We start from the raw sequence: 57,671 nt of genomic DNA, 5'->3' as shown, positions 1-57,671 counted from the left end.
CTTCGCGCGCCCCTGAGCCAGATAGTCGAGCGCTCCCTTGGCTTGCTCAAAGGGAAAGACCTGGTCAATCACTGGCTTGATATGCCCAGCGTTGATCAGCTCGCCAAGCGCATTCAATTGAGCCCCATCCGGGCGGACGAAGAGAAATGAATAGCTAATGTCGTTTTTCTTTGCCAGGCCCATGATCTTGCGACTCATCAGGCCGAATACGAAGGTAAGGAGGAAGTTCAGCCGGCGAGTTTGAGCGAAGGCTTTGTCCAACGGGCCGACGAGGGAAACAATTTTTCCTCCGGGTTTGAGAATGCCAACGGACTTCTCAAGCGCATCCCCCCTGGTTGTACCGAGTACCACATCGTATCTCTTGAGTACCTGTTCGAAATTCTGGTTCTTATAGTCGATCACTTCGTCTGCACCCAAGTTGCCAACCCACTCGGTATTGGCGGTGCTGGTGGTCGTGGCTACCTTGGCGCCCAGGTACTTTGCCAGTTGGATCGCGAACGTCCCGATACCCCCTGAGCCCGCCGGTATGAACACTTTCTGATCGGATTCAAGGTGTGCACGCCCTTTCAACGCTTGCCAGGCGGTAAGCCCCACCATCGGAATAGAAGCAGCCTGCACGAAGTCCAAGTTGTCTGGCTTGAGCGCGGCAACATGCTCCGGTACGGCGACATACTCGGCGAGTGAACCGATGCCAAGATCAAACACACTGGCAAAAATGGCGTCACCGACCTTGAAGCGAGTCACAGCGCTTCCAACCTCCCTGACTACGCCAGCGAGATCGCTGCCTATCGTGGCGGGTAGCTGGAACTTCAAAACGGGTTTGAACATGCCCGTGAGAATCATGTTGTCGATCGGGTTCAACCCGGCAGCGTGAACCTCGACCAACAATTCGTCAGGCTTGATGGCTGGGCGAGAAACCTGCTCAAACCCGACGTCCGACGACTTGCCATAGCGTTTGAAGGTGAGTGCTTTCATATTGATTCCGATAGGTTGGATGGTAGGGGCTATGGCGTATCGCAGCTCAGATTTGCTTTCAGATTTTGATGGAAGCGCAGATAATGATTGCGACCGAACTCTAAAAAGTCAACATTTTGATGTCAGTCGACATCAATGCATGCTGACGTCATAGATGAAAACCCCGTGGATAGGCCATGAAAGTCTCGAAAAAACAGGCGCAGGAAAATCGTGCGCACATCGTGGAAACAGCGTCGGCTCTCTTTCGAGAGCGCGGCTATGACGGCGTAGGTATAGCGGATTTAATGGCCGCTGCCGGTTTTACCCAGGGAGGGTTCTACAAACACTTCAACTCCAAAGCCGATCTGATGGCGGAGTCGTCGGCGTGCGGCATTGAACAGTCTGCCGCGCTATTGGTTGGCGCCTCGACTGAAGATTTCGTGAAGACCTATCTGGCGCGCGATCACCGCGATCATCGCGCCACAGGGTGCACACTGGCAGCCTTGTGCGGTGATGCCGCGCGCAAAGAAGAAGGGGTTCGCGCCACGTTTGCTGCCGGCATTGAAGCCCAGCTCACGGCGTTGTGCGAAAGCGGGAGCGAAGCGGGCAACCCAGACGCTGCGCATGTCCGGGCAAAGCATCTTGCCCTGATGGCGCATGCCCTTGGCGCTGTGGTCATGTCCCGCGCCTGCCCGGATGACTCGCCGCTGGCCGATGAAATTCTTGCTGTGTGCCGTGATGCAATTCTTGGAATGATCGCGCCCTCGGGAACGGCGGATGCGGCCGAACCGGAACGATGACTCCGGGATGGATAGGCAGCTCCCTTCTCTACAGCAGCCGGTAGTCACCTTGCAAAAATGTGGGAGCGAGGCTGCTCGCGATGACAGCGGCACATTCAGCCTTCCAGCGACTGACATACCGCTCGCTCCCACCGAGGGATAACGCTTTTAAACGCCCTTGGTCGAAGGCAGCAGAATCGTCAACACACCCAGCAACGGCAGGTAGGAACACAGCGTGTAGACGTATTCGATGCCGTGGATGTCCGCGAGATATCCCAGCAACGCCGCGCCGATGCCGCCGAAACCAAACATCAGGCCGAAGAATACGCCGGCAATCATGCCGACATTGCCCGGCACCAGTTCCTGGGCAAAGACGACGATGGCGGAGAACGCCGAGGCGAGGATGAAGCCGATGATCATGCTCAGCACGCCGGTCCAGAACAGATCCACATAAGGCAGCGCCAGGGTGAACGGTGCCGCGCCCAGGATCGAGAACCAGATGACCTTCTTGCGGCCGATCTTGTCGCCGATGGGGCCACCGAAGAACGTGCCGGCGGCCACCGCTCCCAGGAACAGGAACAGGTACACCTGAGAGCTGGTCACCGACAGGTGGAATTTCTCGATCAGGTAGAACGTGAAGTAGCTGGTGAAACTCGCCATGTAGAAATACTTGGAGAACACCAGCAATGCCAGGACCACCAGTGCGGCGGTCACCCGCGCCTTGGACAGACCATGGGTTGCCTTGCCGCCCTGTTTCAACTTGAACAGGTTGAGGTGGTTACGGTACCAACGGCTCAAGCCGTACTGCACGAAAATGGCGAAGACCGCAAACAGGCCGAACCAGGCAACATGGCCTTGACCAAACGGAATCACGATGGCCGCGGCCAGCAACGGACCGAAGGCACTGCCCGCATTACCGCCGACCTGGAAGGTCGATTGCGCCAGGCCATAGCGACCGCCTGAAGCGAGCCGGGCCACACGCGAGGTCTCTGGATGGAAGGTCGACGAGCCGATGCCCACCAGCGCGGAGGCCAGAAGGATCGCGCCAAAGCTGCCAACGAACGCCAGCATCATGATGCCGATGAGGGTGCAGACCATGCCGGCAGGCAACAGCCAGGGCTTGGGGTGACGGTCGGTGTGATAACCCACCCAGGGCTGCAACAGGGAGGCGGTCAGCTGAAAGGTGAGCGTGATCAGTCCCACCTGGGCAAAACTCAGCCCATAGTTGGCCTTCAGCATCGGGTAGATGGAAGGCAGTACAGCCTGAATGAGGTCATTGATCAAATGCGCGAGTGCGCAGGCACCAATGATCCGCATGACAAGCGGGCTCGTTTGGTTGACGACTGAGGCAGTGGTCGAGACTGTGGCGGTGGTGGACATGACAAAAGCTTCCAGGCGATAGGTCTGAAAAAAAACCTGGGCAGAAGATGACAGCACTTTCTGACAGGCTGGTCGTCATCCTAGAATCCACGCAAATGTCTGTCTCACTGGACAAGGGAATCAACCGTCGCAAAAAGGACATCATGATCAAACCCTTGAATGAAGCGTTGCTCGAAATCGACGAAGGTGCCTGGACCATGATCGGGCGGGCAACCGATTACCCTGCGGACTGGTTCATCCCCCCGCACGCCCATGAAAAGCACCAATTGATCTACGCCGTCGAAGGCGTGATGGTCGTACACACGGCGTCCAGCCAGTGGACCGTCCCGTCGAACCGGGGGCTGTGGATGCCATGCGGGCAGAGACATTCCGTGCGGTGCGTGGGCCACGTCAAAATGCGCAGCATATTTGTCCGGCCTGACGCAGTGGCGGACCTTCCGACCGAAACGAAAGCCGTCAGCATTTCCGCCCTATTGAGTGAACTGATCAAGGTCGCAGTGCACCTTCCGCTTCCCCACGCCCCGAACACCCGCGCAGCCAGGGTGATGGAGTTGATTCTCGATGAGCTCGCCCTGCTCCCCACCCTGCCGCTGCACCTTCCGCAACCCACGGACCCGCGGATCAAAAAGATCTGCGTCACGCTGCAAGGCGATCCTGCCGATGGCTCGACACTGTCGGATTGGAGCGCCCGCCTCGGCCTTGATGGGAAGACGATCCAGCGGCTGTTTCGCAAGGAAACCGGGATTACCTTCGGGCAGTGGAGACAGCAGGTGCGCCTGCTGCAAGCGGTGGAGCGAATGGCGGTGGGAGAAAAGATCATCGATGTTGCGCTAGCGCTGGGGTACGACAGCCCGAGCGCGTTCACGAACATGTTCAGGAAGCAGTTTGGCAAGACGCCGAGCAAGTTTTTTATATGAAAGGAGCATTTCCAGAAGCACCGGCGGCGGCTGACCGGCCGCTATCGCGAGCAGGCTCGCTCCACAGGGAATCGTGGCGAACATAAATCCCGAGGAGCCCCAAAAACAACTGTGGGAGCGGGCTTGCTCGCGAAAGCGATGGATCAGCCAATCTCTTCATCAACTGACCCGGCGCCTTCGCGAGCAAGCCCGCTCCCACAGGTTTTGTGACCTACTCACCAACTTTCAGGGATAGTGGCTGGTTCTTCACTGGATTCAGCAGCCAGTTTCAATCGGTCTGCTTTACTGACGTACTTGGGTTTGTTTTTCGGCGCCAACTTGGCACTCGCCTTTTTGGCGTGGGCCTTCAGTAGCTGCTTGATTTTTTTCTGACGATTCATACGCTTCTGCTCAAATCCTGGCGCCCAGGATAATGACAGACCTCAAGCCGTGAACGCCACAATCCCCTATGATCGGACCCACATGAACCCAATCGACACCCTGCCGTTCCAACGCATCATTGCCGCCCATGGCGCACTCGACGGTGCGGCGTATTTCGACGCTGAAGAAGATCTCGTCCAAGAGATATTTCCCGATCGCATCGTTTTCCAGACCAACTACCTGGACTACCGCAGCTACGAGGTCGATCTCGTCGACGGCGCGATACGTGTCCTCAAGACACGACTGGACAACTACCAGCGCGGCGATAAGGCAAAGGTGATCGCGGATGACATGGATGAGCAAGACTGGGAGGAACTGGGCAATCTGTGGCAGCGTCTGAGCCGGGACCTGGACACCCAAGGTCCGGGGCCACAGCTCGATCAGGTCGATACCTTGGCCGATCTGTTCGATTGCCTGTTCGACGAGGATCGCGCACAGGCGCTCATCCAGGGCATTGCGCCGCCAACGGCACAGTGGGACTGGGCGTGGACTCAGCTCGAAACAGCGCTTGCCCAGGCCAATCAACTGGCCGGGTTCGAATGGAAAGAGTGGTCGTCCCATGGGGTCTGCGCCGTCAATAGCCTTGGCCCGTTACGGCAGTTGAACATCGAGATCGCTATGCCCGACCGTAAAGCCATCGATACTGTCAACGGCGCCGACGATTGGGAACGGGCGCTGCTCCAGTATTTCAACGCACAACTGGATCCCCATGACCTGAAACTATTAGCCATCGGCACTCATTTCGATGAACACCAGAGCTTCGCCTGCTTGCCCATGAACGGCTTGGGCCTGGCCAATGCGTTGGAAATCATGGGTAGGCTGGGTATCGTCTACAAATTCTGAGCCTCGAATCGACGACATGAAAATCTGTGATCAATGCAGCAGCCTTCTTTCGGTTGACCGGTCATTGCGCCGGGGGCTGCTCGTAACGATGCTGGATACGCTTCAACTCGCCAGATTGGCGTAGCTGTTCCAAGGCATTGGCCCACGCGGCGACTCGTTCATCCTCGCTGTCTGGACTGAACGCGATGTACAGCGATGAGCGGTACAACTCGATGGGTATCTTGCGGAGCGTGCCGGGGGCGATGTTCAACTGGCGGCTGTAATACGCCACCCCTGCGTCGGTGTCCCCCACGATGATGTCGGTGCGCCCCGCCAGCAGCATGCGGTAGAGCAACTTGCTCTCCGTGGCACTTTTGTCGAGGTTCTTGAAGCCCAGCGACTGCAGCTTCTCAGGCACCAGCCCGGCGTGCCGCGTGGTGATCTGCGGGGCGCCCAGCAGTTGTTCCAGGGAATTCACCGGCGGTGTACGCGCCAGTTGATAAGGATAGATGGCTTCCTCCACGATCGGTCCGACCCACTTGTACAACGGCTCACGCTCCGGCGTGCGGAACAGCGAATACATGATCGTCTTGGGCCGGTTCTTCAAGACCTGGGTGGCACGCATACTGGGCTGCAACAGCACCTCGAACTCATCCCCGGTCAGCGCCATGATGGCCCGGACGATTTCCGTGGTCATGCCGGTGAGTTGACGGTTCTCCTGATAGTTGTAAGGGGCCCACTCCTCAGTGACCACCTGATATTCCTCGGCCCTGACCACACCCGTGCCGAGCAATAGACAGAGCAACGCCGTGGCGGGGGTCAAAGGCTTCACGTGTACTCCTGGAGGACTGTTGGCGTTCCATGGGCGGGCTGACCGGAGGGACAAGGTAAGCATAGACCCCAAACACTGTTGTGCTGGATGAGCAGGCGATTCACCTTCGACCTCATCGTGAGCAAGCTTCCATAACCAAAACCTCGCAAGTATCTGTAATTCCTATAGTCGCTATCGATACCAGCGCCGTTCTCGTCATTGCCCGACCTCTCTAATCTGCCCACCAACGCGATCGACAGCGGTCGCGACAATCACCCAGCCCTTATGGAGAGAGCCCAATGAACACGTTCAACCGCACCCTGGCCATCGCTACCTTGGCACTCGCGACCGTCGGCGCGCAAGCCGCGCCGGCACAACCCAGCGCCCCTGCCACCACCTCTGCCGTCGGCAGCGTCATCCAGTCCGCCAGCTACATCACCACCAAGGACGGCGTCCAGCTGTACTACAAGGATTGGGGCCCGCGCGACGGTCAGGTCGTCACCTTCAGCCACGGCTGGCCGCTGGACTCCGACAGCTGGGAGGCGCAGATGATGTTCCTCGCGTCGAAAGGTTATCGGGTTGTCGCCCATGACCGTCGCGGCCACGGGCGCTCCAGCCAGCCGTGGGAAGGCAACGACATGGATCACTATGCCGACGACCTGGCAGCGGTCATTGAAGCGCTGGACCTGAAGGATGTGACCCTGGTGGGCTTCTCGACAGGGGGCGGTGAAGTGGCTCGCTATATCGGTCGCCACGGGACTGCCCGCGTCAAGAAAGCAGTACTGGTGTCCTCTGTTCCGCCACTGATGCTCAAGACCGACACCAACCCCGGCGGCCTGCCGCTGGCGGTGTTCGACGGCCTGCGCAAGGCGTCCCTGGAAAACCGCTCGCAGCTTTACCTGGACATCGCCTCCGGCCCCTTCTACGGCTACAACCGCAAGGGCGCCAAGCCGTCCCAGGGCCTGATTCAGTCGTTCTGGGCCCAGGGCATGCAGGGTGGCGCCAAGAATACCTATGACTCGATCGCGGCGTTCTCGGCTACCGATTTTCGCGATGATCTGAAGAAATTCGACGTGCCGACGCTGGTGATCCATGGCGACGCCGACCAGATCGTGCCGATAGACGCGTCGGGCAAGGCTTCGGCGGCATTGATCAAGGGCGCCCGACTGATCGTCTACCCTGGCGCGCCGCACGGCTTGACCGAGACGCACAAGGATCGCCTGAACCAGGATCTGCTGACCTTCCTCAAGGAATAAGAGCGGCGCACTCGCCACGCAAGGCCCTTCTCAGGAAGGGCTTTTTTTGCGTTGCAAAGGTATGGAGCCGGTAATCAGCGATGCAGCAACTTGCGCAGCGGCACGCCATCCTTCAGCACCGGCGATTTGATAACGATGTAGCTGAAGTATTTGGCTATACCGATGTTCTTATCCAGCAGCCCCTCCATCACTTCCTGGTAATGCGGAATACTGCGGGTCATGAAACGTGCAAGGTAATCGTAACCGCCACTGATCAAATGGCATTCGAGCACCTCATCGACCAGGCGAATATTGGACTCGAACTTGGCGAAGTCCTCGCGCTTGTGGTCGTGTAGCGTGATCTCCGTGAACACGGTGACCGACTCAGTGATCTTGGCCAGATTGAGATGTGCGTTGTACCCCGAAATATACCCGGCTGCCTCGAGCCGCTTGACTCGCTGCAGACATGGGCTTGCCGACAGACCTACCGCGTCGGCGAGGCTGACATTGGTAATGCGGCCATCTTTTTGCAGCTCAACCAAGATGTTGATATCAATCCGGTCCAGCTTGACTAAACCTTCCATCGCATACCTCGTGATTGTTCTATGCAATCATTCTGTCAGTATTAGCGCCTTAGAGATTGTTGATGCTGTGTCACCAGGTCCGCCATGCTGTTGATGTAAAAATCCGCGGTGCCAGATAAATCAGGTTCGCTGCAACCACGCTGGATCAGGCACACACCGTTTGCCAAAGATACGTCGGCAGACGAACCGCACACCAGCAGAATATCCTTGGGTTCCAGGTCGTTTCTCAATAGCCAGTCGCGATCCTCCAATGGCTTGCTGGTCGGTGACAGAAAATCTTCCGACACGATTCCCAGACGCTCACAGAATGCCTCGCGATCTGCGCTGTCACGGTCCCCGTAAACCAGCAGCCGATAAAATTTGCGCAGGTACAGCATCGCGCCAGGGGCGTCCTCGTACAGGGACCATTCGCAAACCGAACGGGCGAACGTCATGCCCTCCTCCCAACTGGCCTTGAGTCCCAGACGCTCGGCCAATTGGCGATGTGCAAAACACAGCAGACCACTGAAGCCCAGTTCGGAGAAGCGAGGATAGAGCTCACGCATCACCTGGTCATATTCAGCCAAGACCTGTTCTCTACTCAGTGTATCTGGATAATTCTCGAGCAGCGGTTGCAATGCCGTCCAGATGCCAGAGTTCCGATCGAACAGGACCTCATCGCAATCGATCAGCAGTGCACGATAGTCCGTCAGTTCCATGGCCTGAATGCCTCCCATGTTGGCATTTCAAAAATAGATACTCGTCAGGGTGCTCGGTCGGCATTTATTTCAATGTGCCGACCGAGACCAAGGCGTCAGCTCAAAACCCGTGACAACGCCTTTTCGAGAATATCCAACGCTTCGTCGACCTGCGCCTCTTCAGTCACCAGAGGCGCGAGGAAACGCAATACGTTGCGGTACACGCCACACTTGATCACCAGCAGACCGCCGTTGCGAGCCTCATCGATCACTTGTTGATTCAACTCTGGATCCGGACTGCGAGCCGCATCGTCCTTGACCAGTTCGATCGCAAGCATGAAGCCGCTGCCGCGTACATCGCCGATCTGAGGAAAGCGCGTCTGCAGGCGAACCAGCCCCTGACGCAGACGCTCGCCCAGCTTCACGCCGCGTGCCAGCAATTGTTCCTGCTCGTAGGTATCGATCACCGCCAACGCCGCCGCGCAAGCCAGCGCGTTGCCGCCGTAGGTACCGCCCAGACCGCCGGGCGCTGGTGCATCCATGATTTCTGCACGACCCACCACGCCAGAAATCGGCATGCCAGCGGCCAGGCTCTTGGCCACGGTGACCAGGTCCGGCTGAATACCGGCGTGCTGGAACCCGAACCATTTGCCTGTACGGCCGAAGCCGGTCTGCACTTCATCGGCAATCAACACGATGCCATGTTGTTCGGTGAGCGTGCGCAGCGCTCGGAGAAATTCGACCGGTGCGCTAAGGAATCCGCCGTCGCCCTGGACCGGTTCAATGATGATCGCAGCTACACGGTCCGGAGAAACCTGAGTAGCGAACAGCTCGTTCAGCGCCTGCAGTGCCATCTCACTGGTGAAACCGCGATAAGCATTCGGATAAGGTGTATGGAAGACTTCCGGTGCCATACCGAAGTTCTGCTTATAGGGCTGGCTCATGCCCGTCAGGGTCGTACCAAGCAAGGTCCGACCATGGAAACCGCCACGGAAAGAAATAACTGCAGGGCGTTGGGTATGGGCGCGGGCGATCTTCACGGCGTTTTCAACCGCCTCGGCACCCGAGGTGAACAGCACTGCCTTATGCGCAATGCCACTGGAACCTGCGACCAACCCGCACAAACGCTGCACCAGGTCGAGGTAGGGCCGGTAGGCAACCACCTGGAAGCAGGCATGGGTTACCTTTTGCATCTGCGCCTGCACTGCCGCCAGCACTTTCGGATGGTTGTGGCCGATGTTCATCACACCGATACCGCCGACGAAGTCCAGGTAACGCTTGCCACCCACGTCCCACACTTCTGCCCCTTGGGCCCGATCGATAACCAGCGGGTGGGCAGTGACCAGACCGCGCGGCACGAACTGATCACGCTGCTGGAGCAGATAAGGGGTTTCTTCGCATTTGCTGTTCATGACATCTCCATAGTGAGCCGGGCAACCAGGAGGAGGCTGCGATGTGCCTTAGGTTAAGCTTTCGACGCAATGCTCTAAGCCGAACTTGGCCGCTGAGAAATACGGATCGACTGTTTTAACCCCACAAAACGGCAGAATCCGTCAGGCGCTGCAGGCCCATGGAATCTGCCAGACTGTACCGCCATACACCCCGCGCCCTAATGCCAATCAGTCATTTGCACCACCCTTATCGACAGAATCTGCTCCGGCATTCGGGCATGCTCCATTCTCTGTACATAAGAGCAGATGCCCATGGCCGAGGAAAAAAAAGCCCGCAGTGTGAGCGGGCAAAAAGGGTGAGCGTGATGTTCTGGAATGAGGCTCAGAGCGCTTCGGCAATCGCCCTGCCGACATCCTGGGTCGAACCCTGTCCGCCCAGGTCGGGGGTGATCGGCCCCTCGGCGATCACCTGCTCGATGGCCTTGAGGATGCCGTCGTGAGCGGCACGGTAGCGCTCATCGCCATTGCCGAGGAAATCCAACATCAGTGCGCCGGACCAGATCATGGCGATTGGGTTGGCGATGTTGCGTCCGTAGATGTCCGGGGCCGAGCCATGTACCGGTTCGAACAGCGAAGGGAAACGCCGCTCGGGATCGAGGTTGGCCGAGGGGGCGATACCGATGGTGCCGGCACAGGCAGGACCCAGGTCGGAAAGGATGTCGCCGAACAGGTTCGACGCCACCACCACATCAAAACGGTCAGGCTGCAAGACGAAACGCGCGCACAGGATATCGATGTGCTGCTTGTCCCACTTCACCTCGGGATACTGCTCGCCCATCAACGCCGTGCGCTCGTCCCAATACGGCATGCTGATGGAGATCCCGTTGGATTTGGTCGCCGACGTCAGGCGCTTGCGTGGCCGGGTCTGGGCCAGGTCGAAGGCGTATTTCAGAATCCGGTCGACGCCGCGTCGGGTAAACACCGACTCCTGGAGCACGAATTCGTTATCGGTGCCTTCAAACATCTTGCCGCCGACGGAGGAGTATTCGCCCTCGGTGTTTTCACGGACGACGACGAAATCGATGTCCCCCGCCTCGCGCCCGGCCAGCGGGCATGGCACGCCGGGAAACAGGCGCACCGGACGGATGTTCACGTACTGGTCGAAGTCGCGACGGAACTTGAGCAACGAGCCCCATAGGGAAATATGATCCGGCACCTTGTCCGGCCAGCCCACGGCGCCGAAGTAGATGGCGTCGAAGCCTTTCAACTGCTCGAACCAGTCGGCGGGCATCATTTGCCCATGTTCCAGGTAATAATCGCAGTGGGCCCAGTCGAGCACTTCGATGCTCAGGCCCAGATCCCACTTGCGCGCAGCCTGTTCCAATACCCGCAGCCCCTCGGGCAATACTTCCTTGCCGATACCATCGCCGGCGATCGCGGCGATCTTGAATGTCTTGCTCATGTCGTTACCTTTGCGGATTCGCGTCAATCAAGCCTGTGCAGACAACCGTTGCTCTACAGCCCACCGATATGGAAAGCCTTGATTTCCAGGTACTCGTCCAGGCCGTACTTGGAACCCTCGCGGCCCAGACCGGACTGCTTGACGCCGCCAAAGGGGGCCACTTCCATGGAAATCAGCCCGGTATTGAGGCCGATCATGCCGAACTCCAGCGCCTCGCCGAAACGCCATGAGCGACGCAGGTCCTGAGTGAAGAAATAGGCGCCCAGGCCATAAGGCGTGGCATTGGCCAGGGCCAGGGCCTCTTCCTCAGTGCTAAAGCGCATCAACGGTGCAACCGGACCGAAGGTTTCTTCCTTGGCCAGCAACATCCCGGCATGAGCCTCGGCCAGCACCGTCGGCTGAACGAACTGGCTGTCACCTGCCGGGATGCCGCCACAGAGCAGACGAGCGCCATTGCCCAGAGCATCGTCAATATGCCGGGCGACCTTACTGACCGCCGCCGTATTGATCAGCGGGCCGATGGTCACGCCGGCCTCCAGGCCATTGCCGACCTTGAGCTTGCCCACCTCCTCCACCAGGCGCTGAGCAAAACGCTCGTAGATCCCGTCCTGCACCAGAATCCGGTTGGCGCAGACGCACGTCTGCCCGGCGTTGCGGAACTTGCTCTGCATGATGCCGGCCACCGCCTGTTCCAGATCCGCATCGTCAAACACAACAAAGGGAGCATTGCCGCCCAGCTCAAGGCTCAAACGCTTGATCTGCTCGGCGCTCTGGCGCATCAACAAGCTCCCCACGGCGGTCGAACCGGTGAAGGAAATCTTGCGCACCGTCGGGTTACCGGTCAGTTCTTCGCCGATACCCACCGGCATGCCGGTCACGACGTTGAACACCCCGGCCGGTATCCCGACTCGCTCGGCCAGCACCGCCAGTGCCAAGGCGGAAAGCGGCGTCAGGTCCGAAGGCTTGACGATGACCGGACAACCGGCAGCCAGGGCCGGCGCGCACTTGCGGGTGATCATCGCGTTGGGGAAATTCCAGGGGGTGATCGCGGCACAAACCCCGACAGGTTGCTTCAGAGTAAGCAGGCGACGATCACCGCTGGGGGCCGGTATGGTCTCGCCGTAGATCCGCCGGGCTTCCTCGGCGAACCACTTGACGAAGCTGGCGCCGTAGCGGATCTCGCCCTTGGCTTCGTTGAGGGGCTTGCCTTGCTCGCAGGTCATGATCAAGGCGAGGTCGTCGAGATTATCGAGCATGGCTTGATACCAGCGCTCCAGCAGCGCCGCGCGCTCCGCCGCGGGCCGTGCGCGCCAGGCCGGCCAGGCACGGTCGGCGGCCTCGATAGCGCGACGGGTTTCCGCGCCTTGCAGGGCCGGAACCCGGGCCAGGCACTCACCCGTGGCGGGATTGATGACATCCAGGGTGGCAGCGTTATCGGCGCTCACCCAACGGCCATCAATGTAAGCGTGTTCTACCAGCAGGCTGGGGTCTTGCAAACGATTCTTGAGCATGATCGAGTCCTGTTCCGAGACAGCCTTCAGTCTATTCAGGCGCCACAGGCCAGGATGCTGAAAGCGCCTTTGCAGCAGCGTTGACTGCTGAATATCAGCGGATGACAGCAGGCTCTACCGGAGAAATTCGCTGATGATGTGAGCGACCGGCCCGCAGGGTCGTGGTGCACCAGGGTCTGCACCGATGCACCTGATCCCGAGTCAGACATTGAAGTGCTTGACCCGCCCACTCAGCTCGCTGGCCAGGCCGGCAAGTTCCTGACTGGACTCGCGGGTCTGCCTGGCGCCGGCCGAGGTCAGTGCGCAGACATCGCGGATATTCAACAAATTGCTGTCGACCTCACGGGCGACCTGGGATTGCTCTTCGGTGGCGCTGGCAATACTCAAACTGCGCTCATTGATCTGTCCGATCGCCTCGACGATAGCATTCAGTGCAGTACCCGCTCCGCGTGCGAGCCCCAGGGTATAGCGGGTTTTTTCATTGCTGCTGTGCATGGCACTGAGGGCGCTGCGGCTGCCTTGCTGTACCGAGCCGATGATGCCCTCGATCTGTCGGGTCGAGTCCTGGGTCCTTTGCGCCAGGGCCCGTACCTCATCCGCCACCACGGCGAAGCCGCGGCCGCTCTCGCCCGCCCGAGCCGCCTCTATCGCCGCATTCAGGGCCAACAGGTTGGTTTGCTCGGCGATGCCTCGAATCACATCCAGTACCGAGCCGATATCGCCAATCTGGCCCGCCAGGTTCTGCAGCGCATCAGCGGTATGCGCCATATCGCCGGTCAACGATTCGATGGCGTCGACGGTTCGGGTGACGCTGTCTTCGCCCTGTCGTGCGCAATGGTCGGCGGCCTGGGACACCTGCGAGGCCGAGGCCGCATTACGCGCCACCTCCTCGATGGCACAGGTCAACTCGGTAACGGCCGTCACCGCCTGGTCGAGTTCCTCGCTCTGCCTTTGCAATCCTTGGCTGGCGTCGTCGGTCACCGCGCTCAATGCCTCGGAAGTCGAGCCCAACTGTTCGGCGGAGCTCACCACCTGACTGACGGTGTCACGCAGGTCCGTTTGCATGCACTGTAATGCCTGCAGCAGGCGTGCCGCCTCATCCATACCGGTGGTCTCAAGCGTCTGGGTCAGGTCGCCCTTGGCGATCCGCTCGGCTGCCGCCATGGCAATAGCCAGCTGCTTGAGCAGGCGCAGTACGATCAAAGTGGCCAGGGTGCCGCCCACCAGCAGCAACGCCAGCAGACCGGCGGACATCAGCAGGGTGTCCTGCCGATAGCTGTCGCGCCTCGCCGCCAGCGCCTCGTTGAGCATTGCCATTGCGGAGTCGCCAAGGGCCTGCAGAGCGCTGATAGGTCGATCATACGCGGCCAGATAATCAGCTGCCGGGTAGCTCAACTTCACTCCGTAGCCACCACCGGCAGAAAGATCCATTTCGACGGCCGCGACCAACTGCGTATCGGTCAATGCCAGCGCCTGCTCGATCTGCGGGCGCAGCGCCGCCAGAGGTGTTTCAAGGGCAGCGGCGAACGCCTGATTGGTCGCCGCTGCCTTGGTGAAGGCCCGAGTCATCCTGTCGAGGCTGGCCAGAGCCTGGCCGGTCAACCCCACCAAGGCACCTTGTTGCTCGGGCAGGATTCGTCCCTGCACCAGATACAGGCTGCCGTAGCCACGCAACTGACCGAACAACTCGGCGGTTTGCGGCATTTCGATCAGCGCGGCGTACATCAGCGAATAGGTTTCCAGGACCGGGTCCAGGGCCAGTTCGAAATGATCGAGTAAGGCATCCTCGATCAACAGGATGGAGGCGATCAGTTGCGAATGCAGTTGCAGGCTCTGCCTGGCTTTGATGGTGCCTTGGCCGATCTGCTCGGACAGCGCCTGCCATTGTTCGCGTACCTTGCGCCAGGCCGTCAACAGCTCCGCATCGCCCCCGGCCGCTTGCAGCGCCAGCTCGCTCGCTTCGAAGGCGCGCTGCACCTGCGCTTGCTTGGCCAGGCGCGCCTGTTGCAGGGCGTCGTCGCCGCCGAGCACGGTGGCAGCCAGATCGCGATGCTGCTGGGTCAACGCCACCAGACGGAGCAGCGCCTGGACCGGTGGCAGCCCCTGTACTTCCCGGTCGGCCTGACGGCCCGTCTGCAGCGCGCCAAGCACGTACAAGCTGCTCGGCACGGCAATCAGAGCGAGGACCAGCAGACCGAGCAAGGCGAACTTGGTGGGAAAGGAAAGGCGTTCGAGAACTTTCATGGACGGACTCCCGGAGTGTTATCGGGGACTCGTCGGAGTCCCGCTTTTTTTTCTTGGTTACTCGGTTGAGGTATTGGTCTTTGGCAGACACGCGTACGCTGTCCTCGAGCGAGAAATCCGCCGACCATCAAGGGATATCGGGTGACGGTCAGAACGCGAGGCAACCCCTCCCGGACTCGGCAAGGGTCACATGCGAAACACCGGCGTTACAGCTTCAACGAGCCCAGCAGCCCATCGAGAAAGCGCTCCCCGGCCCGCATCTGGCTCAGCTCGACGAACTCGTCGGGCTTGTGCGCCTGTTCGATGGAGCCCGGCCCACACACCACCACCGGTATATCCAGGCGCTGGCTGAATAAACCGCCTTCGGTGCCGAAGGAAACTTTTGCGTTGCCGGTATCCGCTGGGGCGAAGTTCCTCAGAAAGCGCACGGCTTCCACACTGGGGTGGGTGTCCAACCCTGGGTAGACGTTCAGCGTCTCGATCTCGATATCGGCTGCACCGGACAGACGCTTGGCCTCGCGCACGATCTGCTCGGCCCGTTCGCGCATCTGCTCGAGAAACTGATCGAGGTCGTCGGCCGGTAAATTGCGCACCTCAAAATCCAGGCTGCACAGGTTCGGGACTATGTTCAGGGCCTTGCCGCCGGTAATCTGCCCGACGTGCACGGTGCTGTAGGGAACGTCGTAATCCGCGTCGCGCGCACCCTGCTGTTCCAGACGCCGTTGGCCCTCGCGCAGCATGGCGATAAAGTCGCAGGCCACATGAATGGCGTTGACCGACCTCGGGGCCAAGGATGAATGGGCTTCCTGCCCCCGACACCGAGCTCGGTAGGAACCCTTGCCCTTGTGTCCGAGAACGAACTGCATGCCGGTAGGCTCACCGACGATGCACAGCATCGGCCGCAACGGCGCCAGGTGCAGGACATCGAGCAAACGGCGTACGCCAACGCAGCCGATTTCCTCGTCATGGGACAGGGCCAGTTGCAATGGGCGGCTCAATGAGCAATCAGCGGCCTCGAGCATGGCGTCGATCGCCAGGGCAATAAAACCCTTCATGTCGCAGCTGCCCCGGCCATAAATCCGCTCATCCTTCAGCGTCGCCTGGAACGCCGGCACGCTCCAGGCCTGGCCGGCGGCCGGCACCACATCGGTGTGCCCGGACAGCAGGATACCGGGCTGATCGTGCGGACCGGTACTGGCGAACAGATTGGCCTTGCGCCCGCTCTCGTCCTTGACGATCAATGACTCGATACCCTTGCTCAGCAGCAGCTCGCGCACATAGTCGATCAGCGCCAGGTTGGACTCCGAGGAGACGGTGTCGAAAGCGATCAATCGCTTGAGGATTTCCAGTGTCCTCGCTCTCATGACGCCATGGTCCGTTGCTCAGCGACGCCGGCGAAGCGCGTGACGTCGAAAGGGGCAATATGCGTGCTGGTGCTCCCGGTGCTGATCAACTCGGCCATCACGTCACCAACCCCCGGCCCGAGCTGGAAGCCATGCCCGCTGAAGCCGAAAGCGTAATACAAACCGTCGACCTTGCCGCTGGAGCCCAGCACCGGAAGGCCATCCGAGACGTACCCCTCGATACCGCTCCATGTGCGGATGATGTTCAGGTTGGCCATATCCGGCGCAAGCCGACGCATTTGCTGCAACTGCTTGAGGATGCTTTGCGGCTCGAAATGGGCGCGCCGGGTGAGCATGTCCGGCTTGCTGTGGTGACACCCGCCGATGATGATATTGCCACGGGGTATCTGCCGGAAATACAGCATTTCCTCGGGATTCTTGGTGAACACGCCAATCACCGTTTTCAGCGCATAGGGTACGGGTTCGGTGACCGACATCTGCGGCCCCTTGGTGACCAGCGGCACCGGTTCACCGAACTGCGCGGAGAGCTTTTCGCCCCACGCGCCGGCAGTGATCAACAGTCGATCGGCGCGATACTCACGACCGTCAGCGGTGTTCACGTGGAACTGCCCGCCGACCTTTTGTACCTGCGTCACTTCCGTGCGCTCCTCGATACGCGCACCGGCCCGGCGTGCAGCGCGAGCGAAGGCCGGCGCAGCAAGGCGTGGGTTCGCGTGGCCGTCATGGGGTGCGTAGGAGCCGCCCTTGACCTCGGGGCCGAGGAACGGGAACCGCTCGTGCAGCTCGCGACCGCTATAGACGCGCAGATCCAGTTCGCGTGCCTGCGGCGCCGCCGCGTAGGCCTCCAGTTCGGCGATCTCATCCTCGCGATAGCAGACGCGCATGTGCCCGCTGGGAACGAATTCAAGGTCGTCGCCGATCAGTTCCGGCAGGTGCTTCCACAGCGCGAAGGAGCGATTGGCCAACTCCAGTTGACCGAGAAAACGGCCTTGGCGACGCACGTTGCCAAAGTTCACTCCGCTGGCGTACTGGCCGATCTGGTCACGCTCGAGGAGTATCACCGACTGGCCGCGCTGGCGCAGGAAAAACGCCGCCGCAGCGCCCATCAGGCCACCCCCAACAATCAGTACATCGGCTTGTTGCGGGATCATGACGATACCTCCTCGGTAAGCATCGAGAGGGGTTTGACCGGCGCCTGACCACGCTGCCGCCCCACTTCCTGAATGCAGACGCCCGCAGCGGCGGCAATCACCTGCGCCCCGGCCTGCGAGCAGTAGCGGCCTTGGCACCGGCCCATCCCGACGCGGCTGAAGGCCTTGGCGCGATTGACTTCACAGGCACCCTTCTCGCGCACCGCATCGCGCAACTCGCCAACCGTAATCATCTCGCAACGACAGACGATCGCCTCGTCCGGCAAAGCCTGGGCCTGCGCCGCTGGCCAGGGGAAAGCCTCGGCCAGGCCAAGGCGAAACTCATCCATCACTTGCAGCGCACGACGTTGCTCATTAACCAACCCGGCATCCACCGGCAGGTGCAGGTCGCGTAACAATGCCAATGCAGCCAGGCGTCCGCCGTGCTCTGCCGCATCGGCACCCCGGATGACAGCGCCGTCGCCGGCGGCATATATGCCGCGGACCGAGGTGCGGCCATCCTCATCGGTGTCCAGCAGCCATTGGCTGGTTGCCTCGTCGAAACGCAAACGGCAACCCGCCTGGTCGGCCAGTTGGGTTTCCGGACGCAGGTGATACCCCATGGCCACGGCATCGCAATCGAACTGCGCGGTTGCCCCGTTCGCCGTGCGCACCCGCACGCCGCTGACCCCGCTGTTCGCATCCCCCAACACCTGCAGCGGTTCGACGCCCAGGTGCACCGGGATGCCAGCCAGATAAAGCTTGGCCAACAGCTTCATCCCGGTGAACAGGACCCCAGGACGGGCGAGCAACTTGGGGAGGGCCGCGATACGCTTGCGCAACGGTGAGGTGTCGAGCACCCCGACCACCTTGGCACCGGCCTTGAGGTATTGGCTGGCCACCAGGTACAGCAGCGGCCCGCTACCCATGAACATCACCTGATGGCCGATGGAGACTGCCTGCGCCTTCAGCGCAATCTGTGCACCGCCCAGGCTATAGCAACCCGCCAACTGCCAGCCGGCGACCGGCATCAAGCGGTCGGTGGCCCCGGTACAGAGGATCAGCGCATCGTAATCCACGGTCGAATGTTTGCCCTGGCTGACGCAGCACAGTTGGCCAGGGGTCAGGCTCCACACCAGGGTGTCCGGCCGATAGTCGATCTGCTCACGCAAACGGTCGAAGCTCTGGTGCAACGCCTCGGCCTTGTCCGCTTCGCTGCCATACAGCGTCGCATAGTCACGGCTGAAGCCCTCGGGCTGGCGACGATAGATCTGGCCGCCGTCGCGACGGTTTTCATCGATCAGGATCGGCTTGATCCCCTTCGCCAGCAGGGTCTCGGCGCAACGGATGCCAGCAGGGCCGGCACCAATGATGACCACCCTTGCAGGCTCTACCCGCGAAATGGCCATATCGACTCCGGCTGTGTGGTGACTATCTCCAGGCCCTCGCGAACCTCATTGCTGCAGGCACGTAGACGCTCGCCGCTGCGGGTCCAGACCCAGCAGTCCTGACACGCCCCCATCAGGCAGAAGCCGGCGCGACGCCCTGGGTCGAACTCCGACTGACGCAGCACTGACACGTGGGTCAGCATCGCAACCATCAAGGTGTCGCCCTGTTTTGCCTCGATCGGCTCTCCATCGACCATCAACCTCACCGTCGTCCGGTCGCGCTCGGCCAAGCGCACAAAACGCGCATTCATGCGTAGGTACCTATCAGTTTCATGCTGTTTGATCCTTGCTGTGCCTTGAGCAGCTCGGCGCTTTCGTGGTGGCACAGAACCTCGCTGCCGCCGGCGATGCTTCGGCGTGGCGGCGCACTGCGATTACACAGCCCGTCGATGCGTACCGGGCAGCGGTTGAGGAATGGACACAGGTGCGCAGTGGTATCCACCGCACTGATCGGAGGCAGGTTGCCGCAGGAGGCAGCGCAGCTCTCCAGCCACCCCTGACGCAGCTCCGGTACCGAGTTGATCAACAGGTCGGTATAGGGATGGAACGGCACCTGGACGAATGACTCACAGTCACCCGCCTCGACCTTGTGGCCGCTGTACATCACCACGATGTCGTCACATAGCGCGCGGACGGTAGAGATGTCGTGGCTGATGAAGAGGTAGGAAACCCCCAGCTCCCGACGCAGGTCACGCAGCAGTTCGAGAATTGCCGCCCCTACCACGGTATCCAGTGCCGAGGTCACTTCGTCACACAGGATCAGGTCCGGCTCTGCCGCCAGTGCCCGTGCCAGGTTGACCCTCTGCTTCTGCCCACCGGACAACTCGCCGGGGCGGCGTTGCGCGATGCTTGCCGGTAGCTGCACCAACTGCAGTAACTCAGCCACCCGGCGCTGGCGCTGCGCGCCCTTCATGCCGTGATAGAAACGCAACGGACGGCCCAGGATATCTTCGATGCTGTGTCGCGGATTCAGCGCCGTATCGGCATTCTGAAAGACGAACTGAATTCGTCGGAACTGCTCGCGGGTCCGTCCGACCAACGTCTTGCTCAGAGGCTGGCCATCCAGCAGGATCCGCCCGGCCGATGGCTCCGCCAGGCCGGCGATAGCTTGGGCCAGCGTGGTTTTCCCTGATCCCGACTCACCGATCACACCGACTGCCGAGCCCTTGCGGACCTGGAGGTCGACATCCTGCAACACCTTCTTCAGGCCATAGCAAATCTCGAGACCACGGACGTCGAGCAGTAAATCATTACCCGTGGTGGGCGTGCCTTGATCGGTCGTGTCCTGGTTCGCTGAAGGCTTCATCGCCGACAGCAGGCTACGGGTATAAGGATGTGCCGGTTCTATCAGGATCTGCTCGGTACTGCTGTTTTCCTGGATCTGGCCGTCGCGCAGCACGACGATACGGTCGGCCATCTGCGCCACCACCGCCAGGTCATGCGAGACATAAACGGCCGTTGTGCCGAGTTCACTGACCACCCGTTTAAAGGCCCGCAGGACCTCGATCTGCGTCGTGACATCCAGCGCCGTGGTCGGCTCGTCGAGAATCACCAGTGCCGGATCGGTGATCAGCGCCATCGCAGCCATCAGCCGCTGCAACTGCCCGCCCGAGACCTGGTGCGGATAGCGCGCCCCAATGCCTTCGGGATCCGGCAACGCCAGCGCCCGGAACAACCCGACAGCCTTGGCCTGCGCCTGCTGCCGTGACAGCGTGCCATGGATCAGTGCGCTTTCGATCACCTGCTCCATGATGCTCTTGGACGGATTGAACGCCGCGGCCGCGCTCTGCGCGATATAGGCCACGGTGCGTCCGCGCAGCTTTGCCAGCTCGGCATTCGACAGCTTGAGCACGTCGACATCGCCGATATGTACCGAGCCGCCTACGATGCGACAACCGCTGCGAGCGTAGCCCATCAATGACAACGCGATGGTGCTCTTGCCTGAACCGGACTCGCCGATCAGCGCCAGTACCTCACCTTTTTTCAGACTGAAATCGGCACCGTGTACGATCGGTACATCGATCCCCTCTTCATTTCGCGCAGCCACGCGCAGGCCACTTACCCTGACGATTTCGTTCATTTCACTTCTCCGTCCCGCGCGTGGATCGCCCGCCGAAGCTGTCGATGAGCAAGTTGACCCCCATGGTCAGAGTGGCGATGGCGAGCGCCGGCACCAATACCGCCGGTGCCCCCTCCTCCAGGCCCTGGATGTTTTCTCGCACCAGCGACCCCCAGTCCGCGTCCGGGGGCTGTATGCCCAGCCCGAGGAAGCTCATCGCACTCAGCAGCAGCACCACATACACGAAGCGCAGGCCGAAATCGGTCAAGACCGGACGAAGCATGTTCGGCAGCACCTCGACGAAGATGATGTACGGCATGGCCTCACCCCGGGTGCGAGCGACCCGGACGAAGTCCGTCGTCATGACGTTCACCGCCACCGCACGTGCAATACGGAAGGAGCCCGGCATGTAGGCAAATGCAGCCATGCACAACAACAGCGGCACAGAGGAACCGAACGAGGCCACCATCAACAACGCGAAAATCTTGTTCGGAATGGAGATCAGCGCATCTTCGGTGCGGCTTATGAGCGCATCGATCCAGCCTCCGGAGGCCGCCGCCACCAGCCCCAACATCACACCCGCCGAACAGGCAAGTAGGGTTGCCACCAACGCCAGGCCGATGGTGTAGGGAGCCCCATGCAATAATCGGCTGAGAATATCCCGGCCCAGATAGTCGGTGCCCAACGGAAACTGCGCGCTGAGTGGCCCGAAGAAACCGTCGCTGGGCATGGCGTTGACATCGTAGGGCGCCAACAGGGGACCGAAGATGGCCATGAGCGCCCAGAAGCTCACGATCAGCAGGCCGATGAAGCCGCTGAAGGACAACTTGAGCCGACGTCGATGGTGGTGCGCAACGGGCTGCTTCAGTCCATCCTGCTTAATACCGTTCCCTATATCCGGCGTCGGTGGATTAGTGTCAAGTTTCATTTGCGCAGCCTCGGGTTGGACAGAATTGCACACAGGTCAGCCAGCAGTACCAGCACCAGAAACCCGAGGCAAAACAACATGACGCACGCCTGTACCAGCGGCATGTCGCGGGTGACCACGCCGTTTACCATCAGCGTCGCGATACCCGGATAGTTGAAGATCGACTCGACGATGACCACACCGCCCAGCAGGTACGACAGGCTCAATGCGATGGCATTGGCGATCGGTCCGATTGCATTCGGCAGCGCATGACGCAGCACCACCCGTATCGGTCTGGCGCCTTTGAGCACTGCCATTTCGACGTAGGGGCTGCTCAGTTGGTCGATCAGCGCCGCCCGCGTCATGCGGGCCATCTGCGCCACCAATACACAACACAGCGTCAGCACCGGCATCGCGTAGACGCGTACCAGTTCACCGAAGGATTCGACCTCGACATCACGCGACAGGGCCGACAACCAGCCCAGCTTGACCGCGAAGATCAGTACCGCGACGGTGGCAATCAGGAACTCCGGCACGGAGACGGCAAACACCGCCAGCATGTTGCTGTAACGGTCGAAAATCGAGCCACGGTACATGGCCGACAAAATACCTATCGTCAGCGCCAGCGGCACCGAGACCAGCGCTGCGATCGAGGCCAGGCGCAGGGTATTGGGCAGGCGACTGGCGATCATTTCGTCAACCGCCATGCCATTGACCAACGAAACACCGGGAGTGCCGGTGATCAACCCGCCCAGCCAGTGCAAGTACCGCAGGTACACGGGCTGGTCCAGGCCCAGTACCGCGCGCATTGCCGCCACCGCTTCCGGGGTTGCATCCTGGCCAAGCTGTTCCTGGACTGCGTCGCCCGGTAGCAGGCTGGTGAGAAAAAACACCACAAGCGACACGATAAGCAGCGTAAGCACACCTACAGCCAGACGACTGGAAACAAGCCGTGCGATAGTGCTGTTCATAATGAATACCTTTACTTGATGACCGCGCCTGCATCACCCCGCAGGCGCGTCTTGGTTATCGAGCTGTCGTTGCTCTATTCGCTCAGGCATCCAGCCAGACGTGCTCGGCGAACATGTAGCCCATCAAACCGCCGAGCGGGTGTGGAACCAGACCTTTCAACTTGGCATTGTGGCCATCGAGGCTGCTGGTGAACTGCGGGATGCCGACACCGCATTTCTCATGCACCAGCACCTGCATGTCGGCGTACATCTGCTTGCGCTTGGCGTCGTCGGTTTCCCCGCGCGCAGCCACCAGTAACTGGTCGAACTGCTCGTTCTTCCATCCCGATTCGTTCATGCCGGCACTGGACTGGAAGAACAGGCTGAACAGCAAATCGGCGGTTGGACGCGCACCGATGTTGCCGAACCCCAGGGGATGCTTCATCCAATGATTGGACCAGTAGCCATCCGCCGGCACCCGCTTGATGTCGAACTTGAGTCCGATCTGCTGGGCCGACAGTTGTAACAACTGGGCGATGTCCAACGAACCGGTGGCAGCTTCGGAAGCCACCAGCGGCAAGGTGCGTCCGACCATACCGGACTTTTGCAGGTGGAACCTGGCCTTCTCCGGATCGAACTCACGCTGTGGCAGATCGGCGAAGTAATAGCGGTTATTCGAGGCGATCGGCTGGTCATTGGCGATGGCGCCGTAGCCACGGAAGGCGGCTCGATTGATCTGTTTACGATCGAACAGATATTTCATCGCCAACACGAAGTCAGGATTCTGGTTCGGGCCCAGTTCATCGCGCATCACCAGATTGGTATAGCCACCGGTGCGGGACTCCATCAGCGCCACCTTGTTGCTCTCCAGGATGCGCGAAGTCGAACGGGGGTTGACCGGGTTGATGAGGTCGACGTCACCGGCGAGCAAGGCGCTGATGCGCGCGGCCTCGTCCGGGATCGAGAAAAATTCGACTTCGTCCAGGTAAGGCAGTCCTGGCTTCCAGTAACTGTCGTTGCGCACGCCGATCGAACGCACGCCCGGCTGGAATTCCGAGCATTTGAAAGGCCCGGTCCCATTGGCGACGGCGAAGTCGGTTGTGCCGTCACGCACGATGAGAAAGTGGGTCGTGGCGAGAATGGCCGGCAAGTCGGCGTTCGGGCTGGTCAGGCGGATCTGCACCTCGTGCGGCCCGGTGGCTTTCACCTCATCCAACTGCTGTGCGGTGGTCAATGCCTTGGAACCGACCTGGGGGAGCTTGTGTCGATTCAACGAATAAATGACATCGGCCGAGGTGAACGGTTTGCCGTCGTGAAAGACGACGTCCTTGCGCAGCTTGATCGTCCAGGAGGTCGCGTCACTTGTATCGAACGACTCTGCCAGCGCCATACGCGGCACCAGCGCCTCGTCCAGGGTCGTCAGGCCGTTATAGAACATGTTATGACGGCAGTAATCGGTGTAGTTCGAGCCCTTGGCCGGATCCAGCGTATCGGCGGTCGAACTGGTCGCACTGGCGACCTTGATGCGGCCACCGCGCCGACCTTTGCCCGTCCCACCAGCCGCTGCGCCGGCCTCCGCGGCAAACAGTCGACCGGCCGGGCCGAACAGGCTGCTCGCACCCGCGACGGCAACGCCGGCCATACCCAGCATACGCAACGCATCACGGCGTGACATGCCCCGATTGAGTCCCTCGAAAACGCGCAGGCTTTGTTCGCCGGTGATCAGTGGGGATTCGGATTTATTCTTGTTGTCAGTCATATCGGTTCTACCTGTCGATAATGAGAAGGCTCAATGCTCACGGTCAAGCCTGAGCGACCTGGTAACGCAAACGACGGTGAAGCAACAAACTCGGTTTCCGGATAACAGCGTCCCTGCGTACAACCCGGTGCAAGGAACAGCCTCAATGCAAATAGTCCTGTAGCCGGTAATAGAGCCCCACTGCCGGTAGGAACCAGGGCTTGCCGAAGTGCCCGGGAATCGCAGGCCATTCCAGATCCCCCCAGGGATTGGCCTCGACCTTGCCGTCCATGACCTCTGCCATCACCTGCCCCATGTGCACCGACATCTGCACCCCATGGCCGCTATAACCCATGGAGTGGTAGATACCGCCATGCTGGCCGGCGCGAGGCAGTCGATCAGCGGTCATGTCCACCAACCCGCCCCAGCAATAATCGGTACGGACCTCGGCCAACTGCGGGAACATCCGTGCCATCGCCGCCTGCAGCACCTTGCCGCTCTTGGCATCGGAATTGCCGCCGGACATGGCAAAGCGTGCCCGACCACCAAACAGCAGACGGTTGTCCGGTGTTATCCGGAAGTAATTACCGATCATGCGGCTGGTGACGTACGAGCGACGCTCCGGCAGGAGGCGGTCGAGCAGCGCGTCGGGCAATACTTCGGTGGCAACGATAAAACTGCCCACCGGCACGATCCGGCGCCGATACCAACCCAACCCGCCATGCTGGCAGGCACCGGTTGCCAACAGGACTTGCCCGGCCAGCAGGCTGCCGCGACTGGTGTCGACCCGATAACCGTTGCCCTCGGCCTTCCAGCCCTGGACCGTGGTCTGCTGGTAGATCAGCGCGCCGTGCCGTGCCGCCGCCTCGGCCAAACCGACACCGAAGCGCCCGACATGCATCTGCATGCCATTGCGTTGCAACAGTCCACCGTGAAACTCTGCCGAATCCACTTCAGCGCGGACCTGGGCGGCGGACAGCAACTCGACCTCGGAATCGACCTCACGGCGAATCAGCTCGCAGGTCCGCGCCAGCCCTTCATAGTGCTGAGGCTTGGCCGCCAGTTTGAGCTTGCCGCTGCGCCTGAAGTCGCAGGCAATCCGCTCCTGCTCGACCAGCGTAACCACGCTTTGGACCGCGCTTTCATAGGCACGGTAATAAGCGCGAGCCTGCTCGGCGCCGAGGCTGGCAACCAGGCTGCTGTAGTCCTGGGCTACCCCGGTGTTGCAATGACCACCGTTGCGCCCGGAAGCTTCGCCGACCACCCGTCCAGCTTCCAGCACCGCAACACTCGCGCCCTTCAGAGCCAGCGCCCGGGCTGCCGATAGACCGGTGAAACCGCCACCGACGACGATAACATCGACCCGTGCCGGCAGCGCTCCGGTCTGAGCCCCGGTGAACACCGGTGCGGTATCGAGCCAATAGGACTCACTGCGCATGGCTAACCCCTTATAGGTTGAGAAATGACGACTCAGAGACCGACCAGGCCTGCCAGCCCGCCGATATCGGCGATCTGACGATAGTTGTAGCAAGCGTTGCCCGGCTGCTCGTGACCACGGGCGACGAAGGCCTTGTTCTTGATCTTCATGTCTTCGGCCGGCATCAGGTCGTAGCGGAAGCTCGAGGACACGTGCATCACGTCCTCCGGACCGCAACCGAGGTTGTCGAGCATGTATTCGAAGGCTTGCAGACGTGGCTTGTAGGCCTGGGCTTCCTGGGCGGTGAAGACTTTGTGGAACGGCACGCCCAACTTGTCGACGTTGGACATGATCTGCTCGTTCATCGCGTTGGAGAAAATCACCAGGGGAATCTTGTCGGCGATCTTCGCCAGACCGGCCGTTACGTCGGGATGCGGGCCCCAGGTCGGCACGGCGTCGTAGTAAAGCTGGCCTTCGCCGCGATACTCGATGCCCCAACGCTTGCACAACCGCGACATGGCGGTCTTGAGAATTTCGTCGTAAGGCAGCCAGTCGCCCATCACCTGATCCAGGCGATAAGCGGTGAAATCCTTGACGAACTGGTCCATCTGCTCAGGGGCCACGCGGTCAGCGAACAGCTCGCGCGTCAGGGGGCCCATCTGAAAGTTGGTCAGCGTGCCGTAGCAGTCGAAGGTGATGTACTTGGGGCGCAGAAAGCTCATGGGGGCAGTCCTGGAAGTTCGTTAATGAACGTGCTGTCGACGGCACCGGCCCCCGTTCCAGGAGCGACAGTGCGTCGCAGCACTACGACTTCATTACAGCACCGAGAAACCAGCATATGGCGTTAAAAGCGCGACCTGCTTGATATAAACCACCGTTTTGCCAGCCAGACTCAGCAGACTTTGCGGAGCGCTTCAGAGCAGGGCATTTCCAGGCCCTCTGCACCCTTGCGGCTCATTGCTTCCAGCTCATAAAGCAAGTGTAGGCGGGATTTACCGCAGAAAATGCGCCCGGGAAAAAGACAAAACGGGCACCTTCCAGGAAAGCACCCGTTGCCGTTGTTACGACTTGCGACCCACACTTCACGCGTATCTCGAAACCCGCTCAATAACCACGGGAACGCTCGATAACACCCGAAAGCGGTTCGCCCTGCTGGTGTCGACGCAGGTTCGCCAGCAGGATCGGCGCAGCCGATTGGGGCTGGGTCATACTCGCTACATGAGGGGTCAGGAACACCCGCGGATGCGCCCAGAAGGGATGTTCGACTGGCAGGGGCTCAGGCTCGGTGACATCGAGGATCGCACGAGACAGCCGCCCCGAATCCAGCGCCTCGAGGAGATCTGCATCGACCAGGTGCGGACCACGACCGACGTTGATCAACGCCGCACCGGCAGGCAGCGCAGAAAAGACTTCCCGGTTCAGGATACCCTTGGTCGCCGGGGTAAGCGGAAGCAGGCAGACCAGCACATCGCACCCCTCAAGGAAGGTATGCAATTGATCGGGGCCGGCGAAACCTTCGACGCCATCCATCTCGCGCAAGGAGCGATTCCAGCCGCGCAGGCGGAAACCGTAACTCGCCAGCCGCGCCAGCACGGCGCAACCAAGAGCCCCCATCCCCATCACACCGATCGTACGGGCCGAGGCAGGTGGAACCTCGAGTGGATTCCAGACGCGCGCCGCCTTTGCCGCGACATAGTCGAAGAAGTCACGTTGAAGGGCCAGGACAGCCAGGCTGACATATTCCACCATGCCGTTAATAATGCCCGGCTCGACCATCCTGACGATGGGAATGTGCGCCGGCACGGCGGAAAAATCGACATGATCGACCCCCGCTCCCGATGAGAAGAAAACCTTTAGCCGAGGCAAGGTGGCGATGAACTCCGCCGGTGCCTGCCAGGCGATCAAGTATTCGACCTCGTCGAGATCGCCGGTATCAGGCCAGACACGAAAGTCGAGGTCAGGGGCATGCTCGGCGAAGTAGTTTGCCCAAGCGGCCGCACGCGCTGCATCGGATCGATAGAGAATGCTCATATATAAGTCCTACCAGCCGCCTACCCAGCCGTCGAAGAGTCCTTCCGGGAGGGTCTCTTCGTCGGCACCACGGAGAAAGTCGAAATCACAGCCGAGATGCGCCTGCTCGATGTGTCGATTGTAAAGATTGCGGTAACCACGCACGTGCCGGGATAGCGGAGGCTGCCACGCCTGGCGCCGGCGCTCGAGCTCCTCCGGCTCGACGCAGAGTTCCAGCCGGCGAGCGGCAACGTCCAGCTCAATGATGTCGCCGTCACGCACCAGGGCGAGCGGACCGCCGACGGCCGCCTCGGGGGAGACGTGCAGCACTGCGGCACCGTAGGCAGTGCCGCTCATGCGTGCATCGGAGATACGCAGCATGTCGCGCACGCCACGTGCCATCAAATGGCGCGGCAGTGGCAGCATGCCCCACTCCGGCATCGCCGCCCCCACGGGTCCGGCATTACGCAGGATGAGTACGCTGTTCTCGTCGATACCGAGCGCCGGATCGTCGATCCGGTCGGCAATCGTCTGTACGTCCTCGAATATCACCGCAGGACCGCGATGACGAAACAGTTTTGGATCCGCAGCACAGGTCTTCATCACCGCTCCGTCCGGCGCAAGGTTGCCCCTCACCACGACCATCGCCTCGCCAGACCTCACCGGATTGTCCAGCGCGCGAATGACTTCGGTATCAATGACTTCGGCAGTCTCGATGATCTCGCCCATCGTGCGTCCGTCGACAGTCTGCGCGTCCAGATGCAAAAACGGCTTGAGGGTCTTCAGTAGACCCGGTACGCCGCCGGCAGCCATCAATCGCTCGGTCAGATGTTCGCCGGCGGGCTGGACGTTTGCGATCAGCGGTACGCGCCTGGCGATCTCATCGAAGCGGTCGAGGGTCAGTGGCACACCGACGCGGCCGGCGAGAGCCAGCAGGTGGATGATGGCGTTGGTCGAACCGCCCACCGCACACAGGAGCGTGATGGCATTGTCGAAGGCCCGTACATCGAGAACCTCATTCGGGCACGGGCTGCCTTCGGCGGCCATGCGCACGCTACGGCGCCCCACCTCGCGAGCGATCTGATTGCGACGACGGTCAACCGCAGGAACCAGGCTACTGCCAGGCAGTGACACCCCCAGCGCCTCGCATATGACCGCCATCGAGGAGGCGGTACCCATCTCGGAGCAATGGCCGGCAGTGCCCATGACACTTCGCTCGAACGTCGCGAAATCACCTTCCGCGAGCTCGCCGGCACGCAGTTGGTCGACCAGACGCCAGACACCGGTGGCATTCGCCAGATTCCCGCCGGTCGATGACCTGGGTGTAGCCGGACCGCTTCCCAGGAAGATAAACGGAACGCCGGCACTGGCGGCACCCATCAGCAGAGCCGGCTGAGTCTTGTCGCAGCCTCCCAGGAGCACCACCGCATCGAATGGATAAGCGCGGATGGACTCCTCGGCCTCCATTGAAAGCAGGTTTCGAAATGGAAACGAGGACGGTTTGATGATGTTCTCGCTAAGCGACATCAGCGGAGCCTCGAATGGAATGCCGCCCGCCTCGAGGATCCCTACCCTCACCTCTTCCGCAAGGGCGCGAAGGTTGAGATTGCATGGGTTGATGTCGGACCAGGTGTTCAGGATGCCTACAACAGGACGCTCCATCAGGTCTTCACGACTCCAGCCGACGGTCGACAAGGTCGAGCGGTGTACGAAGCCAGGCAGGTCATCCTTGCGGAACCAGCGTGCGCTGCGTAGCGGCCGGCTGTGTTTGGTTTTGTTATCGCTCATGAAATCACCTTGGCGCGGGAAAATCCTAATTGGGCATTGGCAAACAATTACCCGTCCGACGCACTCCGACCAGGCGACGCAATCGCCCGGCCGGAGTGAAGTGACGGCAGTGACTCAGAGACCGACCAGGCCTGCCAGTCCACCGATATCGGCGATCTGACGATAGTTGTAGCAAGCGTTGCCCGGCTGCTCGTGACCACGGGCGACGAAGGCCTTGTTCTTGATCTTCATGTCTTCGGCCGGCATCAGGTCGTAGCGGAAGCTCGAGGACACGTGCATCACGTCCTCCGGACCGCAGCCGAGGTTGTCGAGCATGTATTCGAAGGCTTGCAGACGTGGCTTGTAGGCCTGGGCTTCCTGGGCGGTGAAGACTTTGTGGAACGGCACGCCCAACTTGTCGACGTTGGACGTGATCTGCTCGTTCATCGCGTTGGAGAAAATCACCAGGGGAATCTTGTCGGCGATCTTCGCCAGACCGGCCGTTACGTCGGGATGCGGGCCCCAGGTCGGCACGGCGTCGTAGTAAAGCTGGCCTTCGCCGCGATACTCGATGCCCCAACGCTTGCACAACCGCGACATGGCGGTCTTGAGAATTTCGTCGTAAGGCAGCCAGTCGCCCATCACCTGATCCAGGCGATAAGCGGTGAAATCCTTGACGAACTGGTCCATCTGCTCAGGGGCCACGCGGTCAGCGAACAGCTCGCGCGTCAGGGGGCCCATCTGAAAGTTGGTCAGCGTGCCGTAGCAGTCGAAGGTGATGTACTTGGGGCGCAGAAAGCTCATGTGGGCAGTCCTGGAAGTTCGTTAATGAACGTGCTGTCGACGGCACCGGCCCCCGCTTCAGGAGCGACAGTGCGTCGCAGCACCACGACTTCATTACAGCACCGAGCAACCAGCATATGGCGTTAAAAGCGCGACCTGCCTGGTATAACCCACCATTTTGCCAGTCCTACTCAGCAGACTTTGCCGAGCGCTTCAGCGCAGGGCATTCCCAGGTACTCTGCGCCCCGGCAGCGGGATTACCAGAGAAAATCCGCCCGGCAGAACAGTAGAACCGATCCATCAACTGGTGATATCGATCAATCCCAACTCGGCTTTCCGGTTGCGATAGTGCTCAGTGGATACCCGCGCTGATCGAGCGGCTGCCTCAAGACGATTCGACTGGCAAATCTCTCGATCCCGATATCGTCTTCCAGCAACCGGTCCATGAGCGCCTGGAAACAGGAAATGCTGGGCGCCACGATCTTCAACAGGTAATCGTAGCCGCCACTCACGTTGTAGCACTCGATGATCTCCTGGTACTTGTCGACCCCTGTTTCGAACTTACGGAAGTCGCTGGGCCGATGGCTGTCGATCGTCACTTCGGAGAACACCATGACGTGACTGCCCAACTTATCCAGGGCTACCACCGCGCGATAGCCCTGGATAACGCCGGCATCCTGAAGTCGCTTGGTACGGAACAGGCACGGACTCTCACTGAGGGCAACGGCCGCCGACAGGTCGACGTTCGAACAGCGTCCCTCTCGCTGAAGATGCACAAGAATCTTGATATCGAACGGGTCAAGGGAAGCTGAAAATCGCATGTCGATTACCTTTAATGCCGTGCCGGTTACCGCGTTCTTGCAGATTGTGCTACGGCCAGCGCTTCGTCCAGCGCCTCGACCACCATGCCGGCTTGTTCCACGGACAGCACCAGCGGTGGGCGAATCTTGAGCACATTATGCCCCTTCGCGCAGGCGCTGAGCAGGACACCCTTGTCGCGCATTCGATTGACCACCCGCGTAGTGAGCTCTCGGTCGGGCGCTCGCGTTACTCGATCCGAGACCAGTTCCACGCCGACGAACATGCCCACACCGCGCACGTCACCGATAGCCTCATGCCGGTTGGCGAGTTCTGCGATGCCGTCGCGCAGGATCTTCCCGACCTTGGCCGCATGCTGCACCAGCCCTTCTTTCTCGAGAGTGTCCAGCACCGCCAATGCCGCAGCGCACGATACGGTGTTGCCGGCGAACGTATTGAAGTAGCGAGAGTTCTGGCCAAATTCCGCCAGCGCGTCAGCGGTGGCCAACAGTCCTGCGATAGGTTGTCCATTGCCCATCGGTTTGCCCAGGGTAACGATGTCAGGGTTGATGGCGTAACGTTGAAAGCCCCACATATGCTCGCCCGTCCTGCCGAAGCCGGGCTGGACCTCGTCGGCGATGAACAGGCCGCCGGCCCGCTTGATCGCCTCGACGGCGCCCTTCAACATGCCCGCTGGTCCAGGAAGGATGCCGTCGCTGGTGAACATCGAATCGACAATCAGTGCCGCCGGCTTGATGCCGTGACGCTGCAGATCGGCGATCGCCGCCTCGACATCGCGGGTGAAGCGATCGCAAAGGTCAGCGCCTTCGGCATGATAGAGGCTCGGCGCCGGGACCAGGCGAACGTGCGCACCGAGATCGACCGTCACGCCGAGTGACGGGGAAAATTTCGACACCGCATCGGTGAAACCGTGATAAGCGGTTTCGGTCACGATTACGCCCGTGCCACCGGTGCGAACCTGCGCGATACGATAGGCCAGATCGTTTGCCTCGCTGCCCGTGCAGGTCAGCATGAGGTGAGCAAGCCGGGTCTCGGGTACGGTCGCGACCAGACGTTCGGCCAGTTCCAGAATCGTGTCATGCAGATAGCGGGTGTTGGTCGCGAGAGTCTGCACCTGCCGGCATATCGCCTCGGTCACCGCCGGGTGACAATGCCCGAGTGACGCGACGTTGTTGTATACATCGAGGTAACGACGGCCCTCTGGATCGATCAACCAGACACCTTCGCCGCGCACGATGTGCAACGGATGTTCGTACATCAGCCGATAGGCCGGACCGAGCAAGGCGTCACGTCGCTCGATCATCGCCGTGGTGACGGGGCTCAGGTTGGCGCGCCCGGGGATATAGGCGTTGACCATGTTGAGGTCAGTGGTGCTTTTCATCGGCTTGTCCTTTTCGTACTTCAGTCAGTAATCGGTCGCGCGCCTCGGCGCGGGAAAGATCGGCCATCCGGGACAACGCCTCCCATGCTGCCGGGTTGTGGCGCATGATGTAGGCCCGGTTCTCGGGGTAACGCTTGGCCCGCCACTCCGAAATCAACACTGTGATGAGATGACGCGTGGCCATGAGGTCGGCGACGATCTCCTGCTCCAGCTCGCTCAGCGGCAGCGCCGCATGGTAGGCGCCGACGAACTGCGCCGCCCCCTCGAACGGGTCGGCTGTGCCGCTCATGTGGAAAGCCGCCGCCGTCGCGACCTCACCGACCAGTGGCGCATGCAGCATGTCGCCGAAGTCGATGATCCCCACCATGCGCTCGTGATCCTCAGGGGCGACCAGCACGTTGTAGAGGTGGTAGTCGTTGTGGATCACCTGTGACCTCACCGAGGCCAGATGCGGCAGGACATACTCGGTGAAACGCGTCATGAACGACTCGGCGAGCGCGCGACGCGGGGTGTCCACGATATCACTAAGCCTGGCTGCCAGCCGGTGTGCTGCGCAAACGTTCCAGAGCAGATCATGCGTCGCCGAAGGATGGGTGAATTCCCGCAGCGCGAGGTTCAGCCTGGCCAGCAACGTCCCCATCGCCCGACGCTGTGCGGCGGTCCGCACGGTATCCCGGATCTGGACGCCGTCGAGATAAGTCAGCATCCGCACGGTGGTCCAACCCCCGTCGGTCAGCATTACAGCGTCACGCGCCTGTCCGCCAAGCGTGCGCACCACGCGGGGCACCACCAGCTCGGGCGCCACGCGGGCAATGTGTTCAAGCGCCGCGATCTGGAAATCAACCACCGAAACCGGCTCGGATGGATTGCTGATCTTGACGACGTAACGCCTGCCGTCGTCGGTCTCTATGCGGCAGTTCTGGTCGCGCTCGCCCACCAGGGACTTGACACGGCCATCGATACCATAGAGACACCGGACCAGGGCTCCCACTTCGTCCGGGGCAAGGCTGGGTACTGCCGTGCTCAACGCAGCAGCCGTAATCGGGGGATTCTCCTCCATCACGCGCCCCGTTTCATCGCGGGAGCCTGGGCCAGGCAGTCGAGGCCAAGCAAGCCGGGAAGTTGGCGAATATCGGTTAACCGATCAACACCATAGCCGTCACACGCAGGCTCGTGTCCACGATCGATAAAGGCCTTGGCCATGAACCCCAGATCCGAGGCCGTCATCAGGTCATAACGAAAACTCGATGAGACGTGCATCATCTGCTCGGGTCCGCAGCCGAGTTGATCGAACATGTATTCGAACATCTGCGCCCGAGGCTTGTAGGCGCGGGCCTCTTCGGCGGTGTAGGCCGCGTGGAAAGGTGCCTTGAGGTGAGCGACGCTATGGGGAATCAGATCGACCATCGAGTTCGACAGGATCACCAGCGGGATATGCGCAGCGATTGCCGTCAGCGTCTCGACGACATTCGGATGGGGCTGCCAGGTCGGTACAGCCTCGTACAAGGCGAGCGCATCGGAAGGACGATACTCGACACCGTGCTTCTTACAGGTGCGCTCAATGGCGTTCTGAACGACGTCAAAGAATGGCTTCCACTCGCCGAGCACTTCATCCAGGCGGTAGAAGCTGAAACTGCGCAGGAAAGCCGGCATCCGATCGCTCGGAACACGATCTTCAAAAAGCTTTCTGGCCGTCGGACCCATTTCGAAGTTGATGAGCGTTCCGTAGCAATCAAAACTGATGTATTTCGGTTTGTAGGTCACTTGGTCGATCTCCTGGATGTGGATGACAGTTGGTGACTACAAGTCTATGAATATCAGCCCTACGGAAATGCTCTATTGCGGTGAGACTCAGGCAGATTCCTTTTCGATCCGAAGCCTGTCTGACAGGATCTGCGGTCCACGTTGCCGAGCCCGGATAGAACGGCTGCCCCATTCTGATTCAGAAAAAAAACGCCCCTCCATCAGGAAGGGGCGTTCGTCAGCGTCAGTTCGCGATACCTCTACGGCTTCACAGGCAGGCTATCCACCGCGCGTGTCGAAAGGTTTACTCGCCAGCCTGGTAGATCTCGGCAAGGTCGCACAGGTCCCAGTTGCCGCCGGTCAATACCACGCAGACTTTTTCATCCGGCCTGACCTTGACGACGCCCGCCAACAGCGCGCCGATGCCGATCGAAGCGGCGGGCTCGGCGATCAGTTTCGCGTCCTTGGCCAGGACACGCATGCCTTGAATGATGTGCTCGTCCTCGACCAGCACGATCTCATCCACGTAGCGCTCGATGATGGGATAGGGGTTCTGCCCCGGCACACTCAACCGCAAGCCGTCGGCAATGGTGTTCTTCAAGGGAAGCGTGGTGCGCTGCTTGTTCAATCGGCTGTGATAGTACTTGGGGGTCAGCGCTGGCTCCGCGCCGACGACCCGCACCGATGGCTTGGTCTCCTTGATTGCGGTGGCGATGCCGGAAATCAGACCGCCACCGCCCATTGGGACAATGACCGTGTCCACATCCTCCAGATCCTCCAGGATCTCGCAGCCTATCGTTCCCTGACCGGCCATCACCACAGGGTCTTCGAAGCCATGGACGACTGTATAGCCGTTCTCTGCGGCAATTTCATACACTCTCTTCCAGCGTGCCAAATTGTCGCCATCGAACAGAATGACCTCGGCACCCAAGGCTTCCGTATTGGCGATCTTGATTTTCGGCGTGGTAACCGGAAGCACCAGGAATGCTTTCACACCCAGCATGCGAGCAGCGTAGGCGAGCCCTTGGGCGTGATTGCCGGAAGACGTGGCAATGATGCCGTTGGCGATCGCCTCCCTGGGCATCGAGAGCGTTTTGTTCAACGCACCGCGAATCTTGAACGCCCCGGTGATCTGCAGGGTTTCAGGCTTGAGGTAGAGCTGACAACCCGCCGCTTTCTCTATTTTCTCCGCACGCAGTAGCGGCGTATGTCTGACATGGGGTTTCAGCCGTTCCTGGGCTTCTCGAATGTCCTGGATGGTTGGATAGTCACGCATGGATGTTCTCTCTCCGTACTGTCGAAAAATCACAATTCAAAGGAACGCAAAAAAAGTCCCGACCTTGTTTTCCAGCGCATTGCGGTAGATTTTTTCGGCAGTGGTATTGTCCTGTATGGCCATGCCCGTGGAATCGAAGATGGTAATTTCGTCATCGTTTTCCCGGCCAGGTTTTCTGCCCAGCAGTATCTCGCCGAGCTCACCATGGATATCGTCCTGGGTGATGATCTTCGCGTTCAGCGGATGCCAGGTTTCGCCTTTTTCGATGCACTGTGAGATCGAGTCGTTGACAATCTTGGCGTGCCTGAATATTTCAGGATCCAGCTCCTGCTTGCCTTTCATATCCGTACCTATGGCGACGATATGGGTTCCAGGTTTCACCCAGCTCGCATCCACCAGGGAGCCTTTGCCACGAGTGGTCGTGATCAGAATATCGGCCTGCTCGACGGCCTCTTTCTTCGAGTCGGCCAGAATCACTGGAATGTCGAATTCGCCTTCGATATCCATTTTGAATCGGGCGAGCGCCTCGGGGTTTCTGCTCCACGCATGGATCTCTTCGATCTGCATCACCAGGCTGATGGCCCGGATCTGCATCCGGGCCTGGTTCCCTGTACCGATGGTGGTGATTTTCTTCGCGTTCTTCCTTGCCAACGCCTTTACTGAAACGGCCCCCGACGCCCCCGTCCGGAGACCGGTGAGCAGACTTCCGTCCATGACGCAGATCAGCGCGCAGCTCCTGGCATCGAACAGGAGAATGGAGCCCATGCCATTAGGCACGCCGTGTGCCGTCGGATTGTCGAGAAAGCCTCCGGAAGAGGCTTTCATCGAGATCATTTCGTTGCTCTTGCAGTAACCGACCTTGAAGTCGATTTCTCCGCGAGGCGCCGGGAGATGTATGCCGATGTAGTCAGGCTGTATCACCTGTCCACTGCAGAAGGCCTTGTACGCTTCTTCCACCGTACCGATGACTTCCTGCATGGAGATCAATTTGCCGACTTCTTCTTTAGTCAGAAGCAATGTTTTCATCTACACCAACTCGCTGTGATTGGATGAGCATCAGTCAGGTTCACGCACAGGCTCCCAAGCCGAGTCTGCTCACCCTGCTCAGGCGCGAGCTCAACGAGAGTGCATTACCCGTTTGCCTGTAATCATTATGCTGCCGAGCGCTCAGCAGAAAATTCCGGATACCCTGGAAATAAGCAACTTCCGGCCTTTTTCATTCTCTGCGACGAAAGCTAACGCTCCCAAAGACAAGCAGTAAGTGGCGGATGGAACATTCGCTGCTGAGGCCACTGTGCCTGCCGCATGGATCATTCCGGTCAACACGGCAGAAACTTTCGACCCCCCCTCCGAAAACGCCCGATCCTGCGATTGCGCACATCCAATACGGCAGTCCTCTCGGGTCCAGATGTCTACTATGGGATCAACAATGGCAATGGCTGCATTGCTCACTACAAAGCGATAAACCCATAGGCTCCAGGCTCAGGAGAATAGAATGCCGGCCCCCTTGATAACCATTGCGTCCACACCGCAGCTGCCGCAAAGCGCCGATGCTGTCGTCATCGGCGGCGGTATCATCGGCGTATGCGCCGCCTATTTCATGGCCCGTCAGGGTATGAGCGTTGCTGTCATCGAGAAGGGCCGCATAGGTGCCGAGCAATCCAGCCGCAATTGGGGTTGGTGCCGTCAGCAGAACCGCGACGCCCGCGAGCTGCCGTTATCGACCAGAAGTCTCGCGCTCTGGGAGGAGATCACCGCTGACCTGAACGAGGACCTGGGCTTTCGCCGCTGTGGATTGTTCTATCTCTCGGACAGCCAGGCCGAACTGGACGGTTGGGCCAAATGGCGCGACTTCGCGCTCACCCAGGGCGTCACGACTCATATGCTGAGCGGCGCCGAAGCCACGCAACGCGGCGCTGCCACCGGCAAGCCCTGGTTGGGGGGCGTGTTTTCGCCGTCCGACGGCATCGCTGACCCATCGCGGGCGGCCCCACTGATTGCCAAGGGCGTGATCAAGCATGGCGGCTCGATACACCAATTCTGCGCAGCCCGCGGCGTCGAGACCGAAGCCGGACGGGTGTCGGGGGTCATCACGGAAAAGGGCGTGATCAAGACCCGTCAGGTGGTGATGGCTGGCGGCGCCTGGGCCTCTTCCTTCTGTGCCCAGCTCGGCATTCGCTTTCCCCAGGCGTCGGTGCGATCGAGCATCATGTCGGTCATGCCGGGGGCCCAGGGGCTTCCCGACACGCTGCATACCAGCGATGTGACCGTCACCCGGCGCGGGGACGGCGGCTATACGCTGGCTATTTCCGGACGGGCCTGCGTGGATCCGACGCCACAGCAGCTTCGGTTCTCATCGTACTTTCTGCCGATGTTCGCCAAGCGCTGGCAAATGCTCTCGCCCGGTGATCTGCAAGGTTGGCAATATGGACACGAGACGCGCCGCAAATGGGCGCTCGACCGACCTACACCGATGGAGCGCATTCGTATCCTCGATCCTCGCCCCTCAGATGCCATCCTGAAAGAAACCCTTGCCCGTGCACGTCGGTTGTTACCCGCCCTGGGCAGCGTGCCCATTCAGGCAGGTTGGGCAGGCTATATCGACAGCACTCCCGACGGTGTGCCGGTTATCGACGAAGCACAGAACCTGCCCGGCTTCATCCTGGCGGCCGGCTTTTCGGGTCACGGCTTCGGCATCGGCCCCGGTGCCGGGCGCCTGATTGCCGAACTCGCGTCCGGTACGCGGCCGTTTGTGGACCACACTCAATATTCACTTGCCCGTTTGAACAGAGGTGTTTGGGGCAAGGTCTCCGACTTCTGACAATCGTTCTTCGTTGTTTGGCGGGAGCTTTGTTCCCGCTTTTTTTTGTCCGTTAGAACCACCTACCCCGCAAAAAACCAGACATGCACTGCTCCCCAGAACGGTGAAAACCTATTCGGCCAGGCGACAACCAAGCTTCTATCCCCGAAAAACCAGCCGACATTTGCTGCCGGCGTTGCCCTCGATTCGAGCCGTAGATGCGGTCTGTCACGCCATCTTTTATGCAATCTGCCGAATTACTTTCAGCCCCTTGTCAGGCCTGGCGACAGCTGCGATACAGCCACCGCTCCCAGGGCAACAGAGGACGGACTGCCAATGCAACGAGGTCGCCGGCAGGGCTCTTCATTCTCGCGGGTTTGCCCAGGAGCCGGTTCTGCCGCAGACGCGTTGTCCACCGTAAGGGCAACGAAAACCAATAAAAAAACCAATGGAGTTACCCCATGAACGTCGTGAAACACAGCTGTCTCGCCCTGGCCGTCACTGCCACGGCCTCGCAACTGGCCGTCGCCGGCCAGCAGGAGGAAGCCAAGGGGTTTATCGAGGAGAGCAGCCTGAATTTGCTCAACCGCAACTTCTACATGAACCGCGACTTGCGCAACGGCGGCAGCAACAGTCAGGGCACCAACGGCGCCAAGCCGGCCAGTGAACGCAATGGCTACCGTGAAGAGTGGGCACAGGGTGCCATGCTCAACTTCGCATCAGGCTTCACCCAGGGCACCGTCGGCTTCGGTGCTGATGCCTTCGCTTACGGCGGGATCAAGTTGGATACCGGCCGCGGTCGGGTCGGCAACGGCCTGCTGCCGATCAGCAACAACCGAACCTCCGACGCTGATGTGCCGGACTCCTACGGGGAGCTCGGTGGTGCAGTGAAAATGCGCATCTCCTCCACTGTGCTGAAGTACGGCGAACAGCGACCGACCGCCCCGGTATTCGCCATGGGTGACAACCGCTTGTTGCCGGAAGTGGCCACCGGCTTCCAGCTGTCGAGCAAAGAGTTCGATGATCTTTTCCTCGAGGCCGGTCATTTCACCGCGTACAACGGCAGGAACTCGACCAACTCCAATGACAAGCTGGTCACCAGCTATGCGGGTGTCGAAGCCGACAGCGTCGACTTCGTCGGCGGCTCCTACAAGGTCAGCGATAACCTGCGCCTGATGGCCTACACCAGCAGAGCCGAAGAGGTCTGGCGCCAGTACTTCGGCAGCGCTTCCTACACCCTGCCGTTGGCCGACAAGCAGTCATTGAACTTCGGCCTGAGCGCCTACAAGACCAACGACGAGGGGCAAGCCCGCGCCGGCAAGATCGACACCACCAGTTGGTCGGCCAAAGCCGCCTACACCTTCGGCCCGCACAAGGTCAGCCTGGCCTACCAGAAGATTGATGGCGACGAAACCTTCGACTACATCGGTGTCGACTCGATCTGGTTGGCGAATTCGGTGCAGTACTCCGACTTCAACAGTCCCAATGAGCGCTCCATGCAGATCCGCTACGACATCGACATGGCCAGTTTCGGGGTTCCGGGCCTGAGCCTCATGACCCGCTACGTCAAGGGTGACCAGATCGACTTCACCAAGGCCGATCCCAACGGTGCCTATTTCCGTGCCGGAGCCGACGACGAGAAGCAATGGGAGCGCGATATCGAAGCCAAATACGTGGTCCAGTCGGGCTCGGCCAAGGACCTGTCCTTGCGCCTGCGCCAAGCCACCCATCGCTCCAGCTCGTTTGACAGCGATGTGGATGAGGTGCGGCTGATCGTCGAATATCCGCTGAGCATCCTGTAGCGATTTTCCCAGTCGGCTTTTCTCTCTCGTGGGTCGACCGGTTTTCTTGAAGGCTTTCTCCACGCTCCTTAGCCTTGAGGCGCCCATCCGGGCGCCTTTTTTTCCAAGTATTTATTGCTGCCAACGGGTCTCATTTAAGTAAAAAATTGGGCCCGAAAAGCTCTCGCGTGGGGAATCTGCCGAATTGACCCGCCCCCCTTGTCAGGCCTCGTGGCAAGTGGGATATAGCCTCCATCGCCGGTGAAATTTGCCACCGTCCCCACCCCTAATGGAGATCTGCCATGTCCGTCTCGCAGAAGCCATCGTATCGCTACCGTCCGATGACCGCCGCCGATGTAACAGCAGCCCACGCCTTGTCGGTCCGACTGAAGTGGCCTCACCGCCTGGAGGATTGGGCCATGTTGCAGCGCATCGCCGAGGGCTTCGTCGCCGAGGATGGCGATCGCTTGATCGGTACGGCATTCACTTGCCCACAGGGCGCTTATGCCACTATCGGCCTGGTTATCGTCAGTGATGATTACCAAGGCCAGGGCATCGGGCGCAAATTGATGGATCTGGCCCTGGAGGCCTGCACGCCACGCACCGCTATCCTCAACGCCACATTGGCCGGTGCCCCGCTTTATATCAGCCAGGGCTTTGTCGAGTTCGGTCACATCCTGCAGCATCAGGGCCAGGCGCAAGCCATCGATCCCCCTGCCCTGTCAGCCGGTGAACAGTGTCGGCCCTTGACCGTCGCCGACCGGGCTCGCCTACTCGAACTGGCCAATGCCGGCAGCGGTCTGGACCGGGAAACCGTACTCAACGATCTGTCCGATGTCGTCGAACACGCGGTCGGTATCGAACGCGATGGCCAACTTCGCGCATTCGCCATCCTGCGCCCCTTTGGCCGAGGCCACTGCGTCGGACCGATCGTCGCGCAGAATCCGGAGCAGGCCAAACACCTGATAGCTACGTTGTTGGCACGGGTACCGGATCAGTTCTTCCGTATTGATACTCCGGCGGATTGCGGCCTGTCCGACTGGCTCGACGCAGCGGGTCTGAAACAGGTCGACAAGGTTGCGCAGATGGCACGCGGGACGCCCCCTCAGTCCGTCGGCGGCGTCAAGCAATTCGCCCTGGTGAGCCAGGCCATTGGCTGACGGCCACACGACTCCCCTACTTACCCTACCTGGAGAACCCCAGATGTCAGAACCCACCTCAGTGCTGCTGGCTCGCGCCGATGGCACCCCTGTCTCGACTACCTTTATCCCTGGTCAATTGGGCGCCGGAGATCCTTTCGGCGCGCAGCGCAAAACCGCCTATACCAGCCCGGGAGATATCACCGCCGGGGTGGTCGAGGCCCGCGGCCAGTTCAACATCGATGAGTATCCTTATGCCGAAATGATCGTGGTCCATTCCGGACGAGTCATCCTGCAGAGCCATGACAGTACTCTTGATCTGGGCCCCGGCGGCAGCGCCGTGATCGGCCGCGGCTCGCCGCTGCGGGTTGAGGTGCAAGGGGACGCCGTTTGGGCGTTCTGCGCCGATATCCAGAGCATCGGTGAGCGCAGTCCAGGTCTCACGCTGCTCGACCCGCTCGCCACGCTCTCCCCCTCCAATCCCCCGGACGCCGAGATTCTGCTCAGCCCGACACCGCAATGCCGCTCACACAGCATGTTCGTCGAAGAACCAACCAATCTGCTCATTGGCGTCTGGGATTCGACACCCTATACGCGCCGGTCGCGCCCCCACAAGCTGCATGAGCTGATGCACCTGATCGAAGGCAGCGTCACCCTGCAGGCAGCGGACGGCAGTGAGCTGGTGGTCAACGCCGGCGATACGGTATTTGTGCCCAAAGGCGTTCCATGCGCCTGGAAGAGCACCGTCTACGTTCGCAAGCTCTACGTCGTCAAATAACACGAACAGTGTTGGGTGCCCGCGGATGATACTGATCCGCGGGCACCATTGAGGTTCGGCCTGGGGCGAAAGGCCCGATGATACAACGCCGTCATGTCCACGCTGGCGTGAGCCTTCATCCTTCCCCGATCCATCGACCACTTATTACGGAGCACACATCATGGGAATAGGCGGCATCAGTATCGGCAAGTTTCTGATCATCCTGCTGATCGTGATCATGCTGTTCGGCACCAAACGCCTGAGGGGGTTGGGCTCGGATATCGGCGACACGATCAAGGGGTTCCGCAAGGCCATGGGAGATGACAACAAGTCAGCCATTGAAGAACAGCCTACGGACCAGGCGAAAAAGTACTGAACGCCATTCACCATCAATTTCGGCAAATATCACGGGTGGCCTCGTCCCTTGAATGCCGACTGATGCTGGCATCGCCCCATGCAGCAAGCGCGTGATCCTGGCGCAGCGTTGTCTCGAATCGGTCTGCATTACGTTCTCGTGAAGTTGACTCGATATACAGCAGATTCTCCTTCACCGACCTCAAGAACGGCATATCCCCTCAGGGCCGCCTTGCTAGTTTATTGAGCAGAGACGACACCACGATCTGCTGCTGGCAGCGCTTTCACCACTCAATGGGAGCCCATTGCATGACGACCCAATCTTCGAACCCCTACAGCGTCGACCCGCAAATGTGTCGGCAGTTCTATATCAATGGCATGTGGTCGCCGCCGGTCCACCTGGTTACACAAGAGGTGTTCAATCCGGCGACCGAGGAAGTGATCGCCGAAGTCGCTCGGGGTTCCACCGAAGACGTCGACCGGGCAGTGGCGGCCGCGCGCACCGCGTTCGCCGATTGGTCCGCCACCTCGGTGGAAACCCGCGTTTCGATCCTGGGAAAAATCCATGAGCTGATCCTTGAGCGCAAGGAAGTGCTGGCCCAGGCATTGTCGCTGGAAATGGGCGCGGCCATTGGCTTCGCACGGTCCATGCAGGTGCCGCTGGCCGCCGAACACGTTCGGGTGGCCCGTGATGTGCTGTCCACGTATCCATTTCAGAAGGTCGAAAATGGCACCGCCATTCAACGCGAGGCCATTGGTATCTGCGCCCTTATCACACCATGGAACTGGCCGCTCTACCAGATCACCGCCAAAGTCGCCCCGGCGATTGCCGCTGGTTGCACCGTGGTGCTCAAGCCCAGCGAACTCTCACCGCTGAGCGCCCTGCTGTTCGCCCAACTGCTGCATGACGCGGGCCTTCCACCTGGTGTGTTCAATCTGGTGAATGGCAGTGGTGCCGACGTCGGCGCAGCCATGGCGGCGCATCCCGATATCGACATGATCTCCATCACCGGCTCCAACCGCGCGGGCGCGCTGGTGGCCCAGGCCGCCGCCCCGACGGTCAAGCGCGTCACCCAGGAACTGGGCGGCAAATCGCCAAACGTCTTCTTGCCGGACGCTGACTTCGCCAAGGCCGTGCCGCCCGGGGTGATGTCGGCGTTCCGTAATGTCGGCCAGTCCTGCAGCGCGCCGACCCGGATGATCGTGCCCCGCAATCGGCTGGCGGAAGTCGAAGCGTTGGTCACCGCCACCGTCAACGCGATCATCGTCGGCGATCCCCGGTCGGAAGAAACGCAACTCGGGCCCATCGCCAACGAAGCCCAGTTCAATCGCGTGCAAACCATGATAGAGGCGGGCTTGAACGACGGCGCCAAACTCCTCTGCGGCGGCCCAGGACGGGTGCCGGGTTTTGCAAAAGGCTTCTATGCCCGCCCAACAGTCTTCTCCGAGGTGGATAACGCCATGCGCATCGCCCAGGAAGAAATCTTTGGCCCGGTGTTGTGCCTCATCCCCTATGACACAGTGGAAGAAGCCATCGCCCTGGCGAACGACACTGTCTACGGCCTCAGCGCCCATGTGCAAGGCCAGGACCTTGAAACGGTACGCGCCGTGGCCTCGCGCATCCGCGCCGGGCAGGTGCTGTTGAACTACCCGGCGTGGAACCCGTTGGCGCCGTTCGGCGGTTACAAGCGCTCAGGCAACGGCCGGGAGTTCGGGGTTCACGGGTTTGAGGAGTACACGGAGGTCAAGGCGATTGTCGGGTTTGGTTGATCGCCCTACTGCTCGGTCCGGCCTTTCCCTTCACGATCATGCTCGTATCGCGTCAACGGAAACGCCGGCAGCCAAGCCTCGCGACGCACGGTCCAGCATTCGTAGCTAGGCATCAGCTGGTCAGGAGCATCCAGGCTTCCCAGGTTCACTTCAATCTCATCACCGCTGCGGGCGAAGACCGGCGAGCCGCAGCGGGGGCAAAAGCAGCGGCCGGCATAGTCGCGGGTTTCACCTTCGATCTTGACCGCCTCCTGGGGGAACATGGCTGCCGCGTAAAAAAGCGCGCCATGGTGCTTGCGACAGTCGAGACAGTGGCAGAGGCCGACCCGGTAAGGTCGCCCCGACGCTTCGAAGCGAACGTTGCCGCACAGGCAGCCGCCGGTGAATCGGTCCATGGTGCGTCTCCTCTGCAATCTAGCGGTGTAAGCCTTCGACCCTTCTCGTCGCTACGGGTTTAATCCTTTGTTGCCCGGCAAGACGCCTGCCTGGACACCACTTCGATCAGCAACCGGCGCATGCTGCGCCATCAATGCCACCATCCATTCGATGAATACTCTCAACCTGGCACTGATATGCCGGTTCGGCGGGTACGCCAGGTAGAGCGGCATCGGGTCGATGCGCCACGTTTCGAAAAGCGGCACCAGTCCGCCGTTGGCTTCGTGGGGCCTGGACATGTACTTGGGTAGCCATAGCACCCCCAACCCCGCCAGGCCCGCCGCGAGGTAGGCGTTGCCGTCGTCGACGGCCAGGGCGTAGCGCCCGTTGATGTGCAGGTGCTCATTGTCGTTGTGCATGGCATAGGGCACGGCTTTGCCGGTGCGGGCCCAGAGAAAGCCGACGATACGATGCAGGGAGTCTTCGAGGTCTCGTGGATGCGCGGGCGTGCCGACACGCGCCAGGTAGCTCGGCGCCGCGAAGACGCCCAGCTCAAGATCACCGATGCGCCGGGCGATCAGCGACTGATCCGTCAGTTCTCCGCCGCGCACCACGCAGTCGACGTTTTCATCGATGATGTCCACGATGCGATCGCTGACGCCCATGTCGATCTGGATATCCGGGTAGCGCTCATGGAACGTCGGCAGCGCCGGCATCAGGATCAGCGCGGCCAGCGGGCTCGGGACGTCTACCCGCAAGCGGCCCCTGGGGAGGGCCTGGGCATCGGACAGGCTGGTTTCGGCATCCTCCATGTCGGCGAGCAAGCGCAACACCCGTTGGTAGTAGACGGCACCCTGGGCAGTGACGTTGACCTTGCGTGTCGTGCGGTTGAGCAGCTTGACCCGCAGGCGCGCCTCCAACTGTTGCACCAGCTGGGTCACGGTGGTCTTGCTCATGTGCAGGGTCTCGGCGGCCTTGGTGAAACTGCCCGCCTCCACCACCCGGGCAAATGCCTGCATCGCATCGAAACGATCCATTGCGGCTCCGCGTATCGATCAGATTGTTTGGATTTCACAAACAGTGATCGCCAAGGTTGCGCGTTTATCGCCCGGACACAAGCCCCTAGAGTGACTTCATCGTTGATTTCTCACCTGATTCCGATGGAGGTTCCCATGACAACGCGCGATGTAGTTTTCCCACCTGGACGCCAGGCGCTTTACGAGCGTAATCGTTATTCGCCGGCGATCCGGTCCAATGGTTTTCTTTTCGTATCGGGGCAAGTCGGCAGCACCGACGACGGTTCACCTGAGGCCGATCTCGAGGTTCAGGTCCGCCGTGCATTCACCAACCTGGAAGCGATTCTCGCCGCAGCCGATTGCACCTTTGACGATGTGGTGGACGTCACCGTATTCATGGTCGATCCCGAATCGAAGTTCGAGACGATCTGGAAAGTGGTGCCTGAATTCTGGGGCAACGCACCGCACCCGACACTGACGGCGGTGGGGGTGACGTGGCTGTATGGATTTCAATTCGAGATCAAGGTGATTGCCAGGTTGCCTGACGCTGGGCGGTGAGTCAGTGCCTGCTCGCGATAGCGGTAGGTCCGTTGGATCGAGGCTGGATGTGCCGGCGCCTTCGCGGGCAAGCCCGCTCCCACAGGGTTTTGAGGGGGCTGCTGATACCGAGCCCACTGAAGATCCAGTGTGGGAGCGGGCTTGCTCGCGAAAGCGGTAGGACAGTCGCTGACCGGCTAGCCTTTCAACGCCGCTTCAATCGCCGCGATGTCGATCTTCGTCATTTGCATCATGGCCTCGAACGCGCGCTTGGCGGCGGCTTTATCGGGGCCGGCGACGGCGTCGGTCAGGACGCGTGGGCTGATTTGCCATGACAGCCCCCACTTGTCCTTGCACCAGCCGCAGACACTTGCCTCACCGCCGTTACCGACAATCGCATTCCAGAAACGGTCGGTTTCGGCCTGGTCCTCGGTGGACACCTGGAAAGAGAAGGACTCGTTGTGCTTGAACACCGGGCCGCCGTTCAGCCCGATGCAGGGAATACCCATCACCGTGAACTCCACCGTCAACACATCGCCTTCCTTGCCCGACGGATAATCGCCAGGCGCGTGATGGACGGCTTGCACGGCACTGTCCGGGAACGTCGCAGCGTAGAACTGCGCTGCCGCCACGGCATCACCTTCGTACCAGAGACAGATCCTGTTCTTGTTATTCATCCGACTTCTCCGAGAGGGATTGGTCGATGCAGTCTAGCAGTGCACTTTTTCCGGGATCGAACAAGTGATGAACGGTTTTGCACCTCGAACACCGCTGGCTGAAAAGCCGCGGTGACGGATCACCCACGGCTTCCAGATCCAAGCTTCAGGCAAACAGTTCCACCCCCAACTGGAAGGCAACCCACAGCGCCAGGCCCGTGGCAAAGGCCAGCGCAATGTTTTCGAACAGGTTGTTGCGGTACTCCTTGCCCAGCAACGACTTCTGGTTGGACATGATCAGCAGGCCCAGGGAAATGACCGGCAAGCCAACGATGTTCAGGGCATTGACGCCGATGGTCAGCGTGACGAAGTCCGGCATGCCGGGCAGCGACCAGACCAGCGGGGTCACCAGGATAAACAGCATGAACCATTTGTGCATCGGATCGCGGTGGAACTCCTTGCCATAGCGCTCCCGGCGCTCGGGGCGCACGTGCTGGAAGGCGTCGGTGATAAGCATCGGGAATGCCGTGGTCTTGCCCGAAATACTGGCGAACAGCGTGGCGAATACCCCGACGAAAAAGATGTACCAACCGATCGGGCCGAAGAACATCTCCAGCGCCTTGCCCAGATCCCCCAGGGTGTTGACCTCGATGCCATTGGGCCGGAGGATTTCCGCACCGACAATCCAGATCGCCAGATTGATGACGATCCCGACGAACACCGCGAACAGCAGGTCATTGCGCTGGACGCGCTTGTGCTCAGGGCCTGTCCAACCCTTCTGGCGCATGACATAAGGGTGGACGAAGTTGGCGATGGAGCCCGCGACCGCACCGATCACCGAGACAGCCACCAACAGCGCTCCGTGCACGCCCTCGTCGGGAGGAATGCTGAAGCCGATGGTGCCTTTGACGATACCGGCAACATCCGGGCCGGACATGACGGCCAGGGCCAGAAACGCCAGCGTCATGATCGCCAGCAGCGCCTTCATCACCCCTTCGATCATCGAGTAGATATTGCGGCCAACCAGCAGCCACACCGCCAGCACCACCGCCACCGAACAGAGCAACGGGCGGTCGATCTTCAGCAGCATGGCCAGTGCCTCACCGGCGCCCTTGATCATGTAGGCATTCATCAAATGCCCCATCAGCAGCGCATAGACCAAGAGGAACCAGGCGAAAAACGGATTGAGTTGGGCATAGCCCTGCAGGATGGTCATGCCCTGGTTATTGCAGAGCTGGAAGCGCGCGATGATGTTGACGATCAGGAATCGCAACAGCAAGGACACTGCCAGCACCCACATCATGGCGTAGCCGTAGTTCGCACCGGCCACGGAAGAGGTAATGAGGTCGCCTGCGCCCAGCCACGCCAGTACCGCGATGATGCCGGGGCCAAGCAGCTTCAACAGGCGCACGAAACGGCTTTGCGTGGACGCTGCTGCCGGGTCCTTGACGGAAGGAATGCTCGTCATGAGGGGGAGTCTCCGTTTATTTTTTTTGTAAGAAACGGAGACAGTCGAACACACTAGATACGACATCGTACAACATCGAACTGTGTAAAAATGTTTCTTGGCGCAACCTGTGGATACGTGGGCGCTGCGTGAGGTTTCCACCGGCCAGCGCACCCGGCTATGCCCTCACCCGCTCCCCATGCGCCATCATCCAGCGAATCAAGTGCGTCATCGACACCTGATGCTGCTGGACGACGCACTCACCGCCTTGCTCATGGCGGTAGCGTTCGACGTAGCGGCTGAGCAGCACATGATCGCCATCCTCCGCCAACCGTAGTTCGACCTCTCGGCACTGCAGACCACCCTGGCCGAGCGCCTTCACACTTCGCCGCAGAATCAGCGCGTCGTTAGTCATCGGCCTGCTCCTCCTCGCATTGTGGGGTGACCGCCCCCAGTTTGCCTTGCGCGACAACATCGGCGCGCTGCTGCGCGATCGCGTCGCGCAGGGCCAGGTAGTAATCCGGCTCGGTCCGCAGTTGGTCCGTCAGCGGCAGCGCCTGGGCGCGGCCATCGACGATGCCGCCTGCGGTATTGATCGTGCCCAGGGTATCGACGGTGCTGCTGTCGCCGCCAAACGGGTCGACCACGAAACTGATCACCTTACCGGTGGCATCCCTCAGGTTGGCCGTCCCCAGCAGCGGCAGCTCCACCGTCGGCCCCGGGGCGAGGTTCCAGACGCCGAAGGTCTGGCCGAAATCGGCCTCATGGCGCTCGATGCCGAGTTTGCCCGAGACATCGATCAAGCCGACGATGCCGGCCGTGGTGTTGATGACAAAACGCCCCAGGGTGTTGACCGAACGCTGCGCATTGCCTTGCAGCAGGTCGTTGATGAACACCTTGGGCTCGCCGAAGTTCGCCACGAAGTTATGCATGCCGGTCTGCGCGGCATCCGGAAGATGACGATAACCACGGGCGATGGGGGCCAGTGCGTAGTCGTCTACGGTGCGGTTGAAGGCAAAGATGCCGCGGTTGATGGGTTGTCCGGGATCGTAAACGGTGTACGGAACACTCTCGCAACTGCCGGGCTTTGCAGCGGGTGTGCTGGTGCAACCGCTGGCGAGTGCTGCGAGCATGATGACCAGAGAAAATCCAACACGTAGCGGCGCGGGTCTGAACGTCGGCATACAAAGCTATCTCGGCAAAGGATGGGCGATACCGTTCAGTTAAAAAGTCAGGCCCGACACAGCCCCTGTGGCGAGGGGATTTATCCCCTCGCCACAGGGTTCGGTGTTGTCCGGCTATTTAACTGTCTGGAAACGGCGCTATCCTGCCGCTGCTTTCTTGCCTGGAGATTTCCGGAATATTGCCCGTCGGCAACTTCATTGCAGGATTGAAATATATGACGCAGGGCCCGGATTGATCCTAGTATCGCTCCCTGTATCCATGACCCCGACGTACCCACTGTGAGCCATTTACTACTGGTTGACGATGACCTCGAAGTCCTCGCCCTCTTGCGCAAATTCCTCGAACAACATGGCTACAGCGTCGATGTGGCCGCCGACGGTGCCGCCCTGTGGCAGGCGGTCGAGCGCCAGCTGCCGGATCTGATCATCCTCGACGTCATGCTGCCAGGAGACAACGGCCTGGTACTCTGCCAGCGCCTGCGGGCCGAGCACAGGGTCGGCATCATCATGCTTACCGCCATGGGAGAGTTGAGCGACCGGGTCGTCGGCCTGGAGATGGGCGCTGACGATTACCTGACCAAACCTTTCGACGCCCGGGAGTTGCTGGCCCGGGTGCGGGCCGTGCTCAGGCGTACCGGCGAAGCCAGGGGCCCGCTGAACGACGCCTCGCGGCCGGTCCTGGAGTTCGACAAATGGCAGTTGGACGTCACCCGGCGTGAATTGCGCTCCCCGGATCAAGTCATGATTCCGCTGTCTGCGGGCGAGTTCGAACTGCTCCTGGTGTTCGCCGAACACCCGCGCCGGGTGCTGAGCCGCCAACAGTTGCTGGACCTGGCGCGGGGCGAAACCTTCGACGCGTTTGACCGCAGTATCGACGTTCAGGTCAGCCGCTTGCGTCGCAAGCTGGAGACGGATATCAGCGGCGCGACCATGATCCGCACCGTGCGCAACAGCGGTTACTATTTCAGCCCCCAGGTGGTGAAACGATGAAACCGCCGAGCCCCGGCACTCGCCGTCCGCGCGATACCCTGGCGCGCTGGATCGCCCTGACCACCCTGGTTGCCATGCTGACGCTGCTGGTGCTGAACGCGTTGTTCAGCCAACTGGCCGGAGCCTGGGCACGCCCGCCCCTGATGGAAACCGGCCTGTTTGAAAAGATCTCCGCCATCGCCCGCATCATCGACTCGGCAGCGCTTGAACAGCGGCCCGTCATTGCCAAGGCCGCCAGTGACCGCGAATTCACCACCCAATGGCTACAAGACCATGACGAGGCGCGCGTGCCGGTGGTCGACGACGACCCGGAGTACAGCGACGGCGCGGCACGGCTGCGCCAGCAACTGGGCAGGCCCGATGCACGGATAGAAGGCTACGAGCCGAGCGACTGGCCCGCCGACCAGCCCGGCGGGCGCTACGCCGCGCTGATCGAGCTGAGCGACCACTCATGGGTGATGTTTTCCATGCCCGCGCGCAACTGGGGCCTGGAGGAATGGGAGCGCAACCTGATCATCATCACGCTGATGCTGCTGTCGGCTTTTATCGTCGCGCTGGTCGCCACCCGGCACCTGGCCGCGCCGCTGGAACGCTTCGCCGAAGGCGCCAGGCGTTTCGGCGTGGACCACAAGGCGCCGCCCATTCCAGTCATCGGCCCCTACGAGATCCGCCAGGCCATTCTCGCCTTCAACGCCATGCAGGCCCAGCTCAAGCACTTCATCGAAGATCGCACGCAAATGCTCGCCGCCATCTCCCACGACCTGCGCGCGCCGTTGACCCGCATGCGCCTGCGCGGGGAGTTCATCGAGGACACCGAACAGCAATCCCGCTTGTTCAGGGACGTGGACGAGATGCAAGCGATGGTCAATTCGGCCCTGGAGTTTTTCCGCGACGACGCACGGCTCGAACATGCCACCGCTTTCGATCTGGCGGAGCTGCTGCACACCGTCGTCGATGATTTCAAGGACGCCGGCAGCGAAGTGGCATTCGAGGGCGCCCCTCGCTTCGTTTACGTGGGCCGGCCCATCGGGCTCAAGCGCGCGCTGGTGAACCTGATCGACAATGCGATCAAATATGGCACAGAACCCAGCGTCCAGCTCAAGACCTGGAGCGATCACGTTGAAATCGGCATTCTGGACCGGGGGCCGGGCATCGAGGCCAAATATCACGAGCAAGTCTTCACCCCATTCTTTCGTCTCGAAGGCTCGCGCAACAAGCACACCGGTGGCGTCGGGCTCGGCCTGTCGGCAGCGCGGGCGACCGTACTCGAGCACGGTGGAACGTTAACCCTCGACAATCGCCGCGATGGCGGACTGCAAGTCCGGGTTTCGCTGCCATTGACCTGACCTGCCGCGGGTCCGTTGGCAAACAAAGCCTAAACAACCGGGGCCATCCTCGGTAGGATGGCCGGCCTTTTGGCCCGGACCCGCTCTGGAATCGTCCCAATGATCCTGATTGTTTACGCCCACCCCTACCCCGACCAATCGCGGGTCAACCAGCAGATGCTCGAAGGTGCCTCCAGCCTCCCGGACGTGGTCGTACGGTCCCTCTACGACCTCTACCCGGATTTCGACATCGATGTCGAAGCCGAGCAGCGCGTCGTCGAGCAGGCAGGCCTGGTCGTCCTCCAGCATCCGATGTACTGGTACAGCATGCCGCCTCTGCTGAAACTGTGGATCGACAAGGTATTCACCCATGGCTGGGCATACGGCAGGGGCACCACCGCACTGAAGGACAAGAGCCTGCTGTGGGCCGTCACCACCGGTGGCGAGCCGGACCACTTCGAGATCGGTACCCATCCGGGCTTCTCCGTGTTGGCCCAGCCCCTCCATGCAACGGCCCTCTATTGCCGCATGCGCTGGCTGGATCCAGTGGTCGTCCACGGCGCCTATGCCGCCGAATCGCACGCCCAACACGCCCAAATCGAACACTATCGCGCCCGCCTGGCCTCCTGGAAGGAAGATTGATATGGAGACTCACAGCCTGATCGAGATGCTCATCTACCTGGCCTCGGCAACCTTGATCGTGCCGATTGCCGTCAGGTTCGGCCTGGGCCCGGTGCTGGGTTACTTGCTGGCCGGGTGCGTCATCGGCCCGTGGGGGCTGAAGCTCATTACCGACGTCAAGGCCATTCTGGAGTTCGCTGAAATCGGCGTCGTGCTGATGCTGTTCATCATCGGGCTTGAGCTCGACCCCAAACGGCTGTGGGCGTTGCGCCGGATGGTGTTCGGTGGCGGAGCCTTGCAGATGCTGGCCTGTGGCGCTGCCATCGCAGTGTTCTGCGCCGCCCTGGGCCTCAACTGGACGGCCGCGTTGCTGGTCGGCCTGACCCTGAGCCTGTCCTCCACGGCCATCGCCATGCAGGCGATGAATGAACGCAACCTGACGTCGACCGCCGTCGGCCGCAGCAGCTTTGCCGTGCTGTTGTTCCAGGATATCGCGGCCATTCCCCTGGTCGCCATGATCCCCTTGCTGTCGGCCCACGGTGAAACACCTTCAGGCACCGCCCTGGCGCTGTCGATCGTCAAGATCGTCGCGGCCATCAGCGTCGTTGTGCTACTGGGACGTTATGTGACCCGGCCATTGCTGCGCTTCGCCGCCCGCTCGGGCCTGCGGGAGATCTTCAGCGCCGTGGCACTGTTCCTGGTGTTCGGCTTCGGTTTTCTCCTGGAAGAAGCCGGCCTGTCGATGGCAATGGGGGCTTTCCTCGCCGGGGTGCTGCTGGCCAGTTCCGAATACCGGCATGCCCTGGAAAGCGACATCGAGCCGTTCAAAGGCTTGCTGCTGGGGCTGTTCTTCATCGGCGTCGGCATGTCGATCGACTTCGGCACCCTGATCAACGCGCCGTTGAAGGTCGCCACCCTGACCCTGGGCTTCATCCTGATCAAGCTGCTGGTGATCAAGACAGTGAGCCGGTTCCTCAACGTACCTGCCGGCCAACGTTCATGGCAGGCGGTGTTGCTGGGCCAGGGCAGCGAATTCGCCTTCGTGGTGTTCGGTGCCGCGACGCTGGCCGGCATCCTGACCGATCAGTGGGGCAAGAGCCTGACGCTGGCGGTGGCCCTGTCCATGTGCCTGACACCCCTGCTGATCCTGCTGCTGGGTCGCCTGGAGTCCGTCGCGAAGAAAAACCGTGAAGAATCCGACCTCGTCGATCAGCAGAACCCACGCATCATCATTGCCGGGTTCGGCCGTTTCGGGCAGATCGCCGGCCGCCTGCTGATGTCCTGTGGCGTCGAAGTGGTGGTGCTGGATCACGACCCCGACAACATCGAGACGCTGCGCAAATTCGGCGTGAAGGTGTTCTACGGCGACGCCACGCGCCTCGACTTGCTGCATGCGGCCGGCGCGGCCCAGGCCGTGGTGCTGATCAATGCCATTGATGATCAGCAGGACAACCTGACGCTGACCCGGCTGGTCCAGGAGCATTTCCCCACGTTGAAGCTGATCGTGAGGGCGCGGGACATGGGGCACTTGATCACCCTGCGGCAGATGGGGGTGGAGGCGGCCGAACGGGAAACCTTCGAAAGTGCCCTGTCCTTGGGCCGACGTGCGCTGATGCAGATGGGCGTCGGACCTTACGAAGCCCGCGAACGGGCGGATCAGTTCCGTCGCCTGAACCTGCAAATGCTGGAAGAAATCGTCGCCCAGCCGGAAGATGACCTCAAGTTCCGGCACGACGCCTACCGTCGCGCCAATGCGCTGCTCACGGACATGTTCAACGAAGACCGCGCGCGCCCCGTCGACCGCTGGCCTGAACATCATCGCAACGAGACGGATGAGGCGCGTAGCTGAGGTCGCTGCAATGGCCGGGGGGGCTCGGCAACCGGCTGAGGGCGAGACGCGGGGGTTTTAGACCAATGCGTCCAACTCGGCCAGCATTGGCGCCGGAATCCGCAGCTCGCTGGCCGTGAGGTTTTCCCGCAGGTGAGCCACGGATGACGTGCCGGGAATCAGCAGCAGGTTCGGCGCACGTTGCAGCAGCCACGCCAGCGCAACGCACAGCGGTGACGCCTCCAGGCGCGCCGCGACGGTGGAAAGGGTCTGTGATTGCAGCGGCGTGAAGCCACCCAGGGGAAAGAACGGCACGTAGGCGATGCCCTGCCGATTCAGGTCGGCGATGAGTGACTCGTCACCGCGATGGGTCAGGTTGTAGTGATTCTGCACACACACCACGTTGGCAATGCCCTGGGCTTGCTTGACCTGCGCAGCCGTGACGTTGCTCAGCCCCAGGTGGCGGATGAGGCCCTGCTGTTGCGGGCTTTCGTGGATTTCATCAATCAGAATCGGCGGTAACGGCCCCCCGTTGCACTGCTCATCCTGTCTCGCGCAGACGGCTACAGCCGCTCGTCTCCCCGTTCCGAAGAATTTCGAACCAAGCCCCTGCGCATGGCTCGGACCTACATGACACCGTGACACCGCTGAATCAGTGATGACGCGCTTGAGCAGTCGAGACGCGAGCGGCTAGCGGTCGGTTGCGTTTCGATTCCGGGAGTTTCGCCATGTGTGAGGGTTTTGTTCAGCACGTTTCTTCAAAAGACGCCCTGGCGTATTTCGCCCAGCGAGACACCCCGGACGGACGTTTCGATACCAGCGTGACGCACCTGGACTTGTACAGGACAGTACCCACCGGGCCACAGGAACGGCACAGCCTGATCAAGCCGAACATGCAAGTCAGCGCCATTCGCCGTCGTGGCGGGCATTTGGAGTCCATCAAGGTTCGTTGGGGCTGGTCGCCCATCTGGTCGGTGGGAACGATGCCCCCGATGACGCATCTGCCGCTGCACCTGGTGATGCGCTCCAAGGTCTTTGACCCCATCAAACGCGAAGGTCGGGTACTGGTGGCCGTGGAGGGCTGGTACGAGTCGCACGCGCCCTCCGAATCCCAGCTGCAACATTCCAGCTACACGACGTCCCGGCAATCGGCCCCGATTTTCCTGGCAGCCCTGGCCCAGGCCAGCGAAACCGCCTTGGGCTGCGACGGCCTGGCCCTGGTGACTTATGGCGATCTTGCCAGCCAACAGCAGCGTGTCCTGGCTTTGAGCGCAGACGAGGCACTCGATTGGCTGGAACCCGATTTCGGATGGGCGCAGGCACAACAATTGGCAGAGCGCCTGAACAACGCGAAACCGCACCTTGAACCGGCGATGACGGCCCAGGTCCCGGTCAACCTTTGACCTTGGGCGGGAGGTGAAACATGTATGTGATCATGGGGGGGACGGGACATGTAGGCTCGGCCACCGTCCAGGCGCTGCTGGCCCAGGCAGCGCCGGTGATTGTTGTGACCCGCAAGGCCGCCCATGGGGAGCAATGGCGCGCCCAAGGCGCTCGGATCATCGAGGCGGATGCCCAGGATATCGACTCGCTGCGGGCCGCCTTCCGACTCGGGCGCCGGGCTTTTATCCTCAACCCGCCAGCCCCTCCGAGTACCGATACCGATGCGGTGGAGCGGCAAACCGTGGCCAACATTCTTGCTGCGCTGGATGGCTCGGGCCTTGAGAAGATCGTCGCCCAATCCACCGCCGGCGCCCAACCCGGCGAGCGACTCGGCGACCTCAGTGTCTTGTGGGGGCTGGAAGAAGGCTTGCGCAATCAATCGATCCCGGCGGCAATCAATCGCGCCGTTTACTACATGAGCAACTGGGACGGCCTGCTCGACACCGTTCGCACCACAGGCAAGCTGCCCACCCTGCTTCCCGCCGACCTGGCGCTACCTATGGTTGCCCCCCGGGACATGGGCGAAATGGCAGCGACGAGACTGTTGTCGCCGCTGACCGACACTGGTGTTCGTTATGTGCAAGGGCCTCGCCTGTATTCACCCAACGATGTCGCGCAGGCTTTTTCCCAGGCGCTCGGTCGACCAGTCGAGGTGCAGGTGATACCGAGGAACCGCTGGGAAAATGCATTCCTGGACCTCGGCTTCAGCCCCGCCGCCGCGCAATCCTACACGCGGATGACCGAGGTCAGCGTCGACAACGGCTTCGAGATTGCCGAGGATGGGCTGCGCGGCACCACTACGATTGAAGCCTACATTCAGACGCTGGTGCGAAACGAGGATAGATAAAGGAAACCGGGAACGGCGCACCAATGGACGGTAGACTGCATCTTTTTCCTTTCCTGCACGAGGAGCCGCATGGCTAACCCAGACATCACGTTCACTCCCGACCCGGATGCGGACTCCATCTCCTCCGACGTCGCCGGCTTCGGCGGCCTGCTGGTCACCACCCAGATCCCGACCCGCGCCGATGGCAGCCTGGAACTGGGCGACATCACCCTGCAGAGCGAATGTACGTTGCAAGCGCTCAAGACCGCGCTGGAGCGTGCCGGCAGTTCCATGGACCGGGTCTTGCACCTGACCATCTACCTCACCGACATGACCGAACGCGCCGCCTTCAACGAAGTGTACAAACGCTTCTTCGCCAAACCCTGGCCGGTGCGCGCCGCGATCGGCGTGGCGGCCTTGGGGGTCGAGGGCATGCGGGTGGAAGTCACGGCGATGGCGGCCAAGGGCTGAAGGGATCGCAGCACGCTTGCTTGCAGTGGGGTGGCCGGGCCGACGCCATCGTCGGATCGCCGCCCGGAGCAAGCCCGCTCCCACAGTTTTTTCCAGCGCCCACAGATCCAACGTACACCACAACTCCCTTGTGGGAGCGGGCTTGCTCGCCAAAGCGGTGGGTCAGCTTGAAGTGATGTTGACTGCGAAGCCGCCATCGCGAGCAAGCCCGCTCCCACAGTTTTTTCCGGCGCCCACAGATCCAACGTACACCACAACTCCCTTGTGGGAGCGGGCTTGAACTGGCTTAATGATCCCGGACACCTCTTAAGGGCGATATGATTCGCCCCATCAGGAGGATCCATGCAAGAGCGAAAGACCTACACCCGCGAG

The 57,671-nt window shown here is 60.9% G+C and carries 53 protein-coding genes and 1 pseudogene (1 of these 54 running past the window's edge); 18 read left to right on the top strand and 36 right to left on the bottom strand.

The annotated features are described in order from the left end of the window. On the bottom strand, positions 1-975 hold the 5' portion of the coding sequence (locus tag FBX99_RS17765; protein ID WP_145132366.1) for an NADP-dependent oxidoreductase. Its footprint begins 27 nt before the window's first position; the window shows 975 of its 1,002 coding nt (coding positions 1-975); it begins with the start codon at positions 973-975; its stop codon lies off the left edge, out of view. A gap of 176 nt (positions 976-1,151) precedes the next feature. Between FBX99_RS17765 and FBX99_RS17760 the strand changes: the two genes are divergently transcribed. Further along, the gene (locus tag FBX99_RS17760; protein WP_145132364.1) at positions 1,152-1,754 is read left to right on the top strand and encodes a TetR family transcriptional regulator; all 603 of its coding nucleotides are present in this window, start codon (positions 1,152-1,154) and stop codon (positions 1,752-1,754) included. A gap of 147 nt (positions 1,755-1,901) precedes the next feature. On the opposite strand, the gene FBX99_RS17755 is transcribed toward FBX99_RS17760, so the two are convergent. Beyond that, positions 1,902-3,113 (bottom strand): MFS transporter, encoded by a 1,212-nt coding sequence (locus FBX99_RS17755; protein ID WP_145132362.1) that lies wholly within the window; start codon positions 3,111-3,113, stop codon positions 1,902-1,904. Between the two features lie 95 nt (positions 3,114-3,208). Here FBX99_RS17755 and FBX99_RS17750 point away from each other — a divergent pair, with 95 nt between their 5' ends. Next, the gene (locus FBX99_RS17750; RefSeq protein ID WP_144925459.1) at positions 3,209-4,030 is read left to right on the top strand and encodes a helix-turn-helix domain-containing protein; all 822 of its coding nucleotides are present in this window, start codon (positions 3,209-3,211) and stop codon (positions 4,028-4,030) included. Positions 4,031-4,245: 215 nt separating this feature from the next. Here FBX99_RS17750 and FBX99_RS17745 read toward each other — a convergent pair whose 3' ends face one another. Then, positions 4,246-4,410, bottom strand: a complete 165-nt coding sequence (locus FBX99_RS17745; RefSeq protein WP_145132359.1) for a DUF2986 domain-containing protein — start codon at positions 4,408-4,410, stop codon at positions 4,246-4,248. Between the two features lie 82 nt (positions 4,411-4,492). Between FBX99_RS17745 and FBX99_RS17740 the strand changes: the two genes are divergently transcribed. Next, the gene (locus tag FBX99_RS17740) at positions 4,493-5,293 is read left to right on the top strand and encodes a hypothetical protein (protein WP_144925465.1); all 801 of its coding nucleotides are present in this window, start codon (positions 4,493-4,495) and stop codon (positions 5,291-5,293) included. Positions 5,294-5,354: 61 nt separating this feature from the next. On the opposite strand, the gene FBX99_RS17735 is transcribed toward FBX99_RS17740, so the two are convergent. Continuing rightward, on the bottom strand, positions 5,355-6,104 hold the full coding sequence (locus tag FBX99_RS17735; protein WP_256662480.1) for an ABC transporter substrate-binding protein: 750 nt from the start codon (positions 6,102-6,104) through the stop codon (positions 5,355-5,357). Positions 6,105-6,382: 278 nt separating this feature from the next. Between FBX99_RS17735 and FBX99_RS17730 the strand changes: the two genes are divergently transcribed. Continuing rightward, on the top strand, positions 6,383-7,339 hold the full coding sequence (locus tag FBX99_RS17730) for an alpha/beta fold hydrolase (protein WP_144925471.1): 957 nt from the start codon (positions 6,383-6,385) through the stop codon (positions 7,337-7,339). Between the two features lie 74 nt (positions 7,340-7,413). Here FBX99_RS17730 and FBX99_RS17725 read toward each other — a convergent pair whose 3' ends face one another. From FBX99_RS17725 to FBX99_RS17605, 25 genes are all read right to left on the bottom strand, one after another. Next, positions 7,414-7,902: an Lrp/AsnC family transcriptional regulator gene (locus tag FBX99_RS17725; RefSeq protein WP_144172315.1), complete on the bottom strand. Its 489-nt coding sequence runs from the start codon at positions 7,900-7,902 to the stop codon at positions 7,414-7,416. A gap of 41 nt (positions 7,903-7,943) precedes the next feature. Beyond that, a complete protein-coding gene (locus FBX99_RS17720) occupies positions 7,944-8,600 on the bottom strand; it encodes an HAD family hydrolase (protein WP_145132357.1) in 657 nt (218 codons plus the stop codon). Between the two features lie 95 nt (positions 8,601-8,695). After that, positions 8,696-9,991, bottom strand: coding sequence for a 4-aminobutyrate--2-oxoglutarate transaminase (gabT, locus tag FBX99_RS17715; RefSeq protein WP_144925476.1), 1,296 nt, complete (start codon positions 9,989-9,991; stop codon positions 8,696-8,698). A gap of 361 nt (positions 9,992-10,352) precedes the next feature. Continuing rightward, positions 10,353-11,432 carry a tartrate dehydrogenase gene (locus FBX99_RS17710; RefSeq protein WP_145132355.1) on the bottom strand — a complete coding sequence of 360 codons (1,080 nt, stop codon included), beginning with the start codon at positions 11,430-11,432 and terminating at the stop codon, positions 10,353-10,355. A gap of 53 nt (positions 11,433-11,485) precedes the next feature. After that, the gene (locus tag FBX99_RS17705; RefSeq protein WP_144925482.1) at positions 11,486-12,943 is read right to left on the bottom strand and encodes an NAD-dependent succinate-semialdehyde dehydrogenase; all 1,458 of its coding nucleotides are present in this window, start codon (positions 12,941-12,943) and stop codon (positions 11,486-11,488) included. A gap of 201 nt (positions 12,944-13,144) precedes the next feature. After that, positions 13,145-14,008, bottom strand: coding sequence for a methyl-accepting chemotaxis protein (locus FBX99_RS29615; RefSeq protein ID WP_371926927.1), 864 nt, complete (start codon positions 14,006-14,008; stop codon positions 13,145-13,147). A gap of 1,385 nt (positions 14,009-15,393) precedes the next feature. Beyond that, on the bottom strand, positions 15,394-16,551 hold the full coding sequence (argE, locus tag FBX99_RS17695; protein ID WP_145132351.1) for an acetylornithine deacetylase: 1,158 nt from the start codon (positions 16,549-16,551) through the stop codon (positions 15,394-15,396). Beyond that, the gene (locus tag FBX99_RS17690) at positions 16,548-17,702 is read right to left on the bottom strand and encodes an FAD-binding oxidoreductase (protein WP_144925491.1); all 1,155 of its coding nucleotides are present in this window, start codon (positions 17,700-17,702) and stop codon (positions 16,548-16,550) included. Before FBX99_RS17690 ends, argE begins: the two co-directional genes overlap by 4 nt. Beyond that, positions 17,699-19,090 carry an NAD(P)/FAD-dependent oxidoreductase gene (locus FBX99_RS17685; protein ID WP_145132349.1) on the bottom strand — a complete coding sequence of 464 codons (1,392 nt, stop codon included), beginning with the start codon at positions 19,088-19,090 and terminating at the stop codon, positions 17,699-17,701. The genes FBX99_RS17690 and FBX99_RS17685 overlap by 4 nt, the downstream gene beginning before the upstream one ends. Beyond that, complete coding sequence (locus FBX99_RS17680; protein WP_144925497.1) at positions 19,072-19,380, bottom strand: (2Fe-2S)-binding protein; 309 nt, start codon at positions 19,378-19,380, stop codon at positions 19,072-19,074. Before FBX99_RS17680 ends, FBX99_RS17685 begins: the two co-directional genes overlap by 19 nt. Next, positions 19,377-21,209, bottom strand: coding sequence for an ABC transporter ATP-binding protein (locus FBX99_RS17675; protein WP_144925500.1), 1,833 nt, complete (start codon positions 21,207-21,209; stop codon positions 19,377-19,379). The genes FBX99_RS17680 and FBX99_RS17675 overlap by 4 nt, the downstream gene beginning before the upstream one ends. Before the next feature lies 1 nt (position 21,210). After that, the gene (locus FBX99_RS17670; protein WP_144925503.1) at positions 21,211-22,116 is read right to left on the bottom strand and encodes an ABC transporter permease; all 906 of its coding nucleotides are present in this window, start codon (positions 22,114-22,116) and stop codon (positions 21,211-21,213) included. Continuing rightward, positions 22,113-23,066: an ABC transporter permease gene (locus FBX99_RS17665; protein WP_144925505.1), complete on the bottom strand. Its 954-nt coding sequence runs from the start codon at positions 23,064-23,066 to the stop codon at positions 22,113-22,115. The genes FBX99_RS17670 and FBX99_RS17665 overlap by 4 nt, the downstream gene beginning before the upstream one ends. A gap of 82 nt (positions 23,067-23,148) precedes the next feature. Next, positions 23,149-24,804 carry an ABC transporter substrate-binding protein gene (locus FBX99_RS17660; protein ID WP_144925508.1) on the bottom strand — a complete coding sequence of 552 codons (1,656 nt, stop codon included), beginning with the start codon at positions 24,802-24,804 and terminating at the stop codon, positions 23,149-23,151. Between the two features lie 142 nt (positions 24,805-24,946). Then, positions 24,947-26,221, bottom strand: coding sequence for an FAD-binding oxidoreductase (locus FBX99_RS17655; RefSeq protein ID WP_144925511.1), 1,275 nt, complete (start codon positions 26,219-26,221; stop codon positions 24,947-24,949). A 32-nt stretch (positions 26,222-26,253) separates the two neighbouring features. Continuing rightward, on the bottom strand, positions 26,254-26,922 hold the full coding sequence (locus FBX99_RS17650) for a haloacid dehalogenase type II (protein WP_145132347.1): 669 nt from the start codon (positions 26,920-26,922) through the stop codon (positions 26,254-26,256). Between the two features lie 382 nt (positions 26,923-27,304). Beyond that, the gene (locus FBX99_RS17645; RefSeq protein WP_145132345.1) at positions 27,305-28,231 is read right to left on the bottom strand and encodes a glyoxylate/hydroxypyruvate reductase A; all 927 of its coding nucleotides are present in this window, start codon (positions 28,229-28,231) and stop codon (positions 27,305-27,307) included. A gap of 9 nt (positions 28,232-28,240) precedes the next feature. Further along, complete coding sequence (locus FBX99_RS17640) at positions 28,241-29,998, bottom strand: dihydroxy-acid dehydratase (protein WP_144925520.1); 1,758 nt, start codon at positions 29,996-29,998, stop codon at positions 28,241-28,243. 114 nt (positions 29,999-30,112) lie between these two features. Continuing rightward, positions 30,113-30,781: a haloacid dehalogenase type II gene (locus tag FBX99_RS17635; RefSeq protein WP_144925523.1), complete on the bottom strand. Its 669-nt coding sequence runs from the start codon at positions 30,779-30,781 to the stop codon at positions 30,113-30,115. Between the two features lie 296 nt (positions 30,782-31,077). Continuing rightward, on the bottom strand, positions 31,078-31,581 hold the full coding sequence (locus FBX99_RS17630) for an Lrp/AsnC family transcriptional regulator (RefSeq protein WP_145132343.1): 504 nt from the start codon (positions 31,579-31,581) through the stop codon (positions 31,078-31,080). A gap of 26 nt (positions 31,582-31,607) precedes the next feature. Continuing rightward, on the bottom strand, positions 31,608-32,960 hold the full coding sequence (locus FBX99_RS17625) for an aspartate aminotransferase family protein (RefSeq protein WP_144925529.1): 1,353 nt from the start codon (positions 32,958-32,960) through the stop codon (positions 31,608-31,610). Beyond that, a complete protein-coding gene (locus tag FBX99_RS17620) occupies positions 32,944-34,020 on the bottom strand; it encodes a phosphotransferase (protein WP_144925532.1) in 1,077 nt (358 codons plus the stop codon). The genes FBX99_RS17625 and FBX99_RS17620 overlap by 17 nt, the downstream gene beginning before the upstream one ends. Beyond that, positions 34,020-34,724 (bottom strand): haloacid dehalogenase type II, encoded by a 705-nt coding sequence (locus tag FBX99_RS17615; protein WP_145132341.1) that lies wholly within the window; start codon positions 34,722-34,724, stop codon positions 34,020-34,022. Before FBX99_RS17615 ends, FBX99_RS17620 begins: the two co-directional genes overlap by 1 nt. Positions 34,725-35,007: 283 nt before the next feature. Beyond that, a complete protein-coding gene (locus FBX99_RS17610) occupies positions 35,008-35,979 on the bottom strand; it encodes a threonine/serine dehydratase (protein ID WP_145132339.1) in 972 nt (323 codons plus the stop codon). 36 nt (positions 35,980-36,015) lie between these two features. After that, entirely contained in the window at positions 36,016-37,005 is a 990-nt protein-coding gene (locus tag FBX99_RS17605; protein ID WP_145132336.1) for an ornithine cyclodeaminase family protein, read from the bottom strand. Between the two features lie 469 nt (positions 37,006-37,474). On the opposite strand from FBX99_RS17605, the gene FBX99_RS17600 reads away from it, so the two are divergent. From FBX99_RS17600 to FBX99_RS17575, 6 genes are all read left to right on the top strand, one after another. Beyond that, positions 37,475-38,800, top strand: a complete 1,326-nt coding sequence (locus tag FBX99_RS17600; protein ID WP_144925544.1) for an FAD-binding oxidoreductase — start codon at positions 37,475-37,477, stop codon at positions 38,798-38,800. A gap of 440 nt (positions 38,801-39,240) precedes the next feature. After that, positions 39,241-40,581, top strand: coding sequence for an OprD family porin (locus tag FBX99_RS17595; protein WP_145132334.1), 1,341 nt, complete (start codon positions 39,241-39,243; stop codon positions 40,579-40,581). Between the two features lie 281 nt (positions 40,582-40,862). Next, the gene (locus tag FBX99_RS17590; RefSeq protein ID WP_145132332.1) at positions 40,863-41,720 is read left to right on the top strand and encodes a GNAT family N-acetyltransferase; all 858 of its coding nucleotides are present in this window, start codon (positions 40,863-40,865) and stop codon (positions 41,718-41,720) included. A 43-nt stretch (positions 41,721-41,763) separates the two neighbouring features. Continuing rightward, on the top strand, positions 41,764-42,477 hold the full coding sequence (locus FBX99_RS17585) for a cupin domain-containing protein (protein ID WP_144925555.1): 714 nt from the start codon (positions 41,764-41,766) through the stop codon (positions 42,475-42,477). 160 nt (positions 42,478-42,637) lie between these two features. Next, positions 42,638-42,832, top strand: a complete 195-nt coding sequence (gene tatA / locus FBX99_RS17580) for a twin-arginine translocase TatA/TatE family subunit (protein WP_144925558.1) — start codon at positions 42,638-42,640, stop codon at positions 42,830-42,832. Between the two features lie 287 nt (positions 42,833-43,119). Then, complete coding sequence (locus FBX99_RS17575; protein WP_145132329.1) at positions 43,120-44,580, top strand: aldehyde dehydrogenase family protein; 1,461 nt, start codon at positions 43,120-43,122, stop codon at positions 44,578-44,580. A 5-nt stretch (positions 44,581-44,585) separates the two neighbouring features. On the opposite strand, the gene FBX99_RS17570 is transcribed toward FBX99_RS17575, so the two are convergent. Both FBX99_RS17570 and FBX99_RS17565 read right to left on the bottom strand, forming a co-directional pair. After that, entirely contained in the window at positions 44,586-44,975 is a 390-nt protein-coding gene (locus FBX99_RS17570; protein ID WP_144925564.1) for a GFA family protein, read from the bottom strand. 51 nt (positions 44,976-45,026) lie between these two features. Then, positions 45,027-45,992, bottom strand: a complete 966-nt coding sequence (locus FBX99_RS17565) for a LysR family transcriptional regulator (RefSeq protein WP_144925567.1) — start codon at positions 45,990-45,992, stop codon at positions 45,027-45,029. Between the two features lie 135 nt (positions 45,993-46,127). Between FBX99_RS17565 and FBX99_RS17560 the strand changes: the two genes are divergently transcribed. Continuing rightward, complete coding sequence (locus FBX99_RS17560; RefSeq protein ID WP_144925571.1) at positions 46,128-46,529, top strand: RidA family protein; 402 nt, start codon at positions 46,128-46,130, stop codon at positions 46,527-46,529. Positions 46,530-46,705: 176 nt separating this feature from the next. On the opposite strand, the gene FBX99_RS17555 is transcribed toward FBX99_RS17560, so the two are convergent. The 4 genes from FBX99_RS17555 to FBX99_RS17540 all read right to left on the bottom strand — a co-directional run bounded on the left by FBX99_RS17555 (position 46,706) and on the right by FBX99_RS17540 (position 49,795). Further along, entirely contained in the window at positions 46,706-47,185 is a 480-nt protein-coding gene (locus FBX99_RS17555; protein ID WP_144925574.1) for a VOC family protein, read from the bottom strand. 145 nt (positions 47,186-47,330) lie between these two features. Further along, the gene (locus FBX99_RS17550) at positions 47,331-48,632 is read right to left on the bottom strand and encodes an Nramp family divalent metal transporter (RefSeq protein WP_047700763.1); all 1,302 of its coding nucleotides are present in this window, start codon (positions 48,630-48,632) and stop codon (positions 47,331-47,333) included. A 157-nt stretch (positions 48,633-48,789) separates the two neighbouring features. Continuing rightward, positions 48,790-49,026, bottom strand: a complete 237-nt coding sequence (locus tag FBX99_RS17545) for a hypothetical protein (protein WP_144925578.1) — start codon at positions 49,024-49,026, stop codon at positions 48,790-48,792. Then, positions 49,019-49,795, bottom strand: a complete 777-nt coding sequence (locus FBX99_RS17540) for a VacJ family lipoprotein (RefSeq protein ID WP_144925581.1) — start codon at positions 49,793-49,795, stop codon at positions 49,019-49,021. The genes FBX99_RS17545 and FBX99_RS17540 overlap by 8 nt, the downstream gene beginning before the upstream one ends. A gap of 279 nt (positions 49,796-50,074) precedes the next feature. On the opposite strand from FBX99_RS17540, the gene FBX99_RS17535 reads away from it, so the two are divergent. The 4 genes from FBX99_RS17535 to kefC all read left to right on the top strand — a co-directional run bounded on the left by FBX99_RS17535 (position 50,075) and on the right by kefC (position 54,580). Beyond that, entirely contained in the window at positions 50,075-50,785 is a 711-nt protein-coding gene (locus FBX99_RS17535; RefSeq protein WP_144925584.1) for a response regulator, read from the top strand. Continuing rightward, positions 50,782-52,131, top strand: a complete 1,350-nt coding sequence (locus FBX99_RS17530) for an ATP-binding protein (RefSeq protein ID WP_144925587.1) — start codon at positions 50,782-50,784, stop codon at positions 52,129-52,131. The genes FBX99_RS17535 and FBX99_RS17530 overlap by 4 nt, the downstream gene beginning before the upstream one ends. Before the next feature lie 99 nt (positions 52,132-52,230). Next, on the top strand, positions 52,231-52,752 hold the full coding sequence (kefF, locus tag FBX99_RS17525) for a glutathione-regulated potassium-efflux system oxidoreductase KefF (RefSeq protein WP_144925590.1): 522 nt from the start codon (positions 52,231-52,233) through the stop codon (positions 52,750-52,752). 1 nt (position 52,753) lies between these two features. Then, positions 52,754-54,580 carry a glutathione-regulated potassium-efflux system protein KefC gene (gene kefC / locus FBX99_RS17520; protein ID WP_145132326.1) on the top strand — a complete coding sequence of 609 codons (1,827 nt, stop codon included), beginning with the start codon at positions 52,754-52,756 and terminating at the stop codon, positions 54,578-54,580. A 57-nt stretch (positions 54,581-54,637) separates the two neighbouring features. Here kefC and FBX99_RS17515 read toward each other — a convergent pair. Then, a pseudogene (locus FBX99_RS17515) lies at positions 54,638-55,042 on the bottom strand (aldo/keto reductase); the annotation flags it as partial. 245 nt (positions 55,043-55,287) lie between these two features. Here FBX99_RS17515 and FBX99_RS17510 point away from each other — a divergent pair. The 3 genes from FBX99_RS17510 (at position 55,288) to FBX99_RS17500 (ending at position 57,299) form a co-directional block, all read left to right on the top strand. Beyond that, on the top strand, positions 55,288-55,962 hold the full coding sequence (locus FBX99_RS17510) for an SOS response-associated peptidase family protein (protein ID WP_144925602.1): 675 nt from the start codon (positions 55,288-55,290) through the stop codon (positions 55,960-55,962). 20 nt (positions 55,963-55,982) lie between these two features. Further along, entirely contained in the window at positions 55,983-56,849 is an 867-nt protein-coding gene (locus FBX99_RS17505; protein ID WP_144925605.1) for an NmrA family NAD(P)-binding protein, read from the top strand. A gap of 69 nt (positions 56,850-56,918) precedes the next feature. Further along, positions 56,919-57,299, top strand: a complete 381-nt coding sequence (locus FBX99_RS17500) for a RidA family protein (protein WP_041020290.1) — start codon at positions 56,919-56,921, stop codon at positions 57,297-57,299. Positions 57,300-57,671: the final 372 nt, after the last annotated feature.

The organism is Pseudomonas sp. SJZ074 (assembly GCF_007828215.1).
GTDB lineage: Bacteria > Pseudomonadota > Gammaproteobacteria > Pseudomonadales > Pseudomonadaceae > Aquipseudomonas.
The sequence above is the reverse complement of the archived record's forward strand: the minus strand, read 5'-3'. Positions and strand labels throughout refer to the sequence as shown.

Bases quoted from the DNA above. Each gene is read 5' to 3' on its own strand.
- tatA (WP_144925558.1), top strand. From the start codon at position 42,638: ATGGGAATAGGCGGCATCAGTATCGGCAAGTTTCTGATCATCCTGCTG.
- kefC (WP_145132326.1), top strand. From the start codon at position 52,754: ATGGAGACTCACAGCCTGATCGAGATGCTCATCTACCTGGCCTCGGCA.
- FBX99_RS17625 (WP_144925529.1), bottom strand. From the start codon at position 32,960: ATGAAAAGCACCACTGACCTCAACATGGTCAACGCCTATATCCCCGGG.
- FBX99_RS17755 (WP_145132362.1), bottom strand. From the start codon at position 3,113: ATGTCCACCACCGCCACAGTCTCGACCACTGCCTCAGTCGTCAACCAA.
- FBX99_RS17545 (WP_144925578.1), bottom strand. From the start codon at position 49,026: ATGACTAACGACGCGCTGATTCTGCGGCGAAGTGTGAAGGCGCTCGGC.
- FBX99_RS17600 (WP_144925544.1), top strand. From the start codon at position 37,475: ATGCCGGCCCCCTTGATAACCATTGCGTCCACACCGCAGCTGCCGCAA.
- FBX99_RS17630 (WP_145132343.1), bottom strand. From the start codon at position 31,581: ATGCGATTTTCAGCTTCCCTTGACCCGTTCGATATCAAGATTCTTGTG.
- FBX99_RS17690 (WP_144925491.1), bottom strand. From the start codon at position 17,702: ATGATCCCGCAACAAGCCGATGTACTGATTGTTGGGGGTGGCCTGATG.
- FBX99_RS17550 (WP_047700763.1), bottom strand. From the start codon at position 48,632: ATGACGAGCATTCCTTCCGTCAAGGACCCGGCAGCAGCGTCCACGCAA.
- FBX99_RS17590 (WP_145132332.1), top strand. From the start codon at position 40,863: ATGTCCGTCTCGCAGAAGCCATCGTATCGCTACCGTCCGATGACCGCC.
- FBX99_RS17595 (WP_145132334.1), top strand. From the start codon at position 39,241: ATGAACGTCGTGAAACACAGCTGTCTCGCCCTGGCCGTCACTGCCACG.
- FBX99_RS17640 (WP_144925520.1), bottom strand. From the start codon at position 29,998: ATGAGCGATAACAAAACCAAACACAGCCGGCCGCTACGCAGCGCACGC.
- FBX99_RS17710 (WP_145132355.1), bottom strand. From the start codon at position 11,432: ATGAGCAAGACATTCAAGATCGCCGCGATCGCCGGCGATGGTATCGGC.
- FBX99_RS17565 (WP_144925567.1), bottom strand. From the start codon at position 45,992: ATGGATCGTTTCGATGCGATGCAGGCATTTGCCCGGGTGGTGGAGGCG.
- FBX99_RS17740 (WP_144925465.1), top strand. From the start codon at position 4,493: ATGAACCCAATCGACACCCTGCCGTTCCAACGCATCATTGCCGCCCAT.
- FBX99_RS17665 (WP_144925505.1), bottom strand. From the start codon at position 23,066: ATGAACAGCACTATCGCACGGCTTGTTTCCAGTCGTCTGGCTGTAGGT.
- FBX99_RS17610 (WP_145132339.1), bottom strand. From the start codon at position 35,979: ATGCGTGACTATCCAACCATCCAGGACATTCGAGAAGCCCAGGAACGG.
- FBX99_RS17510 (WP_144925602.1), top strand. From the start codon at position 55,288: ATGTGTGAGGGTTTTGTTCAGCACGTTTCTTCAAAAGACGCCCTGGCG.
- FBX99_RS17675 (WP_144925500.1), bottom strand. From the start codon at position 21,209: ATGAACGAAATCGTCAGGGTAAGTGGCCTGCGCGTGGCTGCGCGAAAT.
- FBX99_RS17540 (WP_144925581.1), bottom strand. From the start codon at position 49,795: ATGCCGACGTTCAGACCCGCGCCGCTACGTGTTGGATTTTCTCTGGTC.
- gabT (WP_144925476.1), bottom strand. From the start codon at position 9,991: ATGAACAGCAAATGCGAAGAAACCCCTTATCTGCTCCAGCAGCGTGAT.
- FBX99_RS17560 (WP_144925571.1), top strand. From the start codon at position 46,128: ATGACAACGCGCGATGTAGTTTTCCCACCTGGACGCCAGGCGCTTTAC.
- FBX99_RS17500 (WP_041020290.1), top strand. From the start codon at position 56,919: ATGGCTAACCCAGACATCACGTTCACTCCCGACCCGGATGCGGACTCC.
- FBX99_RS29615 (WP_371926927.1), bottom strand. From the start codon at position 14,008: ATGCAAACGGACCTGCGTGACACCGTCAGTCAGGTGGTGAGCTCCGCC.
- FBX99_RS17670 (WP_144925503.1), bottom strand. From the start codon at position 22,116: ATGAAACTTGACACTAATCCACCGACGCCGGATATAGGGAACGGTATT.
- FBX99_RS17655 (WP_144925511.1), bottom strand. From the start codon at position 26,221: ATGCGCAGTGAGTCCTATTGGCTCGATACCGCACCGGTGTTCACCGGG.
- FBX99_RS17605 (WP_145132336.1), bottom strand. From the start codon at position 37,005: ATGAAAACATTGCTTCTGACTAAAGAAGAAGTCGGCAAATTGATCTCC.
- FBX99_RS17620 (WP_144925532.1), bottom strand. From the start codon at position 34,020: ATGGAGGAGAATCCCCCGATTACGGCTGCTGCGTTGAGCACGGCAGTA.
- FBX99_RS17685 (WP_145132349.1), bottom strand. From the start codon at position 19,090: ATGGCCATTTCGCGGGTAGAGCCTGCAAGGGTGGTCATCATTGGTGCC.
- FBX99_RS17720 (WP_145132357.1), bottom strand. From the start codon at position 8,600: ATGGAACTGACGGACTATCGTGCACTGCTGATCGATTGCGATGAGGTC.
- FBX99_RS17575 (WP_145132329.1), top strand. From the start codon at position 43,120: ATGACGACCCAATCTTCGAACCCCTACAGCGTCGACCCGCAAATGTGT.
- FBX99_RS17555 (WP_144925574.1), bottom strand. From the start codon at position 47,185: ATGAATAACAAGAACAGGATCTGTCTCTGGTACGAAGGTGATGCCGTG.
- argE (WP_145132351.1), bottom strand. From the start codon at position 16,551: ATGAGAGCGAGGACACTGGAAATCCTCAAGCGATTGATCGCTTTCGAC.
- FBX99_RS17680 (WP_144925497.1), bottom strand. From the start codon at position 19,380: ATGAATGCGCGTTTTGTGCGCTTGGCCGAGCGCGACCGGACGACGGTG.
- FBX99_RS17750 (WP_144925459.1), top strand. From the start codon at position 3,209: ATGTCTGTCTCACTGGACAAGGGAATCAACCGTCGCAAAAAGGACATC.
- FBX99_RS17635 (WP_144925523.1), bottom strand. From the start codon at position 30,781: ATGAGCTTTCTGCGCCCCAAGTACATCACCTTCGACTGCTACGGCACG.
- FBX99_RS17745 (WP_145132359.1), bottom strand. From the start codon at position 4,410: ATGAATCGTCAGAAAAAAATCAAGCAGCTACTGAAGGCCCACGCCAAA.
- FBX99_RS17705 (WP_144925482.1), bottom strand. From the start codon at position 12,943: ATGCTCAAGAATCGTTTGCAAGACCCCAGCCTGCTGGTAGAACACGCT.
- FBX99_RS17650 (WP_145132347.1), bottom strand. From the start codon at position 26,922: ATGAGCTTTCTGCGCCCCAAGTACATCACCTTCGACTGCTACGGCACG.
- FBX99_RS17530 (WP_144925587.1), top strand. From the start codon at position 50,782: ATGAAACCGCCGAGCCCCGGCACTCGCCGTCCGCGCGATACCCTGGCG.
- kefF (WP_144925590.1), top strand. From the start codon at position 52,231: ATGATCCTGATTGTTTACGCCCACCCCTACCCCGACCAATCGCGGGTC.
- FBX99_RS17660 (WP_144925508.1), bottom strand. From the start codon at position 24,804: ATGACTGACAACAAGAATAAATCCGAATCCCCACTGATCACCGGCGAA.
- FBX99_RS17505 (WP_144925605.1), top strand. From the start codon at position 55,983: ATGTATGTGATCATGGGGGGGACGGGACATGTAGGCTCGGCCACCGTC.
- FBX99_RS17760 (WP_145132364.1), top strand. From the start codon at position 1,152: ATGAAAGTCTCGAAAAAACAGGCGCAGGAAAATCGTGCGCACATCGTG.
- FBX99_RS17570 (WP_144925564.1), bottom strand. From the start codon at position 44,975: ATGGACCGATTCACCGGCGGCTGCCTGTGCGGCAACGTTCGCTTCGAA.
- FBX99_RS17585 (WP_144925555.1), top strand. From the start codon at position 41,764: ATGTCAGAACCCACCTCAGTGCTGCTGGCTCGCGCCGATGGCACCCCT.
- FBX99_RS17645 (WP_145132345.1), bottom strand. From the start codon at position 28,231: ATGAGCATTCTCTATCGATCCGATGCAGCGCGTGCGGCCGCTTGGGCA.
- FBX99_RS17730 (WP_144925471.1), top strand. From the start codon at position 6,383: ATGAACACGTTCAACCGCACCCTGGCCATCGCTACCTTGGCACTCGCG.
- FBX99_RS17725 (WP_144172315.1), bottom strand. From the start codon at position 7,902: ATGGAAGGTTTAGTCAAGCTGGACCGGATTGATATCAACATCTTGGTT.